This is a genomic window from Arthrobacter sp. zg-Y179 (genome assembly GCF_020907345.1).
Lineage (GTDB): Bacteria > Actinomycetota > Actinomycetes > Actinomycetales > Micrococcaceae > Arthrobacter_B > Arthrobacter_B jinronghuae.
The window spans coordinates 57,672-114,477 of record NZ_JAJJOB010000008.1 but is presented as its reverse complement, the minus strand read 5'-3'; the positions used below and the strand labels follow the sequence as shown (position 1 = coordinate 114,477).

Sequence of the window (56,806 nt, the reverse complement as noted above, 5' to 3'; positions counted from 1 at the left end):
GAACAGCGAGCGGAGGCGGCCGACGTCGTACTGCACAACACCGGCAGCCCCGAGGAACTGGTGGCCGCCGTACGCGGGCTCTGGGAGACCCGGCTGGTGCCGCTGAACGAGGCGCGGAGCCGGGCCGGGCGGTAGTTCAGCCCCTAGCAAAGCGGACCACGGCTGTCCGCATAGCGGAGTAGTTTTATAGGCATGAGTCTTGCGCAGGACATCAAGAGAGTCGTGGCACCGTTTGAGGTCATCAGTGACTACAAGCCCGCCGGTGACCAGCCCACCGCCATCAAGGAACTGGCCGAGCGGATCAACGCCGGAGAGAAGGACGTTGTCCTCCTGGGCGCCACCGGTACCGGTAAGAGTGCGACGGCGGCCTGGCTGGTGGAGCAGGTGCAGCGGCCCACGCTGGTGATGGTGCAGAACAAGACGCTGGCAGCCCAGCTGGCGAACGAGTTCCGGGAGCTGCTGCCCAACAACGCGGTGGAGTACTTCGTCTCCTACTACGACTACTACCAGCCCGAAGCCTATGTCCCTCAGACGGACACCTTCATCGAGAAGGATTCCTCGATCAATGAGGAAGTCGAACGCCTGCGCCACTCGGCCACCAACGCCCTGCTGACCCGGCGCGACGTCATCGTGGTGGCGACAGTGTCGTGCATCTACGGCCTGGGCACCCCGGAAGAGTACATCGAGGCAATGGTGACCCTGCGCCGGGGCCAGCAGATGAACCGTGATGACCTGCTGCGCCGCTTCGTGGCCATGCAGTATGTCCGCAATGACATGGACTTCCACCGCGGCACCTTCCGCGTCCGCGGCGACACCGTGGAAATCATCCCGATGTACGAAGAGAACGCGATCCGCGTCGAATTCTTCGGCGACGAGATCGAGAACATCTACACCCTGCATCCGCTGACCGGGGACGTCATCCACGAAGAGACGGAGATGTACGTCTTCCCGGCGTCGCACTATGTGGCCGGCGAGGACCGGATGCACCGTGCCATCCGCCAGATCGAGGATGAGCTCCAGGTGCGGCTGAAGGAACTGGAATCGCAGAACAAGCTGGTGGAAGCCCAGCGGCTGCGGATGCGCACCACCTATGACCTCGAAATGATGCAGCAGATGGGCTTCTGCAACGGCATCGAGAACTACTCGCGGCATATCGACGGCCGCGGCCCGGGCACCGCCCCGCACTGCCTGCTGGACTATTTCCCGGACGACTTCCTGCTGGTGGTGGACGAATCCCATGTCACCATTCCGCAGATCGGTGCCATGTACGAGGGCGACATGTCCCGCAAGCGCACCCTGGTGGACCACGGCTTCCGGCTGCCCTCGGCCATGGACAACCGGCCGCTGAAATGGGACGAGTTCCTGGAACGGATCGGCCAGACCGTCTACATGTCCGCCACCCCGGGCAAATACGAGCTGTCCAAGTCGGACGGCTACGTGGAGCAGATCATCCGCCCCACCGGCCTGGTGGATCCGCAGGTGGTGGTCAAGCCCAGCAAGGGCCAGATCGACGACCTTCTCGGCGAGATCCGCACCCGCACCGAACGGGACGAACGCGTGCTGGTGACCACGCTGACCAAGCGGATGGCCGAGGACCTGACCGGCTATCTGCTGGAGCACGGGGTCAAGGTGGAATACCTGCACTCCGACGTCGACACGCTGCGCCGCGTGGAGCTGCTCCGCGAACTGCGGATGGGCACCTTCGACGTGCTGGTCGGCATTAACCTGCTCCGGGAAGGCCTCGACCTTCCCGAGGTGTCCCTGGTCAGCATCCTCGACGCCGACAAGGAGGGCTTCCTGCGTTCCTCCACCTCGCTGATCCAGACCATCGGCCGTGCCGCCCGTAACGTCTCGGGCGAGGTGCACATGTACGCGGACCGGATCACCGATTCGATGGCCAAGGCCATCGATGAGACCAACCGCCGCCGCGAGATCCAGGTGGCGTACAACAAGAAGCACGGCGTGGACCCGCAGCCGCTGCGCAAGAAGATCGCGGACATCACGGACCAGCTGGCCCGCGAGGACGCCGACACCAAGGCCCTCCTGGCAGAGGCGGCCAAGCAGAAGACGAAGGGCAAGGGCAAGGGAGTCCGGAAGGACGGTCTGGCAGCTGCTCCCGCCGAGGACCTCACCAGCCTGATCGCGTCCATGACGGAGCAGATGCATGCCGCTGCCGCCGAGCTGCAGTTCGAGTTGGCTGCCCGGCTGCGCGACGAGGTGGGGGACCTGAAGAAGGAACTGCGGCAGATGCAGGCAGCCGGGCACGCCTAGGCGGGCGCCGGGTCCGGCAGACGGGAAATGTCGGAGGCCGGCGCTACGGTGGGACTATGCAGTCAACCTCCCCGCCGGTCCCGCCGGCACTTCCGGCAGCAAGTGCCACCTCCTGGTGGGAAATAGTTGCAGCCCTGGGCCCTTTGGCCGTTCTCCTTGCCGGGGCACTGACGTTTTTCATCGGCTGGAAGACACTGGAGCAGCGCCGGAAGGCAGATCAGCGCTCGGAATGGTGGACCCGCGCCCAGTGGGCCATCGAAGCTTCCCTGTCGGACGATCCCCGGCGGCAGGAGACGGGACTGGGCGTCCTGGACCTGCTGGCCCAGAGCGACCTTGCCGGAACCGAGGAAGCGGCTATTATAAGCATTGCGTGGGCACGCCCGCTGACGGCGATAGTGGACGCGACCGGCGATATGAGCCAGAATGAAAACATCACGAGCGCACCCGGAACGGAGGAGGCTGACGATGACAACAGCAGCACTGCCGCTGGCACGCGGTTCTAAGGCTCCCGCCGATCAGGCTGAACGCGATCGAGACCGCGAACGGGTGCAGATCCGGGCCGCAAGGCTCCGCCTCACCACCGACCGCAAGCTCGGCAAGCCCACCCCGGAATGGGTCCGGAAACTCGCTGACCGTCCGCTCTAGCGGTCCCTAAGACAAACAAAAGGAAGGTCCCCGGTACACCGGGGACCTTCCTTTCTCTATGGTCCCTACGCGTCCTGGCCGCGGACCATGCCGAGCAGGCGGTCGAAGATGGCCTCGCCGTCGTCGGCAATGCCGTCGTGGTGGAAATCGGCGGTTTCCCAGACCTGCAGTCCCTTCACGGCGCCGGCTGTCTCCAGGGAGAGGTCCCGGTCCACGTAAATGTCGTCCGTGTAGACTGCGGCGGCCACGGGCACGGCGTTCCGGGCCAGTTGGCCGGTGTCGTAGAGGGGACCCCAGTCGGATTTGCTGGCCAGCAGTTCTGCTGTGTCGCGAAGCGGGACGAGTGCCGGATCCTCGTCGAAGTACCAGGGGTAGACCATCTCACCGGTGAAGAGCGGCTCGGGGGCCGTGGGCTCGAACTCGGGGAAGGACTTCAGCACGCGCTCCGCGGCCCAGTTGGTGGCTTCGCCCTGGCCGTAGATGGACTCGTGCATCACCGCGTACAGCGGATTCGCCGCCCGGCTGACCAACCCGTGGACGGCCTCCAGGAAGGTGTCGGAAAGACGTTCCCCGGCCGGGGCGGGAACGAAGGCTTCCTGCAGCAGGTAATGCAGGCCGTCCACCCGGGTGTTGCCGCCCAGATAGGAGCCGGCCATCTGGAAACGCCGTACGCTCAGCCGCTCCCCGGTGGGAAGGAATTCCGGGACGGACTCGAGGTGCCGGGCAATCCGCGTAGTGGTTTCCCGGTCCTCGGGGTACCGGGAGAAATACTCGGCGTTGCGTGCAGCCACCCGCCGGAAGGTTGCCTCGTAGACCCGGTCGGCCGGACCGGTCAACGGTGCCAGCCCGCCGGTCACCAGGCATTCCTTCAATCCCTCGGGAGCAAGGGACAGGTAGGTTAGGGTGCAGAACCCACCGTAGCTCTGCCCGTACGTGCTCCACGGTCCGGAGCCGAGGGCCTGCCGGATCAGCTCAGCGTCCGCCACAATCGAGTCCGCCCGGAAATGGGTCAGGTACGCGGCCTGCGCCGCGGCGTCTCCGCGCAGCGGCAAAGTCTGCCGGTCCGCCGGAGTGGAGAGCCCGGTCCCGCGCTGGTCCAGCATCAGGATCCGGAAGTGCTTGGCAGCAGCCTTCGTCCAGCCGCCGAACTGCAGCAGCCGGTTGCCCTTGCCGCCCGGACCGCCCTGCAGGTACAGCAGCCACGGCAGCAACTGCGCTTCGGCGGCGGGCTGTTCGGCGTCGACGTATTCGCGGGCAAAGACGGTAATGGTCTCGCCCTCCGGTACTGCGTGGTCCAGCGGCACCGTGAACCAGTGGTCCGTCACGTTCATGCCGCGCACCGGGTACGTGCGCGACGCCGTGTGCGGAACGGCCGCCGTCACTTCGCCGCCTCCGGGGAGGCACCGAAGGAGGCCAGCGCGTCCCCGGTGAGCCGGAAGGTGGTCCAGTCGTCCTGCGGGACGGCACCCAGGGATTTGTAGAAGCCGATGGAGGGCTCGTTCCAGTTCAGCACGCACCACTCGACCCGGGCGTAGCCGCGCTCGACGGCGGTTTCCGCCAGTGTGCGCAGCAGCGCCTTCCCGATGCCCCTGGCCCGCGCTTCGGGCCGGACATAGAGGTCCTCAAGGTAGATGCCGTGCACGCCCTCCCACGTCGAGTAGTTCAGGAACCAGAGGGCGAAGCCCTGCACCGCCCCCCGGTCCACCGCCACATGGGCGAAGACGGCCGGATGCTCGCCGAAGAGGTTCGCTTCCAGCGCCTCAACGGTGTTCTTCACCGCGTGCGGCTCTTTTTCGTAGATGGCCAGGTCATGGATCAGCTCGAGGATGACGGGGACGTCTTCCCGGCGTGCGGGACGGATCTGCATGATGCCCAGCCTAATCCAGCCGTCCGGCGGTGATCACCTTGATGACGGGGCTGCCGGCGTCGTCCGACGCGGCCAGGTCCACTTCCGCGGTGATGCCCCAGTCCAGGTGGTTGGCCGGGTCCTTGAAGATCTGCCGGACTTCCCATTTGCCGGGCAGTTCCTTGATGATCAGCAGGTTCGGGCCGCGGCCGTCGGGGCCGTCGTCGATGTCCTCGTGTTCTTCGAAGTACGCGTCCAGGACCTCGGCCCAGCGGTCGGCGTCCCAGCCGGCATCGCCGTCGAGCTCTCCCAGGGCGCGGTCGTCCTCGTCGGCAAAGAGCTTTACCCGGGAGAACATCTCGTTGCGGACCATGACCCGGAAGGCCCGCACATTGGCGGTCAGTCGGTCCGGAACCGGCGGAAGCACCGGTTCGTTCGAAGCATCGGGGTTGATGCCGTTGGTCAGCTCCTCCCATTCGTCCAGCAGCGAGGAATCGGTCTGGCGGACCAGTTCGCCCAGCCACTCGATGATGTCTTCCAGGTCTTCGCGCAGCCGTTCCGGCGGGACGGTGTGCAGCAGGGCCTTGTAGGTGTCCGAGAGGTAGCGCAGCAGCACGCCTTCGGAACGGGCCAGCGAGTAGAACTGCACGTATTCGCCGAAGCTCATGGCCCGCTCGTACATGTCCCGGACAATCGACTTGGGGCTGAGCTCAAACTCGCCCAGCCAGGGGGCACCGGAACGGTACACCTCGAAGGACTGCTCCAGCAGCTCGGCCAGCGGCTGCGGATAGGTGACTTCCTCCAGCAGGGCCATCCGCTCGTCGTACTCGATGCCCTGGGACTTCATGGCCGCGATCGCCTCGCCGCGGGCCTTCTTCTCCTGGGCGGAGAGGACCTGCCGGGGCTTTTCCATGATCGCCTCGATCACGGACACCACGTCCAGGGCGTAGGACGGGCTCTCCGGATCCAGGATCTCCAGGGAGGCCATGGCAAACGGGGACAGCGGCTGGTTGAGGGCGAAGTTCGGCTGCAGGTGCACCTTCAGGCGGACGGTGCGGCCGTCGGCGTCGGGCTCGGGCAGCACCTCCACAATGCCGGCGGTCTTCAGCTCCCGGTAGATGCTCAGGGCCTTCTTCATCAGGGCCAGCTGGGAGGACCGGGTCTCGTGGTTGTTCGTTAGCAGTTTCTTGGCCGCTGTGAACGGGTCACCCGGACGCTCCAGCAGGTTCAGCAGCATGGAGTGGGTGATGTTGAAGCTGGAGGTCAGCGGCTCCGGGGTGCCGTCCACCAGCTTTTCGAAGGTGGGCTTGCCCCAGGACACAAAACCGGCCTGCGGTTTCTTCTTCACCACCTGGCGCAGCTTCTTCTGGTCGTCGCCGAACTTCGCCTGCGCCTTGGCCATGGCCTTGACGTTTTCGATCACGTGTTCCGGTGCCTGTACGACGACGGTGCCCGCCGTATCGTAGCCGGCCCGCCCGGCGCGTCCGGCAATCTGGTGGAACTCGCGGACCTTCAGGGGCCGGGTGCGCGTGCCGTCGTACTTGGACAGGGCAGTGATCAGCACGGTGCGGATGGGCACATTGATGCCGACGCCCAGGGTGTCGGTGCCGCAGATGACCTTCAGCAGGCCGGCCTGCGCCAGCTGCTCCACGAGGCGGCGGTACTTGGGCAGCATGCCGGCATGGTGCACGCCGATGCCGTGCCGGACCAGCCGGTTCAGCGTCTTGCCGAAGCCGGGGGCGAACCGGAAGCCGGCAATCAGCTCGCCGATCCGGTCCTTTTCCTCGCGGGTGCAGACATTGATGCTCATCAGGGCCTGGGCCCGGTCAATGGCTTCGATCTGGGAGAAGTGCACCACGTAGACCGGGACCTGCTTGGTGGCCAGCAGCTCCTCGAGGGATTCCTGGACCGGGGTCTCCACGTAGTAGTAGTGCAGGGGGATGGGCCGCTGCACGGAGGACACCGTGACGGTGTCGCGGTTGGTGAGTTCACTGAGCTCGTTCGCGATCCGGGTCATGTCACCCAGGGTGGCGGACATCAGCAGGAACTGTGCCTGAGGCAGTTCCAGCAGCGGAACCTGCCAGGCCCAGCCGCGCTGCGGGTCCGAGTAGAAGTGGAACTCATCCATGATGACGGTGCCCAGATCGGCGTCGGGGCCTTCGCGCAGGGCAATGTTGGCCAGGATCTCCGCTGTGCAGCAGATGATCGGGGCGTCCTTGTTCACCGAGGAGTCACCGGTGACCATGCCGACGTTCTCGGCGCCGAAGATCTCGCACAGTGCGAAGAACTTCTCCGACACCAGGGCCTTGATGGGCGCCGTGTAGTAGCTGCGCTCATCGTGCGCCATGGCGTGGAAGTGCGCAGCAATCGCCACCATGGATTTACCGGACCCGGTGGGGGTGGCCAGGATGACGTTGTTCCCCGTCACCAGCTCCATCACTGCCTCGTCCTGCGCCGGGTACAGCGACATGCCCCGGCTCTCCACCCACTCCAGGAAGGACGTGTAGGTCTCGTCGGGATCGATGGTGCGGGTGCTGGACGGGCCGGAGGCAAGCTGCTCAAGAAGTTTCATGTCCATACCAGACTAACGGGGACGTGCCGGTCCCGTTTTCCGCCGGCTGCGGCGGGTAGGCTCGGGCGCATGAAATGGGACCCGGAAAAGTACACACAGTTCTCCTCGCACCGCGACCGTCCGTTCTTCGACCTCACGGCCCGGGTAGCGGCGTCTTCCCCGGTCCGGGTGGTGGACCTTGGCTGCGGCACAGGGGCCCTCACCGCCTCGCTCGCGGCCCGCTGGCCGCAGGCGCAGGTCACCGGCGTCGACTCCTCGCAGGAGATGGTCGACTCGGCCCGGGCGCTGGAGGGCGCGCCGTCGAACCTGGACTTCGTGCAGGGACGGATCGAGGACTGGGAACCGGAGCCGGGCACGGACGTGGTGGTGTCCAACGCCGCACTGCAGTGGGTGCCGGGCCACCAGGAGCTCCTGCGCCGGTGGGCCAAGCAGCTCGACGACGGCGCCTGGCTTGCCGTGCAGGTGCCGGGCAACTTCACCGCACCCTCGCACGTGCTGATGAGGGAGCTGGCGGCGAGCGCCGCCTGGGCCCCGAAGCTGGAGGGGGTGCTGCGCCATGCCGACGCCGTGGGCGAACCCGAGGACTACCTTGCCCTCTTCACCGAGGCCGGATTCGAAGCGGACGTCTGGGAGACCACTTACTCCCAGGTCCTGCCCGGCGTGGACCCGGTCCTGGAATGGGTGCGCGGCACCGCCCTGCGTCCGGTCATCGACGCCTTGTCCGCCGAGGACTTCGCCGCCTTCGAAACGGAATACGCGGCGCTGCTGCGCCAGGCCTATCCGCAGCACTCCTGGGGCACCGTTTTCCCGTTCCGGCGCCTGTTTATGGTGGGGCGGAAGACGGCCTAGCGGCGCGCCCTAACGGTAACGAGCGCGGCGGCTACCAGCCGCGTTCCTTCCATTCCCGCAGGTGCGGACGCTCGGCGCCCAGCGTGGTGCCGGCGCCGTGACCGGGGTGCACCACCGTGTCATCGGGAAGATAATCGAACACACGTTCGAATACATCCCGGTACAGCTGCGCAAACCGTTCCGGATCCTTCTGCGTGTTGCCCAGCCCGCCGGGGAAGAGCGAGTCCCCGGTAAACAGGTGGGCCGGACCATGCGGGTCACGGTAGAGCAGGGCAACGGATCCCGGTGTGTGGCCGCGCAGCGAGATCGCCTCCAGCTCGAAGTCGGGGAACGTGCCGGTGTCCCCGTGCTCCAGGGGAACAAGCGTGGGTACCTCAATGTCGGGGATGTCCGCCGTGCCGGCCGCGGTCTTCGCGCCGGTGGCAGCCGCCGTTTCGGCGAGCGCCCGGACGTGGTCCCAGTGGCTGTGCGTAGTGATGATCAGTTCAAGCTTCGCCGGCACTGCCGCGTCCTGCGCACCTTCGGCCAGCAGCCGCTGGATGGCGGGGAAGTCGGCGGCGGCATCGATAAGCACCTGAGCACCGGACGCCTTACCGGTGAGCAGGTAGACGTTGTTGTCCATCTCGCTGACGGACACGCTGCGGATAGTGATGTTCTCCAGGTCTTCCATTCCGCCAGTCTAGCGATCCGGCCCCGCACCCGACCCGGGGGCAGCAGTCGTACCCGGGTATTGTCTGCGCTCGCGGACGGGCGTACGTTGCAAGGATGCTTCTGAGGCTGGTCCGGGAAAACCTGGCCCCCTATAAAGGCGCCGTGGCCGCCGTCGTTCTCCTGCAGCTGCTGCAGACCGTTGCCACGCTGTATCTGCCCACACTGAACGCCGACATCATTGACCGCGGCGTGGTTACCGGGGATACGGACGTCATCATGCAGGTGGGCGGCTGGATGCTTGCCGTCACGGCGGGCCAGGTCCTGTGTTCCGTCTCCGCCACCTATCTGGCGTCGCGGGTGGCCATGAGCGCCGGCCGCAACATCCGGGCGGCCCTGTTCACCAATGTGGAGACCTTTTCCTCCCGGGAAGTCGGACTGTTCGGCCCGCCGTCGCTGATCACCCGGACCACCAATGACGTGCAGCAGGTGCAGATGACCCTGCTGATGACGTTCACCATGATGGTTTCGGCTCCCATCATGGGTGTGGGCGGGGTGCTGCTGGCCCTGAACCAGGACATACCGCTCTCCGGCATCCTGCTGTTGATCCTGCCTGCACTGTTCCTGGTGATCGGACTGGTGCTGAAGCGCCTGATTCCCCTGTTCCGGCGGGCCCAGCGGCAGATCGACCGGGTCAACTCGGTCCTGCGGGAACAGATCATGGGAATCAGCGTCATCCGCGCGTTCATCCGGGAGCACTCCGAGCAGGACCGCTTCGCCGGGGCGAACAGGGACCTCACCTCCACACAGCTGCGGGTGAGCCAGCTGCTGGCCCTGCTGTTTCCCGCCGCCATGCTGGTCGCCAACCTGGCAACAGTCGCAGTGATCTGGTTCGGCGCCTTCCGGATCGACGCCGGTCAAATGCAGATCGGTGCACTTACGGCATTTATCGCGTACATCATGCAGATCCTGATGGCGGTGATGATGTCCATGTTCATGATCATGATGCTTCCCCGTGCAGCCGTCTGTGCCGAACGTATCTTCGAAGTGCTGGATACCCGTACCAGCGTTGCGGATGCCCCCGGGGCGGGGGAACTGGCGTACGACGGCGGGAGGCTCACCTTTACCGACGTCGGGTACAGCTACCCGGGCGCCGAGGACCCGGTGCTGTTCAACCTCAGCTTCGAGGCCCTGCCCGGGGAGACCACGGCCATCATCGGTTCCACGGGGGCGGGGAAGACCACGCTGCTCAGCCTGGTTCCGCGGCTGCTCGACTCCACGTCCGGCAGCATTGCCGTCGACGGGCAGGACATTGCCGGGGTGACCCTGTCCTCGCTGCGCCGCGGCATCGGGCTGGTGCCGCAGCGTGCCTACCTCTTCAGCGGCACCATCGCCTCGAACCTGCGCTTCGGCCGGCCGGACGCCACCGACGCTGAACTCTGGGAGGCCCTGGAGACCGCCCAGGCGGCTGACTTCGTCCGGGCGGCGGAGGGAGGACTGGACCATCAGGTGGAACAGGGCGGGGCCAACTTCTCCGGGGGGCAGCGGCAGCGTCTCGCGATTGCCCGGGCACTGGTGGTCCGGCCGTCCATCTACCTCTTCGACGACAGCTTCTCCGCGCTCGACTTCGCCACGGATGCCCGGCTCCGGGCGGCGCTGAGGCCGCAGACCCGGGATGCCACGGTAATTGTCGTGGCACAGCGGGTAAACACCATTACCGATGCCGCGAAGATCCTGGTGCTCGAAGAAGGGCGGATCGTGGGGCAGGGAACCCATGCGGAGCTGATGGCTTCCTCGGACACCTACCGGGAGATCGTCGCTTCGCAGCTGACCGCAGAGGAAGTGGCATGAGTACGCCGGGGGTACGGGGGCGCCCGGGAGCTGCCGCAACCGTCAAGCCGGAGAACTTCGCCGCCAGTGTCCGTCGGATCCTGGTGCTGATGGCACCGGACCGGATACGGGTAGCGGCGGTACTGGTTGCCGCCGTCGTCTCCGTGGCGCTCGCCGTCAGCGCGCCCCGGATCCTCGGGGAGGCCACCAACGTCATCTTCGACGGCTTCATCGGCCAGGGCCTGCCCGCAGGGATGTCGAAGGAAGCCCAGGTACAGGCACTGCGGGACTCGGGGGAGCGGCAACTGGCGGACATGCTCGCGGCGATGGATGTGGTCCCGGGACAGGGACTGGACTTCGGGAGACTGGCGGGGATCCTGCTCGGCGTGCTGGGGATCTACCTGGCGGCCTTCGCCTTCGGCTGGTTCCAGGCACGGGTGACCGCCCGCATTGTGCAGAACGCCATGTACCGGCTGCGCCGCGACGTCGACGGCAAACTGTTCCGGCTGCCCATGTCCCACTTCCAGCAGCAATCGCGGGGAGACGTCCTCAGCCGGGTCACCAACGACATCGACAACCTTGCCCAGACCCTCTCGCAGAGCCTGACCCAGATCATCACCTCGGTCCTGACGATCGCGGGCGTGCTGGCCATGATGGTTTCCATCTCCCCGCTGCTGGCACTGATCGCCGTGATTACCGTGCCCGTCTCGGCCCTGGTCACCGTCCTCATTGCCCGGCGCTCGCAGGCAGAGTTCAAGACCCAGTGGAAGTCCACCGGCGAGGTGAACGGCTATATCGAGGAAATGTTCACCGGACAGGACGTGGTGAAGGCCTTCGGCCAGCAGGAGCGGGTCATCGAAGGCTTTGCCCCCGCCAACAACCGTTTGTACCGCTCCGCCTTCCGCGCCCAGTTCGTCTCGGGCATCATCATGCCGGCCATGATGTTCATCTCGAACCTGAATTATGTGGCCGTGGCGGTCGTGGGCGGACTGCAGGTTGCCGGCGGCCAGCTGTCCATCGGCGGCGTGCAGGCCTTCGTCCAGTACAGCCGCCAGTTCAGCCAGCCGCTGGGACAGCTCGGCGGGCTGATCAACATGCTCCAGTCCGGCGTCGCCTCCGCCGAACGGGTGTTCGCCCTGCTGGACGCGAAGGAGCAACAGCCGGACCCGTCCCGGCCCGAACACCTGAAGGCAGTGCGGGGACGGGTGGCCTTCGAGGACGTCTCCTTCAGCTACAGCCCCGATGCGCCGTTGATCCGGAACCTGTCCTTCACCGCGGAGCCCGGGCAGACCGTGGCCATCGTGGGGCCCACCGGCGCCGGCAAGACCACCCTGGTCAACCTGCTGATGCGCTTCTACGAGGTGGACGCGGGCCGCATCACCATCGACGGGGTCGACATTGCCCGGCTCCGCCGCGGGGAACTGCGCAGCCACATCGGCATGGTGCTTCAGGATGCCTGGCTGTTCGAGGGGACGGTGCGGGAGAACCTGGCCTACGGCGCACCCGGCGCCACGGAGGAACAGATTGTCGAGGCGGCGCAGGCCACCCACGTGGACCACTTCGTCCGGTCCCTCCCGGAGGGCTACGACACCGTGCTCGGCTACGACGGCGGGGCGCTGAGCCAGGGCCAGCGGCAGTTGCTGACAATCGCCCGGGCCTGGCTTTCGGACCCGTCCATCCTGGTGCTGGACGAAGCGACCAGTTCCGTGGACACGCGCACCGAAATCGCCATCCGGCTGGCAATGAACGCCCTGCGGCAGGACCGCACCAGCTTCGTGATTGCCCACCGCCTGTCCACCATCCGGGACGCGGACATCATCCTGGTGGTGCGGGACGGGCAGATCGTGGAGCAGGGAACGCACGAGGCACTGCTGGAGGCCGAGGGCTTCTACACCGAGCTCTACCGCTCCCAGTTCGCCGGGCCCGCTCAGGAGGCTTCGGCGGATGTCGCCGGGCCGGACGCGGGCGGGGTATCGGCGCCTGCCGATCCGGCCGGGCACTAGCATTGCATCATGACGTCTGACACAACCCCCGTACCCGAAGCGCCTCCTGCCGGCAACGACCCCGGCGTGCTGGCAGGAGTCCGGATCGACGCCGCCAGCTCGGTTCCGCCCTACGAACAGCTGCGCCTGCAGATCCTGGACGCCGTGAACGAGGGGCGCCTCGCCATCGGGACCCGGCTTCCACCGGTGCGTGCACTGGCCGGACACCTCGGACTGGCAGTCAACACGGTGGCGAAAGCCTACCGGGAGCTGGAGCAGGCGCAGGTGGTCACCACGCGGTCCCGAGCCGGCACGGTTGTCGCGGCGGGCGGCGACACCGGCCGCGGCCGGGTGGCGGAAGCTGCCGCCGCGTATGCCGCGGCAGTGCGGGCCAACGGCGTTTCGGATGACGACGCCGTGTCCCTCCTGCGGGCGGCGCTGCAGTAATCCGAAACCAACGCTCCAGCTTGCGATTCTGCGCCTGGCGTCTTCCCGCTAGACGGCACCCTCCCGCATACCCGCTGCAATAGCACCCTCGCAGCACAGCATCCCACCCGGTGGTGCTGCTGATGCTGGTGGGATCCCACGAGGCACCAGCCGCCACAAACCGTGGGACCGCGTGCGCGTACGATCCATCCCCGGCAGCTTCAAAGGCATGCAGCCAGGAAGCCTGGAAGCCGTTCCGCTTCGCCCGCGGCGAAACCCGGGGGGTCGAATACTTTTTCGAATCGGCGTTTGAACTACAGTGGAAAACGTGCCTAAATCGACTCCTCCGACGGCTGACACCACGTTCGTGCCGCATAAAGCCAATGACCTTTCCCGCCTCGTAGTGAAAGGTGCGCGCGAGCACAACCTCCGCAACGTTGACCTGGACCTGCCGCGGGACGCCATGATCGTGTTCACCGGCCTGTCCGGCTCGGGCAAATCCTCCCTGGCGTTCGACACCATCTTTGCGGAGGGCCAGCGGCGCTACGTCGAGTCCCTGTCCGCCTACGCGCGCATGTTCCTCGGCCAGGTGGACAAGCCCGACGTCGACTTCATCGAGGGCCTTTCGCCCGCCGTCTCGATCGACCAGAAGTCCACCAGCAAGAACCCGCGGTCCACGGTTGGCACCATCACTGAGATCCACGACTACATGCGCCTGCTCTGGGCCCGTGTGGGGCGGCCCTTCTGCCCGGTCTGCGGCGAGCCCGTCAGCCGGCAGACGCCGCAGCAGATCGTGGACCAGCTCCTCGAACTGGAAGAAGGAACCCGCTTCCAGATCCTTGCCCCGGTGGTCCGCGGCCGGAAGGGCGAATTCGTCGACCTGTTCAAGGAACTCGCCGCCAAGGGCTACTCCCGTGCCCGGGTGGACGGCAAGCAGATCCAGCTGTCCGATCCGCCGAAGCTGGGCAAGCAGTACAAGCACAACATCGAAGTGGTCGTGGACCGCCTGGTGGCCAAGGACGGCATCCGGCAGCGGCTCACGGACTCGGTGGAAACCGGACTTGGCCTGGCCGACGGGCGCGTGGTGGTGGACTTCGTCGACATCCCCGAGGACAGCAGCGAACGTACCCGCACCTTCTCCGAGAACCTCGCCTGCCCGAACGAGCATCCGCTGGCCATCGACGAAATCGAACCGCGGTCCTTCTCCTTCAACAACCCGTTCGGGGCCTGCCCGGTCTGCACCGGCATCGGCTCCCGGCTGGAAGTCGATGAGGACCTGATCATTCCGGATCCGTCCAAGTCCCTGGCCGAGGGCGCCATCGCCCCGTGGTCCCTGGGCACCGCCACCACCGAGTACTGGAACCGGCTGCTCGACGGCCTGGCCAAGGACATGGGCTTCTCCATGGACACCCCCTGGAAGAAGCTCCCGGCCAAGGTGCGCGAGGCAGTGCTCAACGGCAAGGACCACAAGGTCGTGGTCCAGTACCGGAACCGTTTCGGCCGCGAACGCAAGTACAGCACCGGCTTTGAAGGCGTCATCCAGTACATCCACCGCAAGCACGGGGAAACCGAATCGGACCACGCCCGCGACCGGTACGAAGAGTACATGCGGGAAATCGCCTGCCCCGAGTGCGGGGGAGCGCGGCTGAACCCGGCCTCCCTGTCCGTGCTGATCAACGGCCGCAACATTGCCGAAATCAGCGCCCTGCCCCTGCGTGAAGCCGCAGATTTCCTCAACACCCTGGTCCTCACCGGACGCGAAGCACAGATCGCAAACCAGGTGCTGAAGGAAATCCAGGCCCGCCTGACCTTCCTGCTCGACGTCGGCCTCGAATACCTGAGCCTGAACCGCCCGGCAGCCACGCTGTCCGGCGGCGAGGCCCAGCGCATCCGCCTGGCCACGCAGATCGGCTCCGGTCTCGTCGGCGTGCTGTACGTCCTCGACGAGCCGTCCATCGGCCTGCACCAGAAGGACAACCGGCGCCTGATCGATACCCTGATCCGGCTGCGCAGCCTGGGCAACACCCTGATCGTGGTGGAGCACGACGAGGACACCATCCAGGAAGCGGACTGGATTGTCGACGTCGGCCCCGGCGCCGGAGAGCGCGGCGGCGAGGTTGTGCACTCCGGACCGTTGGCCGAGCTGCTCACCAACGAGCGCTCCATCACCGGCGCCTACCTCTCCGGCCGGAAGAAGATCGAAATCCCGGCGAAGCGGCGCAAGGTGGACAAGTCCCGCCAGCTGAAGATCGTAGGTGCGCGGGAAAACAACCTGCAGAACCTGAACGTGGATGTTCCGCTGGGCGTCTTCACCGCCGTGACGGGTGTCAGCGGTTCCGGCAAATCCACGCTGATCAACGACATCCTCTACAAGACCATGGCGAACAAGCTCAACGGCGCCAAGCACGTCGCCGGGCGGCACACCCGGGTGGAGGGCCTGGAACAGCTGGACAAGGTCATCCACGTGGACCAGAGCCCCATCGGACGGACGCCGCGGTCCAACCCCGCCACCTACACCGGGGTGTGGGACCACATCCGCAAGCTGTTCGCCGAGACCAACGAGGCGAAGGTCCGCGGCTACCTGCCGGGCCGCTTCTCCTTCAACGTCAAGGGCGGCCGCTGCGAGGCCTGCCACGGCGACGGCACGCTGAAGATCGAAATGAACTTCCTGCCCGACGTCTACGTGCCCTGCGAGGTGTGCCACGGCGCCCGGTTCAACCGGGAAACGATGGAGGTGCACTACAAGGGCAAGAACATCGCCGAGGTGCTGGACATGCCGATCGAGGAAGCAGCGGAGTTCTTCGCCGCCTTCGGCCCCATCTCCCGGCACCTCAACACCCTGGTGGACGTGGGGCTGGGCTACGTCCGGCTGGGCCAGCCCGCCACCACGCTCTCCGGCGGCGAGGCGCAGCGCGTGAAGCTCGCCAGCGAACTGCAGAAGCGCTCCAACGGCCGCAGCATCTACGTCCTCGACGAGCCCACCACGGGCCTGCACTTCGAAGACGTGCGCAAACTGCTGGAGGTGCTGCAGGGACTGGTGGACAAGGGCAACACCGTGATCACCATCGAGCACAACCTTGACGTCATCAAGAGCGCCGACTGGATCATCGACCTCGGCCCCGACGGCGGCACCGGCGGCGGCAAGGTGGTTGCCTCCGGCACCCCGGAGAAGGTTGCCAAGGTAGAGGGCAGCCACACCGCGACGTTCCTGGCGGAGATCCTCAACTAGTAGTCAATTGAAGGCCGGTGGCCGTCCAAGCGGGCGGCGCCGGCCTTCGGCATGTCCGGCCCGGTCCCGGGGAATACGTGCCCGGGAGATATGCGCCGCCGGGCATACCTTTTTCCCTTAGGTCGCCCGGATATGCCAAACTTAGGCCCGTGACTTCTCCCCGGCTTTTGGTGCTCTTCGATCTCGATGGAACGCTGGTTGATCCTGCCGGTGCCATCACGGGCGGCATCCGTTCCGCCCTCACTGCCCACGGGCTGCCGCAGCCGTCAGAGGCGGACCTGTTCCGGATGGTCGGCCCCTCCCTGGTCACGTCCCTGCGTGAAATTGCCGGCGTTCCCCAGGACCGCCTGGAAGCGGTGATCCGCCACTACCGGCAGGGCTACCGGCAGACAGGCATGGCGCAGAGCCGGCCGTACCCGGGCATCCGGGAACTGGTGGAGAAACTGGGCACCGAGCACACCGTGGCCGTGGCCACCCAGAAACCCGAGCACTTGGCGGTGGAGCTGCTCGGGGTGCAGGGGATGGGCACCCTTTTCGCTTCCGTGCACGGCTCTCCGGCAGACGAGCAGGCCGCAGCCGCGCTCGACGGCAAGGCCGGCATCATCCGCGCCGCCCTGGACCGGCATGCGGGCTCCTATGACCGTGCCGTCATGATCGGGGACCGCCGGCACGACTGCGAGGGAGCCGCTGCCAACGGAATCGGCTGCATCGGTGTCTCCTGGGGCTTCGCTGCCGCCGGCGAGCTCGAAGCGGCGGGGGCCGCCGTCGTCGTTGACACCGCGGAAGAACTGGCCGATGCTGTGCTGGCCTATGCACAGAACGGAGCAGCACTGAATGGTTCTGTATAACCTGACCCGCGCAAGCACCCGCGGGCTTGTCGCCGGTCTCTGCCGGCCCACGATCACCGGGCTTGAGCACGTTCCGGCCAGCGGCCCCTTCATTGTCGCCTGCAACCACCAGTCCTTCCTGGACAGCGTCCTGGTCCAGGCCCTGCTGCCCCGCCGCGTGGGTTTCTTCGCCAAGGCCGAATACTTCACCGGTACCGGCCTCAAGGGACTCGCGATGAAAAGCTTCTTCGAAGGCGTCGGGTCCATTCCGGTGCAGCGCGACCAGCAGGCGGCCAGCGTTGCGGCGCTAAAGACCCTGCTGGACATCCTCGAGGAGGGCGGCGGCGTCGGGATTTACCCCGAAGGCACCCGCTCCCGCGACGGGCTGCTTTACCGCGGCCGCACCGGCGTGGGCTGGCTGGCACTGACCTCAGGGGCGCCAGTGGTGCCGGTGGGGCTCATCGACACCGACAAGCTGCAGCCCGCCGGCAAGAAAACGGTCAAGCCCGGGCACTTCACCCTGAAGGTGGGGCAGCCGCTGTACTTCCAGAAGACCGGTCCCGAGCATGCACTGCCGGCCCGCCGCCAGGCCACCGACCGGGTCATGGACGCCATCGCCGAACTCAGCGGCCAGCAGCGCTCGGACAGCTACAACCGGAACCGGCCGGAGGGGTAGCCAGGCGTCCGGGCGCTCCTACAACTGCGTCATACGGACCCGGGAGGTCCAGGCTTCCCCGTCCCAGTACCGGAACGGTGCAACACCTTCGGGATCCGGATAGAAGCAAAGCCGGAGCCCCCCGGACCCAGTCGCCTCAGACCCTATAACGAAAGCCGGGCAAACACGCGCACCGGAGCCGGAAGCGGCAGGGTCTGTTCAGCGCCCCGCGAAACCCCGAGCCGCCGTCCGGGTCCGGAGAAAGGCGAACGTAGGATGGAGAGGTGGCAGATCCAGCAACCTACCGGCCGAAAACAGGGGAGATCCCCACGGCCCCGGGCGTATACCGCTTCCGGGACGAGCACGGCCGGGTCATCTACGTGGGCAAGGCGAAGAACCTCCGCTCCCGCCTGAACTCCTATTTTGCGAACCCGCGCGGGCTGATGCCCAAGACCCGGGCCATGGTGCATACCGCGGCCGGCGTCGAGTGGACGGTGGTCGGCACCGAGCTCGAAGCTCTGCAGCTGGAGTACACCTGGATCAAGGAATTCAACCCCCGGTTCAACATCATGTTCCGGGACGACAAGTCCTACCCCTATCTGGCCGTAACCATGGGGGAGAAGTACCCCCGCGCCCAGGTCATGCGCGGGGACCGGCGTAAGGACACCCGCTACTTCGGGCCCTTCTATCCGGCCAAGGCCATCCGGGAAACCCTGGACACGCTGCTCCGGGTCTTCCCCGTCCGCACCTGCAGCAGCGGCGTCTTCAAGCGCGCCGAGCGCACGGGCCGTCCCTGCCTGCTCGGCTACATCGACAAGTGCTCCGCCCCCTGCGTCGGACGGATCAGCCCCGAGGACCACCGCGACCTGGCCGCGGAACTCTGCGACTTCATGGCCGGCGAGGGCAAGCGCTTCATCTCCAGCCTGGAGAAGGAAATGCAGGCCGCCGTCGCCGAACTGGACTACGAGACCGCCGCCCGGCTCCGCGACGACATTTCTGCCCTGCGGAAAGTATTCGAACGCAACAACGTGGTCCTCAGTGAAGACACCGACGCCGACATCTTCGCCCTGGAGGAGGATGAACTCGAGGCATCGGCCCAGGTGTTCCATGTCCGCGGGGGGCGCATCCGCGGCCAGCGCGGCTGGGTGGTGGAGAAGGTCGAGGACAACGACACGGCGGATCTCGTGGAGCACCTCATCCAGCAGGTCTACGGCGAGGCGAACTCCACCGACCGCATTCCCCGCCAGGTCCTCGTCCCGGTGCTGCCGCCGGACGCCGAGGAACTCGCCGAGTGGCTGGGCGGCCTGCGCGGGGCGCGCGTGGACATCCGGGTGCCCATGCGCGGCGACAAGAAGGCCCTGATGGAGACCGTTGCCCGCAACGCCGCCGATGCCCTGCGGCTGCACAAGAGCCGCCGGGCCGGGGACATCACCACCCGCTCCGCCGCACTGCAGGAACTGCAGGAGGCCCTGGACCTGCCCTCGCCGCCTTTGCGCATCGAGTGCTACGACATTTCCCATGTGCAGGGCACCAATGTGGTTGCCTCCATGGTGGTGGCCGAAGACGGCCTGCCGAAGAAATCGGACTACCGCAAGTTCTCGATCACCGGCGACGCCGCCCGGGACGACACGTCCTCCATGTACAACGTCATTTCCCGGCGTTTCCGCAATTACCTGGCGGAGAACGCGGATCCCGCCGCCGACCCCGACGCACCGGCGGACCTGCCCGACGAGCGCGGCGGCGACGGCGACGTCCAGCCGTTGACCGACACCCTCACCCCGGCGCCCAGGGCGAAGTTCGCCTACCCGCCGAACCTGGTGGTGGTGGACGGCGGCCAGCCCCAGGTCGCGGCGGCGTCCAAGGCCCTCGCCGATCTGGGCATCACCGACGTGCAGGTGGTCGGACTGGCCAAGCGCCTCGAGGAGGTCTGGGTTCCGGACAGCGACTTCCCGGTGATCCTCCCGCGCGCCTCCGAGGCGTTGTTCCTGCTCCAGCGCGTCCGGGATGAGGCACACCGCTTCGCCATCACCTTCCACCGGCAGAAGCGGGGCAAGTCCATGACCGCATCCTTGCTCGATGATGTGCCCGGACTGGGACCGTCCAAGCGGCAGGCGCTGCTCAAGCACTTCGGGTCGGTGAAGAAGCTGCGTGCCGCCACCGAGGAGGAACTCCTGGAAGTGCCGGGCATCGGCCCCGCCATGGCTGCCAGCCTGCGCAGCCGCCTGGCCGACAAGGAAACGGCGGGAGCTCCGGCCGTCAATATGGCCACCGGCGAAATCCTGGAAACTTAGTTAGGCTTGGGAACCGGCGTGTCGGCTTCGAACCGTTCGGAGTTCTTCGAAAAGCAGGACAATCAGGATGGGATCACAGTAATGACGCAAGAGGACGGCTTGACCGTAGTCAAACCGGATGAATCGGAGCTGCTCGTAGTCACGGGGATGTCCGGTGCCGGGCGCAGCACCGCTGCCAATGCCCTGGAAGACCACGGCTGGTACGTCGTCGAGAACCTGCCTCCGATGATGCTGGGCACCCTCACCGAACTGGTGTCCCGGATGCCGCAGTCCATCCCGAAGCTGGCCGTGGTGGTCGACGTCCGCAGCAAGGAACTCTTCCAGGACATCCGCGAAGCCCTGCGCAACCTGCGTAGCGCCGGCGTCACCTACCGCCTGCTGTTCCTCGACGCCGATGATTCCACCCTGGTCCGCCGGTTCGAACAGGGACGCCGGCCGCATCCGCTCCAGGACGACGGCAGCATCCTGGACGGCATCGCCGCCGAACGCGAGGTCCTGAAGGAGCTGAGGGAGTCCTCCGACATCATCGTGGATACCTCCAAGCTGAACGTCCACGCACTGGCCACCACCGTCACCGAGCTGTTCACGGAGTCCGGCCCGATTGTGCTGCGCCTGAATGTGATGAGCTTCGGCTTCAAATACGGACTGCCGGTCGACGCGAACTACGTTGCCGATGTCCGTTTCATCCCCAACCCGCACTGGGTCCCGCAGCTGCGCCCGCACACCGGGCTGGACGAAGACGTCCGCGACTACGTCCTGCAGGCCAAAGGCACCGCGGAGTTCCTCGACCGTTACGTTGACGCCCTGGAGCCCGTCATTGACGGCTACCGCCGGGAAAACAAGCACTACGCCACGATCGCCGTCGGCTGCACGGGCGGTAAGCACCGCTCCGTTGCGGTCACCGAGGAGCTGGCCAAGCGCCTGGCGCAGCTTCCGCACGTGACCGTCAGCTCCCACCACCGGGATCTGGGGCGCGAGTAATGTCCTTCCTCACCGGACCCCTGCCCCTGATTCCCCAGGGGACGGGGCGTGAGAGCGACGGCCAGGTAGGGTCGATCGTCGCGCTCGGCGGCGGCCACGGATTGTCCGCGTCTCTCTCCGCCCTCCGCCTGCTCACCACCGACCTCACTGCCATCGTCACGGTTGCGGACGACGGCGGCTCCTCCGGCCGCCTCCGCCGGGAACTGGGGGTCCTTCCGCCCGGGGACCTGCGGATGGCCCTGGCGGCGCTCTGCGACGACACTGACTGGGGACGCACCTGGCGCGACGTTATGCAGCACCGCTTCCGTTCCCAGCCGGGGGTCGAAGGTTCCCTGGATGACCATGCCCTCGGCAACCTGCTGATTGTCACGCTCTGGGAGCTGCTGGGGGATCCCGTTGCCGGACTTCAGTGGGCCGGCGCCCTGCTGGGTGCCCGCGGCCAGGTGCTGCCGATGTCCACCCTGCCGCTGACCATTGAAGGCGATGTCCTTCGCCGCACCGCGGACGGAGACCTGTTCGAGACCATCAGCGGCCAGGCCAGCCTCGCCGCTGCCGGCGCCCGCAGCAACGTCAGCGAGGTCCGGCTGCTGCCCGTCGACGCCCCGGCCTGCCCGGCCGCGCTCGAAGCAATCGACCTGGCCGACTGGGTGGTCCTGGGACCCGGCTCCTGGTACACGTCAGTCCTGCCGCATCTGATGCTGCCGCAGCTTCGGGACGCGTTGTGCGCCACGTCCGCCAAACGCTGCCTGACTATGAACCTCAGCAATGAGACCACCGAAACGTCCGGGATGACAGCCGTCGACCATCTGGCGGTCATCCGCCGCTACGCGCCGGAGTTCAAGGTGGACGCCGTGCTGGTGGATCCGTCGGTGGTGGGGGATAAAGCTGCCTTTGAAGACGCTGTAGCAGAACTGGGCGGCCGTCCGGTCTTCGGTAAGGTAGGGGCAGCGTCGGGGCGTCCGATCCATGATCCGCTCCGCCTCGCGACCGCCTTCCACGATATTTTTGGGGAGAATTAGGAGTGTATTTGTGGCATTAACCGCAGCTGTAAAAGAGGAACTGTCGCGTCTGGACGTGAAGAAATCCTCAGTCCGCAAGGCCGAGGTGTCGGCAATGCTGCGTTTTGCCGGCGGCCTGCACATCATTTCCGGACGGATAGTCATCGAAGCCGAAGTGGACCTGGCTTCGACAGCCCGGCGGCTGCGGGCGGCCATTGCCGAGGTCTACGGCCACGCCAGCGACATCATTGTGGTGTCCGGCGGGGGACTGCGCCGCGGCAACCGCTACGTGGTTCGGGTGGTGAAGGACGGCGAATCGCTCGCCCGGCAGACCGGCCTCCTGGACGCCCGCGGGCGTCCGGTGAGGGGGCTGCCCTCCGTCGTGGTCAACGGGTCCGCAGCCGATGCGGAGGCCGTCTGGCGGGGCGCCTTCCTCGCCCACGGTTCCCTCACCGAACCGGGACGGTCCTCCTCGCTTGAAGTCACCTGCCCGGGACCTGAAGCTGCCTTGGCCCTGGTCGGATCCGCCCGCCGGATCGGCATTGCCGCCAAGGCACGGGAAGTGCGCGGCGTGGACCGGGTAGTGATCCGCGACGGCGACACCATCGCTGCCCTGCTCACCCGGATGGGTGCGCATGACGCGCTCATGGTGTGGGAAGAGCGCCGGATGCGCAAAGAAGTGCGGGCCACCGCAAACCGGCTTGCCAACTTCGACGACGCCAACCTCCGCCGCTCCGCGCAGGCCGCCGTCGCCGCCGGCGCCCGGGTGGAGCGCGCCCTGGAAATCCTCGGCGAGGATGTCCCTGAGCACCTGCGCTACGCCGGCGAGCTGCGCGTGGCCCATAAGCAGGCCAGCCTGGACGAGCTGGGCCACCTCGCCGACCCGCCCATGACCAAGGACGCCATTGCCGGCCGGATCCGGCGGCTCCTGGCCATGGCGGACAAGCGGGCAGCGGAACTGGGCATTCCAGGTACTGAGTCCAGCGTCACTCCGGAAATGTTGGATGAATAGCGTTATTGCATAGGATGGGAGCCTGCTGCCTTTCGGCGGCACAACGAGTTTCCGGACGGGAATTCCGTCCGGAACATTGATCCGACACCAACGGAGGATTTTCGTGAACGAATACACACTGCCGGAACTGCCGTACGATTACGCGGCCCTCGAGCCGCACATTTCCGCACGCATCATGGAGCTGCACCACGACAAGCACCACGCCACCTACGTGGCCGGCGCCAACACGGCTCTGGCCCAGATGGCCGAAGCACGCGAAAAGGGCGAGTTCGGCACCATCGGCAAGCTCTCCAAGGATCTGGCCTTCCACCTGGGCGGCCACACCAACCACAGCATCTTCTGGAACAACATGTCCCCGGACGGCGGCGACAAGCCCGAAGGCGAACTGGCTGCAGCCATCGATGAGTTCTTCGGTTCCTTCGACGGTTTCCGCGGCCAGTTCACTGCCGTGGCCAACTCCATCCAGGGCTCCGGCTGGTCCATCCTGGCCTACGAACCGCTGGGCAAGAACCTCGTCATCGAGCAGCTCTACGACCAGCAGGGCAACGTCCCGGTGGGAACCATTCCGCTGCTGATGCTCGACATGTGGGAGCACTCCTACTACCTCGACTACGCCAACGTTAAGGGCGACTACGTCAAGGCATGGTGGAACATCGTGAACTGGGCCGACGTCGCCGCGCGTTTCGACGCCGCCCGCACCGGCGCCAAGAGCCTGATCGTCCCGGCCTAGTCTGCCCCCTGCCGCACATTTGTGCGGGTGCCCCGGTCCCTACGGAGACTGTGACGCGTAAGATAAATCCGTAGGTCCGGTCCCGTCCGGAGCCTTCGGGCACCGGCGGGACGGGGCCACGGCGCCGCGGCCGGAAGGGTTTCCCAAGCGGAAGTGTCAGGCCGCAGTTAGTCCGGTGGCTTCTTACCCGAGGTCACACAGCTCTCGATTGAACCCCTACTCAAGGAGACAGAACAGTGACTACTCGTGTTGGAATCAACGGATTCGGGCGTATTGGCCGCAACTATTTCCGGGCGGCCCTGGAGCAGAACGCCGACCTCGACATCGTCGCGGTAAATGACCTCACCAGCCCCGAGACCCTCGCCCACCTCCTCAAGTACGATTCCGTCACCGGACGCCTGGGGGCCGACGTCAAAGTCAGCGAGGGCAACATCGTCGTCGGGGGTAAGACCATCCGTGTCCTCGCCGAGCGGGATCCCTCGAACCTTCCGTGGAAGGATCTGGGCGTGGATATCGTCATTGAGTCCACCGGGTTCTTCACCAAGGCCGAGGACGCCAGGAAACACATCGACGCCGGCGCCAAGAAGGTCCTGATCTCCGCGCCGGGCAAGGGTGCCGACCTCACGGTCGTGATGGGGGTCAACGACGGCGACTACGACCCCGCGTCGCACAACATCATCTCCAACGCCTCCTGCACCACCAACTGCCTCGGCCCGCTGGCCATGGTCCTGCACGAGGCGTTCGGCATTGAACGCGGCCTGATGACCACCGTCCACGCGTACACCGCGGACCAGAACCTGCAGGACGGCCCGCACCGCGACCTCCGCCGCGCCCGCGCCGCAGCCCTGAACATCGTGCCGACCACCACGGGCGCCGCCAAGGCCATCGGCCAGGTCCTGCCGGCCCTCGACGGCAAACTGGACGGCTTCGCCCTGCGCGTGCCGGTACCCACCGGTTCGGTCACCGACCTCACCGTGACGGTTTCCAAGGAGGCCACGGTGGAACAGATCAACGATGTCTACAAGACCGCGGGCAACGGACCGCTGGCAGGCATCCTGCGCTACACCGACGAGCCGATTGTCTCTTCCGACATTGTCACCGATCCTGCCTCGTGCATCTTCGACTCCGGCCTGACCCGCGTTATGGGGAACCAGGTGAAGGTCGTGGGCTGGTACGACAACGAGTGGGGCTACTCCTGCCGTCTCGTGGACCTCACCAAGCTTGTTGGCTCAAAGCTCTAATCAACCAAGTACGCAAAGGTAGACATGACTGTCAAAACTCTCCCCGACCTGATCAGCGAAGGCGTTGACGGCAGGTACGTCCTTGTCCGCTCAGACCTGAACGTCCCGCTCGACGACGGCCGGGTTACCGACGACGGACGTATCCGGGCGTCGATTCCCACCCTGCAGACCCTGGTGGAGCACGGTGCCAAGGTTATTGTGATGGCCCACCTCGGCCGCCCGAAGGGCAAGCCGGATGAGAAGTACTCGCTGCGTCCCGCCGTCGACCGCCTCGCCGAACTGTCCCCGTTCCCGGTGGAGTTCGCCGAAGACGTGGTGGGCGACAGCGCCCGCGAACTGGCATCCTCGCTTGCCGCCGGTTCCGTCCTGGTGCTGCAGAACATCCGGTTCGATCCGCGCGAAACCTCCAAGGACGATGCAGAACGCCAGGCGCTGGCAGGGGAGCTGGCGGCCCTGGCCGGCGGCAGCGGTGCCTACGTGGATGACGCCTTCGGTGCCGTGCACCGCAAGCACGCCAGCGTTTACGACGTTGCCGAGGCGCTGCCCGCCTACGAAGGCGGGCTGGTGCACACCGAGGTCGAGGTCCTCAAGCGCCTCACCGAGAACCCGGAGAAGCCCTACGTGGTGGTTCTGGGCGGCTCCAAGGTGTCCGACAAGCTGGCAGTGATCGAGAACCTGATGGACCGCGCCGACTACCTGCTGGTGGGCGGCGGCATGGTCTTTACCTTCCTGGCCGCACAGGGCCACAAGGTCGGCGCTTCGCTGCTCGAGGCAGACCAGATCGAAAACGTGAAGGGATACCTGAGCCGCGCCAAGGAAGTCGGCTGCGAGTTTGTACTGCCCACCGACATTGTGGTGGCGGACAAGTTCGCTGCGGACGCCGACGTCGACACCGTTCCCGCGGACGGCATCGAGAACAGCCGGTTCGGCGCGTCGGGTATCGGCCTGGATATCGGTCCCGATTCCGCTGCGGCCTTCGCTGAGCGGATCCGCCACGGCAAGACCATCTTCTGGAACGGTCCGATGGGCGTGTTCGAGTTCGAAGCCTTCGCCAACGGCACCCGTGCCGTGGCCCAGGCCTTGAAGGACTCCAGCGGCTTCAGCGTGGTCGGCGGCGGCGATTCAGCGGCGGCCGTCCGCAAGCTGGGCTTCTCGGAAGCTGACTTCGGGCACATCTCCACCGGCGGCGGCGCCAGCCTCGAGTATCTCGAAGGCAAGGCCCTTCCGGGCCTTACCGTCCTCGACAAGTAAAACCAAAGGTGCGGGTCCGCTGTCGCAGCGGGCCCGCACCCGCATGTCCCATCCCGCCCGGCCTCAGCGGCCGGTGCACCGCGAGTAAGAAACCGGAGTAACCATGACCACCTCCACGAACGGCAAGTTCGACCGCACACCCCTGATCGCCGGCAACTGGAAGATGAACATGGACCACGTCCAGGGCATCACCCTTTTGCAGAAGCTGGCGTGGACGCTGAGCGACGCACGGCATGACTACGGCCGCGTGGAAGTTGTGGTGTTCCCTCCGTTCACCGACCTGCGCAGCACGCAGACGCTGGTGGCAGGCGACAAGCTGAAGGTGGAATACGGCGCGCAGGACCTGTCGCCCAAGGATTCCGGTGCGTACACCGGTGACATCTCCGGCCAGTTCCTCGCCAAGCTCGGCTGCAGCTATGTCCTCGTAGGCCACAGCGAACGCCGGTCCGTCCACGGCGAGAGCGATGAGCTGCTGAACGAGAAGCTCAAGGCCGCGTACCGCCACAACCTGGTGCCCGTTCTCTGCGTCGGCGAAGGGCTCGAAGTGCGGCAGGCCGGGGACCACGTGATCCACACCCTGGAGCAGGTCCGCCGGGATCTCGCAGGGTTGGACGCCGAGCAGGTGTCCCGCCTCGTCATTGCCTACGAGCCCGTCTGGGCCATCGGCACCGGTGAAGTTGCCGGCCCCGAGGATGCCCAGGAAATGTGTGCCGCCATCCGTGCCGAAATCGCCGATCTGTATGACGATGCCGTTGCTGCCAAGACCCGGCTGCTCTACGGCGGCTCGGTCAAGGCCGCCAATGCGGCAAGCATTCTGGGGGAGCGGGACGTGGACGGCGTGCTGGTAGGCGGCGCCAGTTTGGATGTAGGCGAATTTGCTAATATTGTCAGGTTCGAACAACATCTGGTGACTGACTGAACTGCAGCTGAAGGGCGCCGCAGCGGCGTCTCCAATCCATGAGTCACCCGAAAGGCCGTAAGTGGAAATTCTGAAGATCGTCCTGCTGGTGCTCCTTGCGATCACGAGCCTGCTGCTGACGCTGCTCATCCTGCTCCACAAGGGCCGCGGCGGCGGCATGTCGGATATGTTCGGCGGCGGCATGACCAGCAGCCTCGGATCCTCCGGTGTTGCCGAAAAGAACTTGAACCGCTTCACGGTGGCGCTGGCGCTCTCCTGGGGCCTGGTCATCGTGGCCCTCGGGCTGATCCAGAGCTTCGCCGGCGAAGCGTAGGCAGCAACAGCTCCAAAGGAATGGCCCCCGGATTTTTCCGGGGGCCATTCCTTTTCTGTAACGCCGGTCGAGCCTAGTCCTCGTCCCCTGCGTCCGGTTCGTCGGAGTCGAAGAGCCGCTGGGACAGCTGTGACGCCGCAGCCTGGTCAATCAGCCACCGGGTCTTGGTGCGGCCGCGGGCTCCCGCGGCCGGGACCTGGATTTCCCCTGCGCCCGCGAGGGCGAGGCCCACGGCGCCGGCCTTGTCATTGCCGGCGACACCCAGCCAGACCTCGAAGGCCGTGTTGATGCTTTCCAAGGTAAGCGAGATCCGCTCGGGCGGCGGCTTGGGTGCATCCCGCACGGCCACGGTGGTGGATCCGACGGTACGCACCCCCGGGGTTTCCGGGAAGAGGGACGCGATGTGCGCGTCCGGGCCCACCCCGAGCAGCAGGACGTCAAAGCGGGGGAGCCGCGGGTCGACGGCGCTGAACCCGGTCGCAAGCTGCTCGGCGGCACCCGCTTCGGCCAGCTGCCGCGCGTAGTCGGCTGCGGCGTCTTCCACCGTGTCGACCTCATCGGCGGAAGCAACCGCATGGATGCGGGCGGCCGGGACGCCAAGCGGATCCAGCATCGCCTGCCGCGCCTGGAATGAGTTCAGCTCCGGATTGCCGGCGGGGAGGAACCGTTCATCGCCCCACCAGAAGTTGACCTTTGTCCAGTCCACCGCCGTCCGGGCAGGATTGGCCGTCACGGCCTCCAGCGTCGCGATGCCCACCGTTCCGCCGGTGAGGACCACGGTGGCTTCCCCGCGCCGGCTCTGCACGTCCACGAGCTTGGTGATCAGCCGGGCTGCCGTTGTCGAGACGAGCGCCTGCGGATCCGGGTGGATGCTGACGCCCTTGGGGGAGTGCTTCATGCGTCCGCCCCTTCCTTGGACAGGCACGCGGCCAGTCCCTCGGTAAGTACTTCTCCGAAGACCTCGTCCGGATCGAGCCGGCGCAGTTCCTCCGCCAGACAGTCCCGCAGGGTGCGGCGTGGAAGTGCTATCTGCTGCTCCGGCTGCCCGGGCTGGGTCAGATGGGCGGTGACCTGGTCCGGCCGGGCCAGTTCCACGTCTCCGTCGCCGCGCCTAAACACTACCCTGTGGATGCCGGTTCCGGCTTCCCCTTCGATGATTTCCAGCGGTACATCCAATGCCTTTTTCAGCCAGGCAGCCAGCAGGAAGGTACTGGCCGAATCCGAGGCACCTTCGACGACGACGGACTGGACCTGGGCCGCACCACCGCCGTCCAGCACCGCGGCCAGTTGGACACGCCAATTCGTCAACCGGGTCCAGCTGAGGTCGGTGTCCCCGGCAGCGTAGCTGTCCGCCAGGCCCAGCAGCGCCTTCTTCGGATCATCCTCGGTGGCCGCATCGGTAATCCGGCGGTGGGCAATGCAGCCCAGCGGCGTCTGCGCCGGGTCCTGCGGCACTCCGTGCGGCCACCAGACGACTATGGGTGCATCGGGCAGCAGCAGGGCCGACACCAGTGACTCGCTTTCGCCGGCCAGTTCGCCGTGTCCGGACAGGACAATGACCTCGGAGGCCCCGGCGTCGCCTCCTACCCGGATCTGGGCGTCAAGGCGCGTGTCATCATCCGGGCTGCCCTCGGCCAGCACGATGATGCGGCACGGGTGTTCCCGGCTGGCCTCGTTGGCGGCCGCAATGGCCTCCTCGACGAAGTCCGGCTGGGTATCCACCACCAGGGTCAGGACACGGCCGAGGGTGACCACGCCGCCCTTTTCACGCATGGCAACAATTTCCTTGGACACCTTGGAGGTGGTGGTGTCCGGCAGTTCTACTATCACGGCCTTCTCCAGGTCCTTCCGTCTTGGGCGAGCAGCTCGTTGGCGGAGTCCGGCCCCCAGCTGCCGGGAGCGTAAGGCTCGGGCTGCGTGTCGAGCGAGGCCCAGTATTCTTCGAACGGATCCACGATCTTCCATGACAGCTCAACCTCCTGGTGCCGGGGGAAGAGCGGAGGCTCACCCAACAGCACGTCAAGAATCAACCGTTCATAGGCCTCGGGGCTGGACTCGGTGAAAGAGTGCCCGTAGCCGAAGTCCATGGAGACATCGCGGACCTCCATCTGTGTACCCGGCACCTTGGAGCCGAACCGGATGGTGGCGCCCTCGTCCGGCTGTACACGGATGACGACGGCGTTCTGGCCGAAGTCGTCACCGTCGTGTTCGCGGAACAGCAGATTGGGGGAACGCTTGAAGACGACGGCGATCTCGGTGACACGCCGGCCCAACCGCTTGCCGGCCCGCAGGTAGAACGGCGCTCCGGCCCATCGGCGGGTATTGATATCCAGCCGGATCGCAGCGAAGGTTTCGGTCTTGGATTCCGGGTTGAACCCTTCCTCCTCCAGGAAACCGGTAACCTTCTCGCCGCCCTGCCAGCCGCCGGTGTACTGCCCGCGGGCGGAACTGCGGGAGAGGTCCTCCGGCAGCCGGACGGCCGCCAGGACCTTTTCCTTTTCCGCGCGAAGGTGTTCCGCATTGAAGGAAATGGGCTCCTCCATGGCGGTCAGCGCCAAAAGCTGCAGCAGGTGGTTCTGAATCACGTCGCGGGCCGCGCCCACGCCGTCGTAATAACCCGCACGGCCGCCGATGCCGATGTCTTCGGCCATGGTGATCTGCACGTGGTCCACGTAGTTGGCGTTCCAGATCGGTTCGAACAGCTGGTTCGCGAAGCGCAGCGCCAGGATGTTCTGGACCGTCTCCTTGCCCAGGTAGTGGTCGATGCGGAACACCGAATCGGCGGGGAAAACCGATTCCACCACGTTGTTGAGTTCCCGGGCGGAGGCCAGGTCGTGGCCGAACGGCTTTTCGATGACCACCCGCCGCCATTTGCCCTCGGAGGTCTTGGCCAGTCCGTGTCCGGAAAGCTGCTGGCAGACCTGTTCGAAGGACTTGGGCGGCACTGAAAGGTAGAACGCGTGGTTCCCACGGGTTCCGCGTCGCTCATCCAAATCCTCGAGGGTCGCCTTGAGGTCCTCGAAGGCTTCGTCGCTGTCGAAGCCGCCTTCGACAAAACGGATGCCCTCGGCCAGCTGCTTCCACACGCCCTCATCGAAATCGGTCCGGGCATGCGCCTGCACCGACTCCTTCACCTGCGCGGCGAACTCCTCGTGGCTCCACGGCCGGCGGCCGAAGCCGACCAGCGAGAAGCTCGGCGGAAGCAGGCCGCGGTTGGCCAGGTCATAGACAGCCGGAATGAGCTTCTTCCGGGCCAGGTCACCGGTCACGCCAAAGATCACCAGGGAGGACGGACCCGCGATCCGGCTCAGCCGGCGGTCCCGTGGATCCCGGAGCGGGTTGCCCTTCCTGGTCTTTTCCGCGGCGGGCATTTACTTGCTGCTAACTTCTGCGGCCAGGGTCCGCACAACGTTTTCTATTTCACGGACCCCTTCGTCGCGGTTCAGCAGGTGCAGCCGCAGCACCGGGCGGCCCTGGTCGGCGAGGACCTGCGCGTCACCGGCAGCCTGCGCGCTGATGAGTTCGCCGAACGTGAAGGGCCGGTCCGGGATGCCGATGTCCTGCGCGGGCTTGCCGGTGATCTGCAGGTACACCCCCTGCGCCGGGCCGCCCTTGTGGAACTGGCCGGTGGAGTGCAGGAAGCGCGGACCCCACCCGAAAGTCACGGGACGGCCGGTGGCCGCCGCAAGCTCGGGGCGGATCTGAGCCAGCTCGGCCTGCCGGAAACGGTCGAGGTAAGCCTGGATGCTGAGGTAGCCGTCCGTGCCGAGGTGCCGGAGCAGGGCCGCCAGCGCGCCGCGCAGGGTGTGTGCTGTGCCAAGGAGGTCAGCCGGTCCGCGCACCTCGACGGAGCCGTCGATGAAGGACGGTTCCGTGGGCGCCGGGGTGGCGTCCAGCAGTCCGCGTGCTGCCTTCTTCGCAGCTTCGACATCCGGCTGGTCAAAGGGATTGATGTTCAACAGGCGACCGGCCACCGCGGTGGCGAACTCCCAGAGCATCATGGAGCTGCCCAGGCTGCCGGAAACCACTACCTGGTCTCCTTCGGGGAGGACATCGGAATCGACGGGGACAATCCGTACGGTGAGCACGTCGCCGGCGCCGGAAACCATCTCCGGGGCGCCGGGTTCGACGGCGACGGGCAGCAGGCCAGTGCCGAGCTTGCCGGTGGATTCCGCGATCAGCTGCTCGGCCCAGTCGGGGAAGCCGGCCAGTCCGGAGCCTTCGTCCACAATCACGATCTTGTTGCGCAGCGGGTCGGTTCCGCCGAGTGCCGCTCCGAGTTCCAGGCCGATGTTGTCCGGTGCGTCGTCCCGCAGGATTTCCGCCGTCATCTCGGCGTCGTCCAGCAGGGTTTCAATATCGGCACCGGCCAGGCCCGACGGCACCAGCCCAAAGGCCGTCAAGGCGGAGTAGCGTCCGCCGACGTTGGGGTCGGCGTTGAAGACGGCACGGTAGCCGGCCTCGCGGGCCGCCGCGTCCAACGGCGACCCCGGGTCGGTGACAACCACGATGCGGGACTTGGCGTCGATACCGGCGTCGGTGAAGGCCTGTTCGAAAACCCGGCGCTGCGAATCCGTCTCCACCGTGGAACCCGATTTGGAGCTCACGACAATGACGGTTTCGGCCAGCCGGTCACCGAGGGCGGCCGCAACGACGTCCGGGTCGGTGGAATCCAGCACTGTCAGGTCCACGCCCGCGGTGCGGGTAATGACCTCGGGCGCCAGGGAAGAGCCGCCCATGCCGGCCAGGACCACGCGGGTCACTGACTCGGCGGCGAGCTCTTCCCTCAGCGCCGCGATCTGTCCCACGAGCGGCCGGGAGCTTTCTCCGGGATTGAGCCAGCCCAGGCGGATGGACGCCTCGGCTTCGGCATCTGGTCCCCAGAGGGTGGGATCCTGGGCCACGAGGCGGGAGGCGACTTCATCCCCCACGAGTTCGGGCACCTTGGCGTCGACGGCAACGCTGGCCGCCCCGGCTGCTTCAAAGGACAGTGTGGTCATTTTTTCCTATGCCTCTTTCGCGGTATCCAGTGCGGTCTCAACGGTCTGGAGGAGCTCGCCCCAGCTGACCACGAACTTATCGAGGCCTTCGGTCTCCAGCTGCTCCACGACGTCGTTGTAGGAGATGCCAAGGCCGTCCAGCTGGTCCAGGACGGCATTGGACTCGGCGTACGTGCCGGTGATGGTGTCACCGGTGACCTCGCCGTGGTCCGCAGTGGCTTCCAGCGTCTTTTCCGGCATGGTGTTCACCGAGTTCGGTGCCACGAGGCCGGTGACGTACAGGGTGTCCGGCAGGGCCGGATCCTTCACGCCGGTGGAGGCCCAGAGCGGGCGCTGCGCGTTGGCGCCGGCCGCGGCCAGTACCTGCCAGCGTTCGCTGGCGAACTGCTCTTCGAAAACCTGGTAGGCCAGGCGGGCGTTGGCCAGGCCGGCCTTGCCCTTCAGGCCCTTGGCCTCGTCGGAGCCGATGCCGTCCAGGCGCTTGTCGATTTCGGCGTCGACGCGGGAGACGAAGAAGGACGCCACCGAGTGGATGGTGGAGAGGTCGTGCCCGTTTTCCTTCGCCTGCTCAATGCCGAGCATGTACGCGTTGATGACCTCGCGGTAGCGCTCCAGGGAGAAGATCAGGGTCACGTTGACGCTGATGCCCGCAGCCAGCGTGGCGGTGATGGCCGGCAGGCCTTCCTGCGTGGCGGGAATCTTGATCAGGACGTTGGCGCGGCCAACCTTGTCGAAGAGTTCCTTCGCCTCGTTGATGGTGCCCTGGGTGTCACGCGACAGGCGCGGGTCAACCTCGATGGAAACGCGGCCGTCGACGCCGTTGGTGGCCTCGTAGACCGGTGCGAAGAGGTCGCAGGCCTGGATGACGTCGTCGGTGGTGATTTCGAAGACGGACTTGTCGACGTCGGCGCCCGAGCGCGAGAGCTGCTGCACCTGGGCGGCGTAGGACGCGCCGTTGGCCAGGGCTGCTGCGAAGATGCTCGGGTTCGTGGTCACGCCGACCACGTTGCGCTCATCGATGAGCTTCTTCAGGGAACCGGAAACAATCCGTTCGCGGGAGAGGTCGTCCAGCCAGATGGAGACTCCGGCTTCGGAAAGCCGGGCGGTGGGAGTGGAAGTCATGGTTGGTGCTCCTTTAAGTAAGGGGATTACTGCTGGTCGCCGGTCTCGGTGGACTGTGCTCCGGAAGCGGCGCCCGTGGTGCCGTCGGGGGCGGATCCGTTGCCGCCGGCGGCGGCGAGTGAGTCGCGTGCAGCCTGCGCCACGGCGTCGGCGGTGATGCCGAATTCGCGGAACAGCGTCTTGTAGTCGGCGGAAGCGCCGAAGTGCTCCAGGGAGACGCTGCGGCCGGCGTCGCCGACGATTTCGCGCCAGCCGAGGGCAATGCCCGCTTCGACGGAAACCCGGGCACGGATGTCCTTGGGCAGTACGGACTCGCGGTATTCCTTGTCCTGCTTGTTGAACCACTCGATGCTCGGCATGGACACCACGCGGGCGGCTACGCCTTCGGCGGCGAGTGCTTCGCGGGCCTCAACAGCCAGCTGGACCTCGGAACCGGTGCCCACCAGGATGACGTCCGGCGTGACGACGCTGCCGTCGCGGACGGCTTCGGCAAGCACGTACCCGCCGCGGGCGGCACCTTCGGCGGAGGCGAACTCGGTGGCGGTGGCTGCGCCTTCGCCACGGGCATAGGTGGGGATGTTCTGGCGGGTCAGCACAATGCCGGCCGGGTTCTCGGTGTTCTCCAGGATGGTCCGCCAGGCGACGGCCACCTCGTTGGCGTCGCCCGGGCGGACGACGTCGAGCCCCGGGATTGCGCGCAGCGAAGCGAGCTGCTCCACCGGCTGGTGGGTGGGACCGTCTTCGCCCAGGCCGATGGAGTCGTGGGTCCAGACATAGATGGCAGGCACGCCCATCAGCGCGCCGAGGCGGATGGCCGGACGCTGGTAGTCGCTGAAGATCAGGAACGTACCGGAGAAGGCGCGCGTGTTGCTGTGCATCGTGATGCCGTTGACGATCGATGCCGCGGCATGTTCGCGGATGCCGAAGTGCAGCACCCGTCCGTACGGGCTGCCGGACCAGGCGTTGGTCTGCTTCCCGGCGGGGATGAAGGAGGGGGAGCCTTCAATGGTGGTGTTGTTGGACTCGGCGAGGTCGGCGGAGCCGCCCCACAGCTCCGGCAGTGCCGGGCCGATGGCGGAGAGGACCTTGCCGGAAGCCGCGCGGGTGGACATGTCCTTGCCGGCTTCGAAGGCGGGCAGCGATGCTTCCCAGCCCTCCGGCAGCTCGCCCTTTTCCAGGCGGGCCAGCAGTGCGGAGCCTTCTGCGTTGGCTTCCTCCCAGGCCTTGAAACCTTCATTCCACTTCTCGTGGGCCTCGGCGCCGCGGGCCACTGCCTGGCGGGCGTGCTCGAGGACCTCGGGGTCGACGTCGAAGTTCTTCGCCGGGTCGAAGCCCAGGGTTTCCTTCAGGGCGGCCACTTCATCGGTGCCCAGGGCGGAACCGTGGATCTTGCCGGTGTTCTGCTTGTTCGGTGCAGGCCAGCCGATGATGGTGCGCAGGGAAATAATGGAAGGCCGGTTCGTTTCGGCCTTGGCTGCCATCAGGGCGTTGTAGAGCTCGTGTACGTCCTCGACGTATTCGCCCGTCTTGGTCCAGTCCACCCGCTGGGTGTGCCAGCCGTAGGCTTCGTAGCGCTTGAGCACGTCTTCGGTGAAGGCAATGTCCGTGTCGTCTTCGATCGAGATGTGGTTCTCGTCGTAGATCACCACGAGGTTGCCGAGTTCCTGGTGCCCGGCCAGCGAGGAGGCTTCGGCCGTGACGCCTTCCTGCAGGTCGCCGTCGGACGCAATGACCCAGATGGTGTGGTCGAACGGGCTGGTGCCTTCGGCAGCGTCGGCGTCGAGCAGGCCGCGCAGGCGGCGCTGGGCGAACGCGAAGCCAACCGAGGATGCAAGGCCCTGGCCCAGCGGGCCGGTGGTGATTTCCACGCCGTCTGTGTGACGGTACTCGGGGTGGCCGGGGGTCTTGGAACCCCAGGTGCGCAGGGACTGCAGGTCCTCGAGTTCCAGGCCGTAGCCGGAAAGGAAGAGCTCGATGTAGAGCGTCAGGGAGGTGTGCCCGGGGGAGAGGACGAAACGGTCGCGGCCGATCCACTGCGGATCGGACGGGTCGTGGCGCATGACCTTCTGGAACAGAAGGTAGGCGGCCGGAGCCAGGCTCATGGCCGTGCCGGGGTGGCCGTTGCCGACCTTCTCCACGGCGTCGGCAGCCAGGACGCGGACGGTGTCCACTGCCTTGCGGTCCGTCTCGGTCCAGATCAGTTCTTGCTCTTCCATATGTGGCACGTTTACCGGGCCCCTCTCTCTACAGACAACCGGCGCCGTACAGCGCCGGACATGCCCGGAAGCCCCCGTGAACGGAGGGCGTCCGGTTCCTTTACCACTACAACCAACCGCAGACACGAATCCATACCGCGTTTACGGCATAACTTGTTCCACGTTCCGCAGCGAACGCCGCGGATACTGCTTAATACTGTTTGCTGCTTTTCCCTTACCGCAGCGTAATTAGCCGCGGGAAAGGTCCGTTCCAACCTTATCCTCTAAGCCTGCTTCCCGCCCGCTCCTGTCGCATGATCACGGCCTTCGGCCCTGAGCTGTTCCGGTTCCTGCAGGTGTGCGGGCGCATGCGTATTCCGTGCTTCGATTTCTACAGCCGATAGAGGTTATGATTAGGACGGATTTTTCGTTCCAGATTGGATAAAGTGATCGCTTCGTGACTACCCAGCATGCCGAGTCTCCGGTCCACACGGGGAAGATGACGGCGGGCCGCAAGGTCCGGGCTTACGTGGCGCTCACCAAACCGCGCGTCATCGAACTCCTGCTCGTGACTACCCTTCCCACCATGATCTTCGCCGAGCAGGGGATTCCTTCCCTTGGCCTGATCCTGGTCACCATGATCGGCGGCGCACTGGCTGCAGGCAGCGCCGGTGCCTTCAACTGCTATATCGACCGCGACATGGACAAGCTGATGAAGCGGACAAAGAACCGTCCGCTGGTCACCGGCGAGGTGTCCCCGCGGGAGGCCATGATCTTTGCGTGGGTGCTGGGCGTAGTCGCCATTGCCCTGCTCTGGTTCGGGGCCAACCCGCTGACCGGCCTTCTGGGCCTCGGCGCGATCCTCCTGTACGTGGTCTTTTACACCCTGATCCTCAAGCGCCGCACCACCCAGAACATTGTCTGGGGCGGCGCCGCCGGCTGCATGCCGGTACTCATCGCGTGGGCTGCCGTCACCGACAAGGTGGAATGGCCTGCCGTCATCCTGTTCATGATCATTTTCCTGTGGACGCCGCCGCACTACTGGCCGCTGTCCATGAAGTACGGCGAGGACTACCGCAACGCCAGCGTGCCGATGCTCGGTGCGGTGGCCGGCGCCAAGCTCGTCTCCGTCCAGGTGGTCCTGTACGCCTACGCCACCGTGGCCTGCTCGCTGCTGCTGGTTCCCGTGGGCGGTGCCGGCTGGGTCTACACCATCGCCGCCCTGCTCTCCGGCGGCTGGTTCGTGGCCGAGGCCCACAAGCTGCACTCCAAGGCACAGCGCGAAGACCTCAATGACAAGTCGGCCATGAAGGTCTTCCACCTGTCCATCAGCTACCTCACGATCCTCTTCCTGGCCCTGGCCGTGGATCCGTTCGTGGGCGGCGCGCTGCTCTAGCCCTTCCGCTTTACGGTGGCCGGATCCCTTCTGGGGTCCGGCCATTGTTGTTTCCGGGCTTCTTGGTTGCGGGCTTCTTGGTTGCCACGCGCTCCGGGCGTTCCGGAACGGCGGCAACGAAACTCCCGGCTCGCAGAGCTCGCAGGGAGTATTAAAGCCGCCTAACCCGAAACGTCCTCCGCGCCTGTTACAGCACCACGTGCCCCATCGGGCAGAACCACCCGGCCCGTTGGGTTTCCCTTGCCGCAGGGTTTGCTCGTCCTTGCCGCCGTTGTACAGATAACGGGGCCAAGCAGGTCGCAAAACCCCGTTACCTGTACAACCAGCACGGTGGACACGGGTTTCCCAGGGCAGTGGGACTCCTGTTGCTGCTGGGGTCACACCGCATCTGCAGCACCAGGGTGTGGGACACCGTGCGGGAGACAGCCCCCTGCGTGCACAGCATCCCAGGCTTTGGGTCTCCTGTTGCTGCTGCGACCACTGCAGCCCCAGCAGCACCAGGGCGTGGGACACCGTGCGGAAGACAACCCCCTCCCGCGCAAGCACCCCGGACACAAAAGAAGGGCCGGACCCCGCGGGGTGTCCGGCCCTTCAATCGGCATGCGCCCGTTACTTGCGGACTGTCCCAGCCTTCCGGCCAACCCGGCCGGCCCGCGCCCGGCGGGCCTGCTGGACTGCGATGGCAGCCCCGCCGGGAACCTGCTTGTTGAAGCCGATGTAGACGGCCTGGGCCGCAGCGGCCGTCAGCAGGCAGGCACCGAACATGTGCAGGGCCACCAACGCAATGGGCAGGTGCAGGAAGTGCTGCACGTACCCGATGGCTGCCTGTGCCAGTACGACGACGGCCAGCACCATCACGGCCCGGCGCACCCGCGCATCGGTCGCCCGGCGGAACACCAGGTACAGGGCGACCGCCAGCGCAAAGACCAGCAGGTAAACGGGCACCACGTGGATGCGGGTAATCAGATCCGGATTCAAACCGTTGCGGGCAGCTCCGTGGTCGCCGGCGTGCGGTCCGGAACCGGTGACCACAACGCCCAGCACCACGGTCAGGGCGGAGAGGACTCCGATGGCACCCAGGACGGGGCGGAGGCTCTTGTCTGCCAGCGGAGCATGGCGTGCCTGAAGATCCATCGCGGAAAGCCTTGAGCGGTTCACCATGACCACGGCCACAGTGATCATGACGGTGGAGGCAAGGAAGTGCAGGCCCACAACCCACGGGTTGAGGTCGGTCAGTACAGTGATCCCGCCGATGACGGCCTGTGCCGGAACGCCGGCCAGCAGGGCAACGGAAAGCCACCAGAGATCGCGGCGTTCGGACCGCAGACGCCACACGGAGAAGACCATCGCAAAGGCAATGGCCGTCAGCACGAAGGTGAGCAGCCGATTGCCGAACTCGATGACGCCGTGCAGCCCCATCTCCGGGGTCGTGACCAGGGAATCAGCCGTGCATAGCGGCCATTCGGGACAACCCAGTCCGGAGGCCGTCAGGCGTACGGCACCGCCGGTCACCACGATTACTATGTTGGCCACCAGTGAGGCAACGGCAAGGTTGCGGATGAGGCGTCCGGCCACCGGCAGCGGGCTGTTCGATTGCCGGGCGGGGACACCGGCCGAGGTCTGTGACACGGTTTCTAACTCCATTTGAACCAGCGGACAGCACCCAGGCCGCCCAGTATTGTCCACGCCAGAAGGATCAGCGTGGCGGAAATGTTGAACTGCGAGTCGATCAGGGCCGAGCGCAGTGCGTCACCAAGGGCCGCGGAGGGGAGGACCTCGATAAACGGCTGCAGTACATGGGGCAGGTTGCCTACGGGGATGATGATACCGCCGGCCGCAGCCAGGAGGATCCACAGCAGATTGGTAATGGCCAGGGTGGCCTCGGGCCGTACGGTACCTGCGACCAGGAGGCCCAGGGCAGTGAACGCCACCGCGCCCAGCACCAGCTGGACGGCGGCCGGCAGCAACCCGCTCAGCTCCGGCTGCCAGCCGAACAGCAGCGCCGCAACGGAGACCAGTACCACCTGGATGACCAGGACGGCCAGGACCGCAATGACCTTCCCGGCAATCAGGCCGGTGCGGCCCAGGGGAGTGGTGGACAGGTAGCGGAGCACGCCGTAACGGCGGTCAAAGCCGGTGGCGATGCCCTGCCCGGTAAAAGCGGTGGACATGGCGCAGAGGGCGAAGATGCCGGGGGCAGCCATGTTGATCCGGCTGGTTCCGTAGCCGTCCAGCAGTGGTGTGACCACCAGGGCCACCATTGCCAGCAGCGGCAGGACCACGGCGAGGATCAGCTGTTCACCGTTGCGCAGCATCGTCAGGGCCTCATAGCGGCCCTGGTTCAGGATGCGCGCCGGCAGCGATGCGGGAGCACTCAACGGATGGTCCTTCCGGACAGGTCGAGGAAAACGTCCTCGAGGGTACGCGAAGCCATGTGCACTGAAGAAGGCAGGATGTTCCGCTCCGCCCACCACGCGGCCAGTGCAGCCAGGTCGTGCGGGGTCACGGCGCCGCGGACGCCGTAGTGCCCGGGCGCGGCTTCCTCCACCTCCAGATGGTGCAGCGGCCCGGAGGCGAGGGCGACGACGTCGAGGCCGGGTTCGGCGTCGAACGTCAGCAGCCGCTGCTCGGCCGTGGATCCGGTGGAGGAAATGAGTTCGGCCACGGTACCCGAGGCGACGGTCTTGCCGGCGTCGATGATGTAGACGTAGTCGGCCAGCTTCTGCGCGTCGTCCATCAGGTGCGTGGTGAGGATGATCCCGAGCCCCTCGTCCCGCAGCTCGGAGATCAGCTCGAACACGATCTGGCGTGACTGCGGATCCAGGCCGGCGCTGGGTTCGTCCAGGAAAAGGACCTCCGGGCGGCCGATCAGCGCCGCGGCCATGGCCAGTCGCTGCTTCTGCCCGCCGGACAGGCGCCGGATGCCGGTGTCGGCGAAGCTGCGGATGCCCAGGCGGTCCACAAGCTCGGCGACCGGCCGGGGCGCCTCATACATCCGAGCCACATGCTCAAGCAGGGCCACGGGACGGGCCGACGGCGGGAGTCCGCCTTCCTGCAGCATCACGCCTACGCGGCTGCGGAGGTGGGCATCGGCACGGTAAGGATCCTGCCCGAGCAGGCGGATTTCCCCGCCGTCAATGGACTGCAGGCCCTGGGCACATTCAAGCGTGGTGGTCTTGCCTGCCCCGTTGGCACCGAGGAGGGCAGTCACGGATCCGCGGCGGGCGGTGAAGTCGACGCCGGCCAGCACACGGATCATTTTGCCGTCGAGACCAGCAACCGGGCCGCAGTCCTTGATTAGACCTTTAATGGTCAGGCAGGGTTCATCGATAGGCACCTGCATATTCTACGTTAGGTAGTACAGGGTCCCGCACGGGCGGACACGCGCGACAGAGCATGGCGATGGCAAGCCTTGCCTTAGTGGAATCGGGGAACAGATTAGGTCATGCTTGTGTTGTGTATTCTGTGAGCAACTCTGAGACTAAGGCGGCGGCCGTGCCGAGCGCTGCCCGCGAAGCGGAGGAGCGCACCCGGGACAAAGTTCTGGGTGCGGTTCTGGAGCACGGCCCGGTCAGTGCAGCGGAGCTGGGGGAACGGTTGGGCTTCACGCCCGCCGCCGTGCGCCGGCACCTTGACGCCCTCTCGGGGAAGGGCCTGATCCAGGTCAAGCTCGTCCGCAATTCCTCTTCCGGTGCTGGAAGGCCCGCCCGGCGGTACGTATTGAGCCCGCAGGGACAGGCCCATCTGGGCAACGACTACCTCGACATCGCCACCGAGGCGCTGCGCCAGCTCGGTGCAGTCCTTGGACCGCAGGCGATCGAGGCGTTTGCCGCGGAGCGGTTCGGCCGGATGGAGGAACGCTACCGGCCCGTCGTCGACGCCGCCGGTCCCGAACTCGCCGACCGCGCCGAAGCGCTGGCCGCCGAACTGACGAAGGACGGTTTCGTCGCGTCGACCACCATGATCGGCGCCACCGCGAAAAAGAGCACGCTGCTGAGTATCCAGCTGTGCCAGGCGCACTGCCCCATCCAGGGACTCGCCACGGCCTACCCCGTCTTCTGTGACAAGGAGACCGAAGTTTTTGCCCGCCTGCTGGAGGTGGACGTCCGCCGACTGTCCACGCTCTCCCGCGGCGGCCATGTTTGTACGACCCACATTCCCGTGGGTCGGACCCGATCCGCGCCGCAGGTTCCACTGCACGCCGAGACCAACCAGTCCACATCCATTCATCAGCAAGAAAGGCCGTGATGACGGATCAAGTAACCCAGAAGCCAACGGCACCTTCCATGGTGCCGGAGTCTGTGATTTCAGACATCCTGGAGAAGAACCCTGAACTCGAGGGCATCGGTACATACGAGTACGGATGGGCAGACTCGGACGTCGCCGGTGCTACGGCCCGCCGCGGCCTGAGTGAAGAAGTCGTCCGCGACATTTCGGCTAAGAAGAACGAGCCGCAGTGGATGCTGGACCTTCGCCTGAAGGGCCTGAAGTACTTTGAGCGCAAGCCGATGCCGACCTGGGGCGCAGACCTCTCCGGCATCGACTTCGACAACATCAAGTACTTCGTCCGTTCCACGGAGAAGCAGGCCAACACCTGGGAAGACCTCCCCGAGGACATCCGCAACACGTACGAGAAGCTCGGTATCCCGGAAGCTGAGCGCGGCCGCCTGGTTTCCGGCGTCGCAGCGCAGTACGAGTCCGAGGTTGTCTACCACCAGCTCCGCGAGGACCTGGAACGCCAGGGCGTCATCTTCCTGGACACCGACACCGCGCTGAAGGAACACCCGGAAATGTTCCAGGAGTACTTCGGCACCGTCATCCCCGTCGGTGACAACAAGTTCGGCTCGCTGAACACTGCCGTGTGGTCCGGCGGTTCCTTCGTGTACGTCCCCAAGGGCGTCCACGTGGAGATCCCGCTGCAGGCCTACTTCCGTATCAACACGGAAAACATGGGTCAGTTCGAGCGCACCCTGATCATTGCGGACGAGGATTCCTACGTCCACTACATCGAGGGCTGCACCGCGCCGATCTACACGTCGGATTCGCTGCACTCCGCCGTCGTCGAAATCATCGTGAAGAAGGGCGCCCGCGTCCGCTACACGACCATCCAGAACTGGTCCAACAACGTGTACAACCTGGTGACCAAGCGCGCCATTGCACACGAGGGCGCCACCATGGAATGGATCGACGGCAACATCGGCTCCAAGGTCACCATGAAGTACCCGGCTGTCTACCTGGTCGGCGAGCACGCCAAGGGTGAGACCCTGTCCATCGCCTTCGCCGGCGAGGGCCAGCACCAGGACACCGGATCCAAGATGGTCCACATTGCGCCCAACACCAAGAGCTCCATCATTTCCAAGTCCGTGGCCCGCGGCGGCGGCCGTGCCGCTTACCGCGGCCTGGTCCAGGTCCGCGAAGGCGCCACGCACTCGGCCAACACGGTGCGCTGCGACGCCCTGCTGGTGGACACCATCTCCCGCTCGGACACGTACCCGTACGTGGACATCCGCGAGGATGACGTCACCATGGGCCACGAAGCCACTGTCTCCCGCGTCAGCGAGGAGCAGCTGTTCTACCTCATGTCCCGCGGCCTTCCCGAGGACGAGGCAATGGCAATGATCGTGCGCGGCTTCATCGAGCCGATCGCGCGCGAACTGCCGATGGAATACGCCCTTGAACTCAACCGCCTCATCGAACTCCAGATGGAAGGAGCCGTCGGTTAATGTCGAAGCTTAACGACGTCGTCGAAACCGTGACCGAAAAGGTCAGCAATGTAGTGGAGGAGGTCAAGGCGAAGGTAGGTTCCCCCAAGGAAACCAACCGTGTGCGCATTGACGGCTTCACCGAGGAGGGCGAAAACCTCTCCCCGCTGAACGAGGACTCCTCACCGCTGGGCGGCGACAGCAGCAAGTCCCACAGCCACGGTGGCGGAGAGGGCATCCCGGACAGCTCACGCGCCGGCCGCACCACCTCCTTCCACCGGGCTGACTTCGGCAGAATGACCGGCCGCGAAGAAGACTGGCGGTTCACCCCGCTCAAGCGCCTGCGCGGACTGCACACCGCGGACCTCGACGGAACAGCTCCCGAGTTGGCCGTCGTCGCCCCCGACGGCGTGCGGGTCGAAAGCATTGCCCGCACCGACGCCCGTATCGGTTCGGCAGGCATCCCTGAAGACCGTGTTGCCGCCGCCGCGTGGGAAGACTTCCGCGAGGCCACTGCCGTGACCATTCCCGCCGAGACCGTAGTTGACGGCAGCGTCACGCTGACCATCAACGGTGTCAGCAAGGATCCGGCCGCGCAGCACATCGTCATCACCGCGGAGAAGTTCTCCAAGGGCGTTGTGGTCCTGGACCACAAGGGTTCGGCTGTGCTGTCCCAGAACGTGGAAATCGTCGTCGGCGACGGCGCTGAACTGACCGTCGTGTCCGTTCAGGACTGGGACGACGACGCCGTGCACGCCTCCGCGCAGTACGCCAAGATCGGCCGCGACGCGAAGTTCAAGCACGTCGTCGTGAGCCTCGGCGGCGACCTGGTGCGCGTCACCCCGTCCTCCAAGTTCACCGCCACCGGCGGCGACGTGCAGATGTTCGGCCTGTACTACGCCGACGCCGGCCAGCACCTGGAGCAGCGCCTGTTCGTGGACCACGCGGTGGCGAACTGCAAGTCCCGCGTGATGTACAAGGGAGCCCTGCAGGGCCGCGACGCGCACACCGTCTGGGTTGGCGACGTCCTGATCCGCAAGGAAGCAGAAGGCACCGACACGTACGAAGTCAACCGCAACCTGCTGCTGACCGACGGCGGCCGCGCCGACTCCGTACCGAACCTGGAGATCGAAACCGGACTGATCGAGGGTGCCGGCCACGCCAGCGCCACCGGCCGGTTCGACGACGAGCACCTGTTCTACCTGATGGCACGCGGTATCCCCGAGGACACCGCCCGCCGCCTGGTGGTCCGGGGCTTCCTCACCGAGATCATCCAGCAGATCAAGGTACCTGCCCTGGAAGAGCGTCTCACCGACGCCGTCGAGCGCGAGCTCGAAGCCTCCGGAGCCTACTGAGACCGAGTCCGGGTGCCGGAGCAATCCGGCACCCGGACCCTCTCGCCTTCCATCCCCAAAGCTTAGTAACGCACCCGCGGGTGCAAAGGAGAAAGCCAACTCGCATGTCTACTCTTGAGATCAAGGATCTTCACGTCAGCATTGAGACCGAACAGGGCCGCAAGCCGATCCTGAAGGGTGTCAGCCTGACCATCAACACCGGTGAGACACACGCCATCATGGGCCCCAACGGCTCCGGCAAGTCCACTCTGGCCTCCACCATCGCCGGCCACCCGCGCTACAGCGTGGACAGCGGCTCCATCACGCTGGACGGCGAAGACGTCCTGGCCATGAGCGTGGACGAGCGTGCCCGCGCCGGTCTCTTCCTGGCCATGCAGTACCCGGTCGAGGTTCCCGGTGTCACCATGACCAACTTCCTGCGCACCGCCAAGACCGCGCTCGACGGCGAAGCACCCTCGCTGCGCCACTGGACCAAGGACGTTAAGGCGGCCATGGCCGACCTGCGCATCGACGCCGACTTTGCCCAGCGCAACGTCAACGAAGGCTTCTCCGGCGGCGAGAAGAAGCGCGTGGAGATCCTGCAGATGGAACTCTTCCACCCGAAGATCGCCATCCTCGACGAGACCGACTCCGGCCTCGACGTCGACGCCCTGAAGATCGTTTCCGAAGGCGTCAACCGCGAGCACTCCAAGGGTGGCATGGGCACGCTGCTCATCACGCACTACACGCGTATCCTTCGTTACATCAAGCCCGACTTTGTACACGTCTTCGTTGACGGCCACATCGCCGAGCAGGGCGGCCCCGAACTTGCCGACCGCCTCGAAGAAGAAGGCTACGACCGCTTCACCGGCGCCAACGCCGCAGCCGGCGCGTAGTAAAGACAGCTGAAGGAGCAAATATGAGCGACTCCGATCTGGCCTCCACGTCCCTCGAGGACGTCGAAGAGGCTCTCAAGGACGTCATTGACCCCGAGCTTGGGGTGAATGTCGTTGACCTTGGCCTGCTCTACGGCCTGAAGTACGCCGAGGACGGCGCACTGCTGATCGACATGACGCTGACGACGGCGGCCTGCCCGCTGACCGATGTGCTTGAAGAGCAGACCGCCCAGGCACTGGACGGCGTCGTTGATGAGTGGCGCCTGAACTGGGTATGGATGCCGCCGTGGGGACCTGACAAGATCACCGACGACGGCCGCGACCAGATGCGCGCCCTCGGCTTCAACATCTAAAGGGTTCTGCACCAAGTAGCTGAACCGGCAACAGGCAGGGCCGTTTCCCCAATGCGGGGAAGCGGCCCTTTCTGCGTGCTAGCGTGTGCGCCATGGGGAACAGCATCCATTTTCATGACCAGTATCTGGCGGCGTGGAACGAGGCCATGGCTTCGGGGGACAGCGCTCCGATCGAAACCTTCCTGTCACCGGATTACCATGGGTGGCTGGGCTCCGAAGCAGCCATCACTGAGCCGTTTGATGCAGCGACGGCCCGCGAAGGGTTTGGCGGCACTGTGTCCGCCCTGCGGGGGAGTACGGTGCATGCGGACTTCATGACCGTCACGCCCCGTGGCCGGGACTAAGCAGTGGTGTTCTACGAAATGACGTACCGTTCGGGCGGCGACGTGACCGGGCGGGCCCTGCTGATGGAATCCTGGCGGCTCCAGGACGGCCGGTGGCTGCTTTGCCGCGATTTCACCGAAGTGAACGTCGGGCAGCCGGCTGCCTAGGATGCAGGAGCAGTGCCTGCCGCCGCTTTACGCCCATATGATCGAGTGCGGCGTGGATGACCGTGCGTGACTTCGTTGAGTTCGACTGGAGCTGAGGAAAGTGACATCAATGCCGAAGCGGCCGAGCCGGACAGAGATCAGCCGGGTGTTGTCCCATGCGCTGCGTCATGCTCCGGAAGAGTATTCGCTGGAGCTGGATCCGGAGGGTTGGGCGCCGGTTTCTGACGTGCTCGCTGCGCTGCATCGGCTGGGCCCGGAGTGGGCATCAGTTGATGAGAGGGAACTTCACGAGGTGCTTGAAGCGGCGGAGAAAAAGCGGCACCAGATAAGGGACGGTCAAATTCGTGCCGTGCACGGGCATTCCGTACCGGTGAAGCCGGCAGGGGAGCCCGGTTCACCGCCGGCGGTGTTGTTCCATGGGACTTCGCCTGCTGCTGTGCCGCAGATCCGCGTAGCCGGAATTCTGCCCATGCGGCGGCAGTACGTCCATCTGTCGGACTCCGTGGCGCAGGCGCGTCAGGTGGGACAGCGCAAGAACGCAGATCCCGTGATCCTTACGGTGGATACCCGGGTGGCCGTGGCCCAGGGGGTATCTTTCTACCAATCGGATTCAGGAGTCTGGCTGGCCGCATCTATCCCTGCGACTGCTGTGCGGGTGCCGGGAGCCTGAGCTGAGGGGGCTAGGGGTCAGCATGAACCGAGGAGCATTCCTCCACAGCTCTCGTGCCATCTGCGTGGGGTCAGGTTCGGTCGGCGTCGGCCCTTGTGCCCGAGTCGATGGTTCGTGAACAGGCCAACGGAACCGGCCTGACCGGGGTAGGTAGTTGCGTTCGAAAGACGGGTATTTCCGGTTTCCGGGTCAGGCCGGTTTGGGCCGGTTTTTGGTCCGGAAATGTCAGTGTGGGATGAAATCCTGAGGTATGGATCAGCTCGGGAACACCGGTTGGACAACCGAAGAACCAGGCAGTGAATGCCCCCAGCCGGAAGGCATGGCGGGTGAAGCGGATGCGCCCCGTGCGGCCTGCACCTTGGCGGTGTACCGGGCGGAACTGGACGCCGAGCCTTCCGTGGCCGCTGACACGGGTGCCGACACTTCTGCTGACGCTCCCGAGAACGACGCTGAGGCTGGCACCCAGTCAGCCGACATTCCCGTTCCTGATGCCGGCGCCGCCGAAGCCGACCCATGCAGCGCCGAGCCAGCCGAACCCGGAGGTCCCAGCGCCCCCGAATCCGAAGCCGAAGCCGACAGTTCAGCTTCCGATTCCGGAGGTCCCACAGCCAACGATTCCGAAGCCGACAAACCTGCCAGCGGGTATCCGGACGGCTTTACCGGGACACTGGCGCTGCAGAACGTTGAAGCCTTCGATGAGCAAATGGTGGGCGATGCCCTGTCCCGCATGGTGTATTTGATGTCCTGGGTGCAGGCGCTGCAGGCCCGCCTGCTGAACCGCATGGAAGAGATCTTCCGGGAGGACTTCCACGCCGCTTCGGGGAGGCTCGAGCCCGGGATGGCGTTCAGCTTGGCTGCGTCCGAGTGTGCCGCCATCCTGAACGTTCCGCAGGTCACCGCTCAGCGCATGATGAGCGAGGCGCTCAACCTGTGCAGCACATATACCGCCACCCTGACCGCCTTGGAAGAAGGACAGCTGAGTTACCAGCACGCGCAGGTGGTGCTGGACCAGTGCCAGAACATTCCCGCCGCCGTGCTCCCGGAATTCGAAGCGGACCTGCTGGCGGCAGCGGAGGGCCAGACCCGGTCCCAGTTCTCAGCCAAGGCCCGGCGGCTGCGCGAGCGGAATTTTCCGGACACCATTACCAAGCGGCACTTAACCGCGTTCGAGCTGAGGAAGGTCACCCTGGACCGGGAAGAGGACGGCATGTCCTGCCTCTCCGCCTATCTGCAGGCAGCAGAAGCCCAGCAGATCTATACGGCGCTAAGCACCGCAGCACGGGGCGAACAAGTAGCAGGCGATTCCCGGTCCACGGATCAGCTGCGTGCCGACATTCTGGCGCAGCTGCTGATGGGCGGTCTCGGCTCAAGTTCTGGCGGCACAGCTGACGGCGGTGGCAGGGCCGCCGGGATGGCAAGCGCTGGTGGGACCGGATGCGACGACGTCGGTGCCGTCCCGCGGGCGGAAATCATGGTCCTGATCAACGCCGAAACCCTCTTTGGTGCGGACGACCAGCCGGCCGAACTCCACGGCTACGGTCCTATCAGTGCCGAAGCAGCCCGCAGGCTGGCCCGCAACGCCGTCGGTTGGACCGGACTCGCCCAAGACCCACAGTCAGGCGAAATCCTCGGGGCGGGACGCCGTAGAAAAGTCCCGGCCGGGCTCCGCCGTTGGCTTCGGGCCCGTGACGGGACCTGCAGATTCCCCGGCTGCAGGGTCAGCACCGCAAATGCGGACATTGACCACACGGTCGACTGGGCCCGCGGCGGCCCAACGGACCACGGGAACCTGGAACACCTGTGCCGTCGGCACCACCGGTTCAAGACCCTGGGTTATTGGAAGGCCTGCCAGCCCGAGCCTGGAGTCATTCAATGGACTTCGCCGACCGGAAGGGTTTACCGGACCGAGCCGTTCCTGGAACTCGGACCGCCGGGTCGGGCACCGCACCCGGACGATGAACCCGAGGCAGTAGCGCCATTCTGACCTGCACTGCCTTAGTCGAACGCCTCGTTCGAACGCACCCCTTGGGACCTGACGATGGTCCGGGCCCCAAGGGCAGGACGGACCTTGGGGGTTGGGTGTCGGGCGTCGGGTCAGCCCCTAGGGACATCGCGACTGACGATGGGCCAGGCCCCAAGGGCGAGACGGACCTTGCGGGTTGGACGTTGGGCGTCGGGTCAGCCCCTAGGGACGACGGACGTTCGGACAGCCCTAGGGGACGACGAGACGTCCGGGACAGCCTTTAGGGGCGGGACAGATCCGCAGCACTGAAGGTATCGCACGTTTCCAGGCTTCCGCCGTCGTTGTAGCCGGCAAGGAACCAGGCCTGGCGCTGGGCGCTGGAACCGTGTGTCCAGCTCTCAGGGTTCACCTGCCCGGTGGCCGAAGCCTGAATCCGGTCATCGCCGATGGCGGACGCCGCAGAGAGTGCGTCACTGATATCGGCTTCGGTGAACGGAGCCAGGAAGGGCACGTCCGAGCCCGGTGCCGGCTGGTCCGCCGCATGCCGTGCCCAGAGGCCCGCATAGCAGTCGGCCTGCAGCTCGGTGCGTACGGAGGCAGAGTCCGCACCCTGAGGATCGGCGTTCCGGCCCGCACTGGAGCCGGTGATCTGCTGGATGTGGTGGCCGAACTCATGCGCCACCACGTATTCCTGCGCCAACGGACCGCCGGAGGAACCGTAGTTGGTGACGAGGTCGGAGAAGAAGGCAGTGTCGTAATAGGTCTGCTCGTCTGCCGGGCAGTAGAACGGACCGACAGCGCTGGTCGCCGTGCCGCAGCCGGAAGTGGTCCGGTCAGTAAAGAGCACCACGCCGGGCTCCGTGTAGGTCAGGCCGTAACCGTCCAGATACGGTGCCCAGAAGCTGTCCAGGCTTTCGGCAGTGCCCAGAATGCGGCAGTCCAGCCGTTCGTTGGCGTCTTCGCCGTTCAAGCAAGTGTCGATGCTCTCTGACTGCGCTTCGCCGGCAGCTACGCCGGAGCCGTCGCTCAGACCGAGCCCGTCAATAACGTCCGATCCGAAGAACAGGGACAGGATCAGCAGCAGCCCGCCGCCCAGTCCGCCGCCCACAGCAATGCCCTTACCCTTGCCGCGCCGGTCACTGACCCGGGAGGAATCCAGACGCGCGTTGCTATTGAAACTCATGCCCTCAGGTTATCGGTTGCCTTTGGCAACTTTCGCGTCGGAGGAGCCTTCACCGATACCCCGTGCGGCCAGCGCATCGCCGGTCTGCCGGGCATAGGCAACCGCACGGATCACCACCGGGACGGTCAGCGCACGGGGATTGCGCTCCAGGCCCCGGGCCATGGCAGATTCGCGGACGTCCCGTGCCGACCCGAGCAGGAACGGAATGCTGCGCAGCATCAGCGCCAGGGTCAGCCCGAAACGTTCCGGGTCCGCACCGAACGGTTGCAGCGGGCGAGCCAGCGACACCAGCCCGTCCAGCAGCACCTGCGGTGCAGTGGTCAGCGTCAGCAGCCGGGCCGCCACTACGCAGACCGCAATGCTGCCGGTCACCAGCAGCGCCGCCAACACGCCGGACGCCCACCACTGGAAAACGCCCAGCAGCACCAGGACCGGCCACATCAGCTTCAGCGGCACCCAGACCTCCCGGAACAGCCGGGCGCCGGCATAGGCCGCCAGCACCAGGACTGCGGCAACCGCCAGCACCACAGGGGAGCGCAGCACCAACACGGCCACGGACAGTACAACCAGGACGCCTGCCTTCACTGACAGCGGTGCCGCATGCACCCCAGAGGTGCCCGGGCGGTAGGCGCCCAGCAGGTCATTAGAGCCAGTGGAACGCTTCATCCCACTCCCAGCGCCAGCGCCCGGTACGCCGCAATACCTTCGCGCGGGCCGCCGTCGAACACCACCCGCCCGGCGTCCATCACCAGCACCCGGTCCGCGTCGGCGGCGAAGTCCAGGTCATGGGTGGTGTAGACAACCTGCTGCGGCAGGGAGACAAAGATTTCCCGCAGCCGGGCAGTGTTCCTCAGGTCCAGCAGCGTGCTGGGCTCATCTGCCACCAGCACGGCGGGCTCAACTGCCAGCACCGATGCCAGGGCCATCAACTGGCGTTCACCGCCGGAAAGGTCATAGATGCTTCGGTCCGCCAGTTCCAGCAGCCCCAGCGCCTCCAGTCGAGCTTCTGCCGCGGCGCGCCGCTGGGACCGGTTCCGGATCGAGGCACGCAGGGACAGTTCGACGTCGTCCCGCCCGGTGGGCATCACGAGCTGTGAGAGGGGATCGGTGAAAACAAATCCGACCCGCCGCCGCACGTCCGCTCCGTGCCGGGCAGTGTCCAGGCCGTCCACGCTGACCGTGCCGGTGTCCGGCAGCACCAGACCGTTCAGCAGCTTCAACAGGGTGGACTTGCCCGAACCGTTGGCGCCGACGACGGCGGTGCGGGGCGTGTCAAGCCTCAGGGACAGCGGGTGCAGGATCGGTTCCGCGGATTCCCCGGCCACCCTGGGAGGAACCACGGAAACGTCCTGCAGCAGGATGCAGGACATCAGCGGCCACCGCGGTCCCGAACAGCCATTCGCGGAAAGGCCTTGAAGACACTGACGGCCACGGCAGCGGCAAGCAGGTTCTTGAGCACATCACCGGGCCAGAACGCCATGTCCGCTGCCAGCGCAGCGGGGAAGGACAGATGCCCGTTAAGCATCAGTCCCGCGATGCCGGCCGGATGCACCACGGCGAAGCTTGTGGCCAGTCCCGCGGCAAACAGGAGGACAGTCCGCCCCCGGCGGGCGCGGCGCAGCACCAGTCCGGAAAGCAGGCCGACGACGGCAGCCGCCACCGGGAAGGACAGCAGATACCCTGCCGACGGCCCGGCCAGGACACCCAGGCCGCCGCGGAAACCGCTGAAGACCGGCAGGCCGGCCAGGCCCGCTGCCAGGAAGAGGCCCACAGCCGCGGCTCCGCGTCCGGGGCCAAGCAGCATCCCCGTAAGCATGACCGCCAGTGTCTGCAGGGTAATCGGCACACCGGCCCCGAGCGGAACGCCGGGAAGGATGGAGAACACGGCGGTAAGGGCGGCGAAGACGGCAATCAGGGACAGGTCCGCGGAGGTCCACCGGGAGCGCGGCGGCGTGCCCGGAGAACCGGGGGAGGCGTGGGAACCGCGGGGGCCGGTACTGGGGCCGGTACCGGAGCCGGTGCCCGTGCCGGGGAGGGGGCGCGGCGCGTCGGCCGATGTGTTGTTCATCGCTGCACTTTTCCTTGTAGGGGAAGAAAAACGGTCCGGATTGCGTTTCGAACATTAGCTGCGCCGGAGCGGGATTCCATTGGAGGTTTTCTACAAATGGGCATGGGCGGCTAGACTGGAAAGGCTGTTACGGCCAACCAGGCCTTCATGACCGGTCAATGTGACCCTTCCCGCCTCGGTGGAATCCCACCGTTCAAGGCCCGCGCACCGCGCAGCGTATCTGCAATACAAAAACCTTCGAAAGGTCCACTGAGTGATTTCCGTATCTGGTCTCGAGCTGCGTGCAGGCGCACGGCTGCTCATGGAAGCGGTTTCATTCCGTGTTGACAAGGGAGACAAAATCGGGCTGGTCGGCCGCAACGGCGCCGGCAAAACCACCCTCACCAAGGTCCTCGCCGGCGAAGCCCTCCCGGCCGCCGGCACCGTCAAGCGAGTCGGCGACATCGGCTACCTGCCCCAGGATCCGCGCACCCCGGACATGGACCAGCTGGGACGGGACCGGATCCTCTCCGCCCGCGGCCTGGACAAGGTTTCCGCGCAGCTGAAGAAGTGCCAGGACGAGATGGCCAGCGAAGATCCGAAGATCTCGCAGAAGGCCATGAACCGCTATGACCGGCTGGAATCCGAGTTCCTCTCCGCCGGCGGGTACGCTGCCGAATCCGAAGCGGCCACCATCTGCTCCAACCTGGCCCTGCCGGACCGGTTGCTGAACCAGCCCCTGAAGACTCTCTCCGGCGGCCAGCGCCGCCGCGTGGAACTTGCCCGCATCCTGTATTCCGACGCCGAGACGATGCTCCTCGATGAGCCCACCAACCACCTCGACGCCGACTCCATCGCCTGGCTGCGGGAGTTCCTGAAGAACCACACCGGCGGCCTGATCGTGATCAGCCACGATACCGAGCTGCTCGAAGCGACCGTCAACAAGGTCTTCAGCCTGGACGCCAACCGCGCCACCATCGACATCTACAACATGGACTGGAAGCGCTACAAGGTCCAGCGCGAGACCGATGAGCGTGCCCGCAAGCGCGAACGTGCCAACACTGAAAAGAAGGCCGGCATCCTGCTGGCCCAGGCCAACAAGATGAAGGCCCGCGCGTCCGGTGCCTCCGCGGCCCAGAGCATGCTCAAGCGCGTGGACCGCCTGATGGGCGGCCTGGACGCCGTCCGCGCCAATGACCGCGTGGCAGCCCTCCGCTTCCCGGATCCTGCCCCGTGCGGCAAGACCCCCATGACCGCCGAGGGCCTCAGCAAGAGCTACGGGTCCCTGGAAATCTTCACCGACGTGGACCTGGCCATTGACCGCGGTTCAAAGGTAGTCATCCTGGGCCTCAACGGCGCCGGCAAGACCACCCTGCTGCGCATGCTGGCCGGCGTCGACAAGCCGGACACCGGCAAGGTCATTGCCGGACACGGACTCAAGGTGGGCTACTACGCCCAGGAGCACGAGACCCTCGATACAGACCGGACCGTCCTGGAGAACATGCGTTCCTCCGCGCCGGACATGGACGACGCCGAGGTCCGCAGCGTGCTGGGCTCCTTCATGTTCAGCGGCGACGACGTCGAGAAGAAGGCCGGAGTCCTTTCCGGCGGCGAGAAGACCCGTCTGGCCCTGGCCACCATCGTGGCCTCCTCCGCCAACGTCCTGCTGCTGGACGAACCCACCAACAACCTGGACCCCGCGTCGCGTGCGGAGATCCTGGGCGCCCTGAGCAACTACACCGGTGCCGTGGTGATGGTCAGCCACGATGAGGGCGCCGTTGCGGCCTTGAACCCGGAACGCGTAGTACTCCTGCCGGACGGCGACGAGGACCACTGGAACGAGAACTACCTCGACCTGGTGACCCTGGCCTAACCGCCCACCCGTCCCGTACAGAAAGGCGGCCCTGCTCCGATTGGAGCAGGGCCGCCTTTGTGTCAGTGGGGGTGTGCGGGGAACGGTCGGAGCTAGAACCCCTGGGCGTCCAGGATCGCGTCCTCTTCCTCTTCGCCGGTGGGTCCGCGCTTCCTGCGGCGCGGCGGACGACGCCGGGACGGAGCCGGGTGGGCCGCGATTATTTCGTCGTCGTCCTCTTCCTCATCGTCGATGCCCTCGTAATAGCGGTTCAGGGCTTCCTGCCGCGCCGCGTAACCCAGCCCGATGAACATCATCAGCGCGAAGCCGTACCACTGCAGCCCATACGAGAGGTGCAGGCCGTCGTCCACCTCGGGCCGCGGTGCGCTTTCGGGTACGACGGCGGCCCCCGGGTCCTCGCTGGCCATGAGCCCGTAGGAGCCCTGATGCAGCGGATAGTCCAGCTGCTCCGCGAAGGCGCCCAGGTCGATCGAGGGCAGCTGGCCTTCAGGGGCACTGCGGGTCAGGGTGGGTTCGGCGGCCTTGATCCGGGCCACCACGCTCACCCGTCCCTCGGGGGCGGCAGGGATGCTGTCCGGCCGCCCGGCCTCGTCGTCGCCGATCGGCAGCCACCCGCGGTTGACCGCCACGCTGGTGCCGTCATCAAGCTTCAGCGGCACCAGGACCTCGTAGCCGGGCCGGCCCTTCAGCGGGCGGTTGCGGATGATGCGCTGCTCGGAGGAGTCGTACGTTCCCTCAAGCGTCACGGGCAGCCATTCGACTGCTTCGTCATACGCGTCGAAGTAGTCCTTGGCCTCGTCATAGGGGACCGGCGCGGCGTCGTAATTGGATTCAATCCGGTCGGTGTCGGCCAGGGAGGCTTCGCGGCGGTCCATCTGCCACTGCCCCAGCCCCACACAGGCAGCAGCAAGGACGCAGACGAGGACGAACCAGCCGAGCCAGCGGGCTGAAAGGAGGAAACGGTACATCTACGCCGTACCGCCTTCAGTGCTGCCGTCCAGCGGAAGGGTTTCCTTCCAGAGGCCGCGCGTTCGCAGGTAATCCTCCAGCCAGTCCCGGTGCTCATCGCAGGCGAGCCAGGTCTTCCGGCGTTCCGGGGTATGGATGCGGGGGTTGTTCCACAGCAGCTGCCAGTCGGCGTTGAGCCGGCAGGCCTTTCGGGAACACACCGGGGTGCCGGCGCCTGTGTCCGGGTTGCCGGAGAGGGAATCGAGGAGGTTCATGCTGGGGGATCAGGCCTTGTCTTCGTCGTCATGGATTTCGTCGTCGTTGTCTACGATTTCGCCCGACAACACAGTGGTTTCGGGACGTTCTCCGGGTTCTTCCGCCGCCCGCGGAGCGTCCAGCGCGGTGGCCGGCGGACTGTCAATCATCGCATCCGAGGCGGTCATAAGGCGGGTATCCGAGCCTCCGTTGGCGATGATGACCGCGAAGTAGGGGAGCACCACCGCTCCGGCAATCACCACCCACAACAGCCAGCCGTGCACGAAGAACATCAGGAACAGGCAGACCACACGGATGCCCATGGACACGCTGTACTTGATCATGCGTGCGCGCATTTCGTCCGTGTGCGGGCTGGGTGCGTCGGTGATTCTGGGGACGCTCTCCCCGCGGTTTGTGTCCCTAGCCATCAGTAGCCATCGGTAGTCTTCCTCACCCTCCAAACAGGTTCGTTCATTCTCTCACTAGCAGCAGCGTTGCAGAAGTTGAATCCGGCGCACGTAGGATCGAGACAACCCCCAATTGCTGGCTGAAAGAAGGAACATCCGTGCAGAACACAACAGAGAACGAGTCCGGCCGCAGCGTCCTGGTGACCGGAGGAAACCGCGGAATCGGGCTGGCAATCGCCAAGTCGTTCCTCGCCGCAGGTGACCGCGTGGCCATCACATACCGCAGCGGCGAGGTCCCCGACGGAATGTTGGGCGTCAAGGCGGATGTGACGGATATGGCATCGGTTGATGCCGCGTTTACCGAGGTGGAGGCTGCGCACGGGCCGGTTGAAGTCCTCGTGGCCAATGCCGGAATTACCCGGGACATGCTGCTGCTGCGCATGAGTGAAGACGATTTCTCCGATGTGATTGACACCAACCTCACGGGCGCCTTCCGGGTGGTCAAGCGTGCGTCCAAGGGCATGCTCCGGATGAAGAAGGGCCGGGTGGTCCTGATCTCCTCGGTGGTCGGGCTCTACGGTTCACCCGGACAGATCAACTACGCCGCCTCCAAGTCCGGACTGATCGGTATTGCCCGTTCCCTCACCCGCGAACTGGGTTCCCGCAACATCACGGCCAACGTCGTGGCACCGGGCTTCATCAACACCGACATGACCCGCGCCCTGCCCGAGGACACGCAGAAGAACTACCTGTCCTCCATCCCCGCCGGCCGGTTCGCCGAGCCCGAGGAAGTTGCCAACGTGGTGCGCTGGATTGCCGGTGACGAGGCAGGCTACATTTCCGGTGCGGTCATCCCGGTCGACGGCGGCCTGGGCATGGGGCACTAGCCCGGCCCAACGCGGCGCTCGTGAATCGTTGGAGGTTTCCTCAACTGCCAGCCGGTCCGCCGGCTGGCAGGATGGGTTCAAAGAGCTGAACGCTTAGATACTTTCTACAACAAGGAGTTCACATGGGTCTGCTGGAGGGCAAAGCAGCGATAGTCACCGGATCATCGCGCGGAATCGGGGCCGAAGTGGCCCGGTTCCTGGCAGCCGAGGGTGCCGGCGTCGTCGTCAACTACCGCCAAAAGGCACCGCGTGCCAACAAGGTGGTGGCTGCCATTGAGGAAGCCGGCGGCCGCGCAGTCGCCGTTGGCGCAGACCTCACCGCGGCCGAGGGGACAGCTGCCCTGGTGGCCGCTGCGCAGGAAAACTTCGGCGGGCTCGACGTCCTGGTGCTCAACGCCTCCGGCGGCATGGAAACCGGCGTGGAAGAGAACTACGCGCTGAAGCTGAACCGCGACGCGCAGGTCAACATGCTCACTGCTGCCCTTGAAGTGATGCCGGCCGGTTCGCGGGTGGTCTTCGTCACCAGCCACCAGGCGCACTTCATCAAGTCGGTGCCGACCATGCCGGA

At 65.9% G+C, this 56,806-nt stretch carries 54 protein-coding genes (2 of these 54 only partly in view); 33 read left to right on the top strand and 21 right to left on the bottom strand.

The genetic code is table 11. The features are described 5' to 3' along the window. The 4 genes in view from coaE to LOC56_RS09160 are tightly spaced (at most 57 nt apart) and all read left to right on the top strand, a layout consistent with a single transcriptional unit that may run on beyond the window. A protein-coding gene (coaE, locus tag LOC56_RS09175; RefSeq protein ID WP_331460925.1) for a dephospho-CoA kinase crosses the window boundary here: on the top strand, positions 1–135 show its 3' portion. 486 nt of this gene lie to the left of the window's left edge; 135 of the gene's 621 nt are visible here — the last part of the coding sequence; its start codon lies beyond the left edge, outside the window; its stop codon occupies positions 133–135. Positions 136–192: 57 nt separating this feature from the next. Next, complete coding sequence (uvrB, locus tag LOC56_RS09170; RefSeq protein WP_229951969.1) at positions 193–2,271, top strand: excinuclease ABC subunit UvrB; 2,079 nt, start codon at positions 193–195, stop codon at positions 2,269–2,271. A gap of 56 nt (positions 2,272–2,327) precedes the next feature. Further along, positions 2,328–2,774 (top strand): hypothetical protein, encoded by a 447-nt coding sequence (locus LOC56_RS09165; protein ID WP_229951968.1) that lies wholly within the window; start codon positions 2,328–2,330, stop codon positions 2,772–2,774. Beyond that, positions 2,737–2,916, top strand: coding sequence for a hypothetical protein (locus LOC56_RS09160; RefSeq protein WP_229951967.1), 180 nt, complete (start codon positions 2,737–2,739; stop codon positions 2,914–2,916). The genes LOC56_RS09165 and LOC56_RS09160 overlap by 38 nt, the downstream gene beginning before the upstream one ends. A gap of 65 nt (positions 2,917–2,981) precedes the next feature. Here the strand turns inward: LOC56_RS09160 and LOC56_RS09155 are convergent, their stop codons facing one another. Genes LOC56_RS09155 through LOC56_RS09145 form a run of 3 tightly spaced genes read right to left on the bottom strand, consistent with a single transcriptional unit; the run spans position 2,982 to position 7,334 of the window. After that, complete coding sequence (locus LOC56_RS09155) at positions 2,982–4,247, bottom strand: alpha/beta fold hydrolase (RefSeq protein WP_229952249.1); 1,266 nt, start codon at positions 4,245–4,247, stop codon at positions 2,982–2,984. 47 nt (positions 4,248–4,294) lie between these two features. Beyond that, positions 4,295–4,786, bottom strand: a complete 492-nt coding sequence (locus LOC56_RS09150; protein ID WP_229952248.1) for a GNAT family N-acetyltransferase — start codon at positions 4,784–4,786, stop codon at positions 4,295–4,297. A gap of 7 nt (positions 4,787–4,793) precedes the next feature. Continuing rightward, complete coding sequence (locus LOC56_RS09145; RefSeq protein WP_229952247.1) at positions 4,794–7,334, bottom strand: DEAD/DEAH box helicase; 2,541 nt, start codon at positions 7,332–7,334, stop codon at positions 4,794–4,796. Between the two features lie 69 nt (positions 7,335–7,403). On the opposite strand from LOC56_RS09145, the gene LOC56_RS09140 reads away from it, so the two are divergent. Further along, positions 7,404–8,183, top strand: coding sequence for a trans-aconitate 2-methyltransferase (locus LOC56_RS09140; RefSeq protein ID WP_229951966.1), 780 nt, complete (start codon positions 7,404–7,406; stop codon positions 8,181–8,183). A 31-nt stretch (positions 8,184–8,214) separates the two neighbouring features. On the opposite strand, the gene LOC56_RS09135 is transcribed toward LOC56_RS09140, so the two are convergent. Then, complete coding sequence (locus tag LOC56_RS09135; RefSeq protein WP_229951965.1) at positions 8,215–8,853, bottom strand: MBL fold metallo-hydrolase; 639 nt, start codon at positions 8,851–8,853, stop codon at positions 8,215–8,217. Positions 8,854–8,948: 95 nt separating this feature from the next. Here LOC56_RS09135 and LOC56_RS09130 point away from each other — a divergent pair, with 95 nt between their 5' ends. The 6 genes from LOC56_RS09130 (at position 8,949) to LOC56_RS09105 (ending at position 17,801) form a co-directional block, all read left to right on the top strand. Beyond that, complete coding sequence (locus tag LOC56_RS09130; protein ID WP_229951964.1) at positions 8,949–10,682, top strand: ABC transporter ATP-binding protein; 1,734 nt, start codon at positions 8,949–8,951, stop codon at positions 10,680–10,682. Further along, a complete protein-coding gene (locus tag LOC56_RS09125; protein ID WP_229951963.1) occupies positions 10,679–12,664 on the top strand; it encodes an ABC transporter ATP-binding protein in 1,986 nt (661 codons plus the stop codon). Before LOC56_RS09130 ends, LOC56_RS09125 begins: the two co-directional genes overlap by 4 nt. 9 nt (positions 12,665–12,673) lie before the next feature. Then, entirely contained in the window at positions 12,674–13,090 is a 417-nt protein-coding gene (locus tag LOC56_RS09120) for a GntR family transcriptional regulator (RefSeq protein ID WP_229951962.1), read from the top strand. 346 nt (positions 13,091–13,436) lie between these two features. Continuing rightward, a complete protein-coding gene (uvrA, locus tag LOC56_RS09115; protein ID WP_229952246.1) occupies positions 13,437–16,298 on the top strand; it encodes an excinuclease ABC subunit UvrA in 2,862 nt (953 codons plus the stop codon). Between the two features lie 149 nt (positions 16,299–16,447). Further along, positions 16,448–17,146, top strand: coding sequence for an HAD hydrolase-like protein (locus tag LOC56_RS09110; RefSeq protein ID WP_229951961.1), 699 nt, complete (start codon positions 16,448–16,450; stop codon positions 17,144–17,146). After that, on the top strand, positions 17,133–17,801 hold the full coding sequence (locus LOC56_RS09105) for a lysophospholipid acyltransferase family protein (protein ID WP_229951960.1): 669 nt from the start codon (positions 17,133–17,135) through the stop codon (positions 17,799–17,801). The genes LOC56_RS09110 and LOC56_RS09105 overlap by 14 nt, the downstream gene beginning before the upstream one ends. 18 nt (positions 17,802–17,819) lie before the next feature. On the opposite strand, the gene LOC56_RS16395 is transcribed toward LOC56_RS09105, so the two are convergent. Next, on the bottom strand, positions 17,820–17,948 hold the full coding sequence (locus tag LOC56_RS16395; RefSeq protein WP_442860097.1) for a DUF2510 domain-containing protein: 129 nt from the start codon (positions 17,946–17,948) through the stop codon (positions 17,820–17,822). A 116-nt stretch (positions 17,949–18,064) separates the two neighbouring features. Here LOC56_RS16395 and uvrC point away from each other — a divergent pair, with 116 nt between their 5' ends. The 9 genes from uvrC to secG all read left to right on the top strand — a co-directional run bounded on the left by uvrC (position 18,065) and on the right by secG (position 27,516). Then, the gene (uvrC, locus tag LOC56_RS09100; protein ID WP_229951959.1) at positions 18,065–20,071 is read left to right on the top strand and encodes an excinuclease ABC subunit UvrC; all 2,007 of its coding nucleotides are present in this window, start codon (positions 18,065–18,067) and stop codon (positions 20,069–20,071) included. An 81-nt stretch (positions 20,072–20,152) separates the two neighbouring features. Next, a complete protein-coding gene (gene rapZ, locus LOC56_RS09095) occupies positions 20,153–21,052 on the top strand; it encodes an RNase adapter RapZ (RefSeq protein ID WP_229951958.1) in 900 nt (299 codons plus the stop codon). Next, the gene (locus LOC56_RS09090; RefSeq protein WP_229951957.1) at positions 21,052–22,071 is read left to right on the top strand and encodes a gluconeogenesis factor YvcK family protein; all 1,020 of its coding nucleotides are present in this window, start codon (positions 21,052–21,054) and stop codon (positions 22,069–22,071) included. Before rapZ ends, LOC56_RS09090 begins: the two co-directional genes overlap by 1 nt. A 10-nt stretch (positions 22,072–22,081) precedes the next feature. Beyond that, entirely contained in the window at positions 22,082–23,062 is a 981-nt protein-coding gene (gene whiA / locus LOC56_RS09085; protein ID WP_227921727.1) for a DNA-binding protein WhiA, read from the top strand. Positions 23,063–23,165: 103 nt separating this feature from the next. Continuing rightward, positions 23,166–23,792: a superoxide dismutase gene (locus LOC56_RS09080; RefSeq protein WP_229951956.1), complete on the top strand. Its 627-nt coding sequence runs from the start codon at positions 23,166–23,168 to the stop codon at positions 23,790–23,792. 236 nt (positions 23,793–24,028) lie between these two features. Next, complete coding sequence (gene gap, locus LOC56_RS09075) at positions 24,029–25,033, top strand: type I glyceraldehyde-3-phosphate dehydrogenase (RefSeq protein ID WP_229951955.1); 1,005 nt, start codon at positions 24,029–24,031, stop codon at positions 25,031–25,033. A 24-nt stretch (positions 25,034–25,057) separates the two neighbouring features. After that, on the top strand, positions 25,058–26,284 hold the full coding sequence (locus LOC56_RS09070; protein ID WP_229951954.1) for a phosphoglycerate kinase: 1,227 nt from the start codon (positions 25,058–25,060) through the stop codon (positions 26,282–26,284). 103 nt (positions 26,285–26,387) lie between these two features. Further along, entirely contained in the window at positions 26,388–27,203 is an 816-nt protein-coding gene (gene tpiA, locus LOC56_RS09065; RefSeq protein WP_229951953.1) for a triose-phosphate isomerase, read from the top strand. A 61-nt stretch (positions 27,204–27,264) separates the two neighbouring features. Next, on the top strand, positions 27,265–27,516 hold the full coding sequence (gene secG / locus LOC56_RS09060; protein WP_229951952.1) for a preprotein translocase subunit SecG: 252 nt from the start codon (positions 27,265–27,267) through the stop codon (positions 27,514–27,516). Positions 27,517–27,589: 73 nt separating this feature from the next. Here secG and pgl read toward each other — a convergent pair whose 3' ends face one another. From pgl to tkt, 6 genes are read right to left on the bottom strand one after another with little or no spacing between them, the layout of a single operon-like run. Next, positions 27,590–28,414, bottom strand: a complete 825-nt coding sequence (pgl, locus tag LOC56_RS09055; protein WP_229951951.1) for a 6-phosphogluconolactonase — start codon at positions 28,412–28,414, stop codon at positions 27,590–27,592. After that, positions 28,411–29,346, bottom strand: coding sequence for a glucose-6-phosphate dehydrogenase assembly protein OpcA (locus LOC56_RS09050; RefSeq protein ID WP_229951950.1), 936 nt, complete (start codon positions 29,344–29,346; stop codon positions 28,411–28,413). Before LOC56_RS09050 ends, pgl begins: the two co-directional genes overlap by 4 nt. After that, a complete protein-coding gene (gene zwf, locus LOC56_RS09045; protein WP_229951949.1) occupies positions 29,343–30,887 on the bottom strand; it encodes a glucose-6-phosphate dehydrogenase in 1,545 nt (514 codons plus the stop codon). The genes LOC56_RS09050 and zwf overlap by 4 nt, the downstream gene beginning before the upstream one ends. Further along, the gene (locus tag LOC56_RS09040; RefSeq protein WP_229951948.1) at positions 30,888–32,516 is read right to left on the bottom strand and encodes a glucose-6-phosphate isomerase; all 1,629 of its coding nucleotides are present in this window, start codon (positions 32,514–32,516) and stop codon (positions 30,888–30,890) included. A gap of 6 nt (positions 32,517–32,522) precedes the next feature. Further along, entirely contained in the window at positions 32,523–33,638 is a 1,116-nt protein-coding gene (gene tal / locus LOC56_RS09035) for a transaldolase (RefSeq protein WP_229951947.1), read from the bottom strand. A 26-nt stretch (positions 33,639–33,664) separates the two neighbouring features. Continuing rightward, a complete protein-coding gene (gene tkt / locus LOC56_RS09030) occupies positions 33,665–35,854 on the bottom strand; it encodes a transketolase (protein WP_229951946.1) in 2,190 nt (729 codons plus the stop codon). A gap of 436 nt (positions 35,855–36,290) precedes the next feature. On the opposite strand from tkt, the gene LOC56_RS09025 reads away from it, so the two are divergent. After that, positions 36,291–37,229, top strand: coding sequence for a heme o synthase (locus LOC56_RS09025; RefSeq protein WP_331460924.1), 939 nt, complete (start codon positions 36,291–36,293; stop codon positions 37,227–37,229). Between the two features lie 609 nt (positions 37,230–37,838). Here the strand turns inward: LOC56_RS09025 and LOC56_RS09020 are convergent. The 3 genes from LOC56_RS09020 to LOC56_RS09010 are packed head-to-tail and all read right to left on the bottom strand — an operon-like array spanning position 37,839 to position 40,572. Further along, positions 37,839–38,873 (bottom strand): COX15/CtaA family protein, encoded by a 1,035-nt coding sequence (locus LOC56_RS09020; RefSeq protein ID WP_442860091.1) that lies wholly within the window; start codon positions 38,871–38,873, stop codon positions 37,839–37,841. Beyond that, on the bottom strand, positions 38,864–39,607 hold the full coding sequence (locus LOC56_RS09015) for an ABC transporter permease (RefSeq protein ID WP_229951944.1): 744 nt from the start codon (positions 39,605–39,607) through the stop codon (positions 38,864–38,866). The genes LOC56_RS09020 and LOC56_RS09015 overlap by 10 nt, the downstream gene beginning before the upstream one ends. After that, on the bottom strand, positions 39,604–40,572 hold the full coding sequence (locus LOC56_RS09010) for an ABC transporter ATP-binding protein (protein WP_229951943.1): 969 nt from the start codon (positions 40,570–40,572) through the stop codon (positions 39,604–39,606). Before LOC56_RS09010 ends, LOC56_RS09015 begins: the two co-directional genes overlap by 4 nt. Before the next feature lie 113 nt (positions 40,573–40,685). On the opposite strand from LOC56_RS09010, the gene LOC56_RS09005 reads away from it, so the two are divergent. The 9 genes from LOC56_RS09005 (at position 40,686) to LOC56_RS08970 (ending at position 48,659) form a co-directional block, all read left to right on the top strand. Continuing rightward, positions 40,686–41,477, top strand: coding sequence for a helix-turn-helix transcriptional regulator (locus tag LOC56_RS09005; RefSeq protein WP_442860090.1), 792 nt, complete (start codon positions 40,686–40,688; stop codon positions 41,475–41,477). Then, entirely contained in the window at positions 41,477–42,952 is a 1,476-nt protein-coding gene (gene sufB / locus LOC56_RS09000; RefSeq protein ID WP_269436537.1) for a Fe-S cluster assembly protein SufB, read from the top strand. Before LOC56_RS09005 ends, sufB begins: the two co-directional genes overlap by 1 nt. Beyond that, positions 42,952–44,286 (top strand): Fe-S cluster assembly protein SufD, encoded by a 1,335-nt coding sequence (sufD, locus tag LOC56_RS08995; RefSeq protein WP_229951941.1) that lies wholly within the window; start codon positions 42,952–42,954, stop codon positions 44,284–44,286. Before sufB ends, sufD begins: the two co-directional genes overlap by 1 nt. Before the next feature lie 104 nt (positions 44,287–44,390). Further along, positions 44,391–45,161, top strand: a complete 771-nt coding sequence (sufC, locus tag LOC56_RS08990; RefSeq protein ID WP_229951940.1) for a Fe-S cluster assembly ATPase SufC — start codon at positions 44,391–44,393, stop codon at positions 45,159–45,161. A gap of 23 nt (positions 45,162–45,184) precedes the next feature. Then, positions 45,185–45,514 carry a metal-sulfur cluster assembly factor gene (locus LOC56_RS08985; protein WP_227921694.1) on the top strand — a complete coding sequence of 110 codons (330 nt, stop codon included), beginning with the start codon at positions 45,185–45,187 and terminating at the stop codon, positions 45,512–45,514. Between the two features lie 92 nt (positions 45,515–45,606). Then, positions 45,607–45,858, top strand: coding sequence for a hypothetical protein (locus LOC56_RS08980; protein WP_229951939.1), 252 nt, complete (start codon positions 45,607–45,609; stop codon positions 45,856–45,858). A gap of 18 nt (positions 45,859–45,876) precedes the next feature. After that, entirely contained in the window at positions 45,877–46,005 is a 129-nt protein-coding gene (locus tag LOC56_RS16185) for a hypothetical protein (protein WP_269437961.1), read from the top strand. 109 nt (positions 46,006–46,114) lie between these two features. Then, complete coding sequence (locus LOC56_RS08975) at positions 46,115–46,675, top strand: RNA 2'-phosphotransferase (RefSeq protein WP_229952244.1); 561 nt, start codon at positions 46,115–46,117, stop codon at positions 46,673–46,675. 319 nt (positions 46,676–46,994) lie between these two features. Continuing rightward, a complete protein-coding gene (locus LOC56_RS08970; RefSeq protein ID WP_229951938.1) occupies positions 46,995–48,659 on the top strand; it encodes an HNH endonuclease signature motif containing protein in 1,665 nt (554 codons plus the stop codon). Positions 48,660–48,918: 259 nt separating this feature from the next. Here LOC56_RS08970 and ypfJ read toward each other — a convergent pair whose 3' ends face one another. Genes ypfJ through LOC56_RS08950 form a run of 4 tightly spaced genes read right to left on the bottom strand, consistent with a single transcriptional unit; the run spans position 48,919 to position 51,889 of the window. Next, positions 48,919–49,821 carry a KPN_02809 family neutral zinc metallopeptidase gene (gene ypfJ / locus LOC56_RS08965; RefSeq protein ID WP_229951937.1) on the bottom strand — a complete coding sequence of 301 codons (903 nt, stop codon included), beginning with the start codon at positions 49,819–49,821 and terminating at the stop codon, positions 48,919–48,921. A gap of 9 nt (positions 49,822–49,830) precedes the next feature. Further along, entirely contained in the window at positions 49,831–50,487 is a 657-nt protein-coding gene (locus LOC56_RS08960) for an energy-coupling factor transporter transmembrane component T (protein ID WP_229951936.1), read from the bottom strand. Continuing rightward, entirely contained in the window at positions 50,484–51,191 is a 708-nt protein-coding gene (locus LOC56_RS08955) for an energy-coupling factor ABC transporter ATP-binding protein (RefSeq protein WP_229951935.1), read from the bottom strand. Before LOC56_RS08955 ends, LOC56_RS08960 begins: the two co-directional genes overlap by 4 nt. Beyond that, positions 51,191–51,889, bottom strand: a complete 699-nt coding sequence (locus LOC56_RS08950) for a biotin transporter BioY (protein WP_229951934.1) — start codon at positions 51,887–51,889, stop codon at positions 51,191–51,193. Before LOC56_RS08950 ends, LOC56_RS08955 begins: the two co-directional genes overlap by 1 nt. A 253-nt stretch (positions 51,890–52,142) precedes the next feature. Between LOC56_RS08950 and LOC56_RS08945 the strand changes: the two genes are divergently transcribed. Then, positions 52,143–53,741, top strand: a complete 1,599-nt coding sequence (locus tag LOC56_RS08945; RefSeq protein ID WP_229951933.1) for an ABC-F family ATP-binding cassette domain-containing protein — start codon at positions 52,143–52,145, stop codon at positions 53,739–53,741. Positions 53,742–53,833: 92 nt separating this feature from the next. On the opposite strand, the gene LOC56_RS08940 is transcribed toward LOC56_RS08945, so the two are convergent. The 3 genes from LOC56_RS08940 to LOC56_RS08930 are packed head-to-tail and all read right to left on the bottom strand — an operon-like array spanning position 53,834 to position 55,372. Beyond that, positions 53,834–54,709: an SURF1 family cytochrome oxidase biogenesis protein gene (locus LOC56_RS08940; RefSeq protein ID WP_229951932.1), complete on the bottom strand. Its 876-nt coding sequence runs from the start codon at positions 54,707–54,709 to the stop codon at positions 53,834–53,836. Next, positions 54,710–54,964 (bottom strand): hypothetical protein, encoded by a 255-nt coding sequence (locus tag LOC56_RS08935; protein WP_229951931.1) that lies wholly within the window; start codon positions 54,962–54,964, stop codon positions 54,710–54,712. It lies immediately after the preceding gene. A 9-nt stretch (positions 54,965–54,973) separates the two neighbouring features. Beyond that, a complete protein-coding gene (locus tag LOC56_RS08930; protein ID WP_229951930.1) occupies positions 54,974–55,372 on the bottom strand; it encodes a DUF3099 domain-containing protein in 399 nt (132 codons plus the stop codon). Positions 55,373–55,509: 137 nt separating this feature from the next. Here LOC56_RS08930 and LOC56_RS08925 point away from each other — a divergent pair, with 137 nt between their 5' ends. Together LOC56_RS08925 and LOC56_RS08920 are read left to right on the top strand one after the other, a co-directional pair. Further along, complete coding sequence (locus LOC56_RS08925) at positions 55,510–56,238, top strand: beta-ketoacyl-ACP reductase (protein WP_229951929.1); 729 nt, start codon at positions 55,510–55,512, stop codon at positions 56,236–56,238. 122 nt (positions 56,239–56,360) lie between these two features. Then, positions 56,361–56,806, top strand: the 5' portion of a protein-coding gene (locus LOC56_RS08920; protein WP_229951928.1) for an SDR family oxidoreductase. Its footprint extends 319 nt past the window's final position; 446 of the gene's 765 nt are visible here — the first part of the coding sequence; the start codon lies at positions 56,361–56,363; its stop codon lies off the right edge, out of view.

Bases quoted from the DNA above. Each gene is read 5' to 3' on its own strand.
- rapZ (WP_229951958.1), top strand. From the start codon at position 20,153: ATGACGCAAGAGGACGGCTTGACCGTAGTCAAACCGGATGAATCGGAG.
- tal (WP_229951947.1), bottom strand. From the start codon at position 33,638: ATGACTTCCACTCCCACCGCCCGGCTTTCCGAAGCCGGAGTCTCCATC.
- LOC56_RS08980 (WP_229951939.1), top strand. From the start codon at position 45,607: ATGGGGAACAGCATCCATTTTCATGACCAGTATCTGGCGGCGTGGAAC.
- LOC56_RS16185 (WP_269437961.1), top strand. From the start codon at position 45,877: ATGACGTACCGTTCGGGCGGCGACGTGACCGGGCGGGCCCTGCTGATG.
- LOC56_RS08985 (WP_227921694.1), top strand. From the start codon at position 45,185: ATGAGCGACTCCGATCTGGCCTCCACGTCCCTCGAGGACGTCGAAGAG.
- LOC56_RS08960 (WP_229951936.1), bottom strand. From the start codon at position 50,487: ATGAAGCGTTCCACTGGCTCTAATGACCTGCTGGGCGCCTACCGCCCG.
- LOC56_RS08955 (WP_229951935.1), bottom strand. From the start codon at position 51,191: ATGTCCTGCATCCTGCTGCAGGACGTTTCCGTGGTTCCTCCCAGGGTG.
- LOC56_RS09160 (WP_229951967.1), top strand. From the start codon at position 2,737: ATGACAACAGCAGCACTGCCGCTGGCACGCGGTTCTAAGGCTCCCGCC.
- zwf (WP_229951949.1), bottom strand. From the start codon at position 30,887: ATGCCCGCCGCGGAAAAGACCAGGAAGGGCAACCCGCTCCGGGATCCA.
- LOC56_RS09020 (WP_442860091.1), bottom strand. From the start codon at position 38,873: ATGGAGTTAGAAACCGTGTCACAGACCTCGGCCGGTGTCCCCGCCCGG.
- sufB (WP_269436537.1), top strand. From the start codon at position 41,477: ATGACGGATCAAGTAACCCAGAAGCCAACGGCACCTTCCATGGTGCCG.
- LOC56_RS09040 (WP_229951948.1), bottom strand. From the start codon at position 32,516: ATGACCACACTGTCCTTTGAAGCAGCCGGGGCGGCCAGCGTTGCCGTC.
- LOC56_RS09070 (WP_229951954.1), top strand. From the start codon at position 25,058: ATGACTGTCAAAACTCTCCCCGACCTGATCAGCGAAGGCGTTGACGGC.
- LOC56_RS09125 (WP_229951963.1), top strand. From the start codon at position 10,679: ATGAGTACGCCGGGGGTACGGGGGCGCCCGGGAGCTGCCGCAACCGTC.
- LOC56_RS09120 (WP_229951962.1), top strand. From the start codon at position 12,674: ATGACGTCTGACACAACCCCCGTACCCGAAGCGCCTCCTGCCGGCAAC.
- LOC56_RS09145 (WP_229952247.1), bottom strand. From the start codon at position 7,334: ATGAAACTTCTTGAGCAGCTTGCCTCCGGCCCGTCCAGCACCCGCACC.
- LOC56_RS09155 (WP_229952249.1), bottom strand. From the start codon at position 4,247: ATGAACGTGACGGACCACTGGTTCACGGTGCCGCTGGACCACGCAGTA.
- LOC56_RS08935 (WP_229951931.1), bottom strand. From the start codon at position 54,964: ATGAACCTCCTCGATTCCCTCTCCGGCAACCCGGACACAGGCGCCGGC.
- tpiA (WP_229951953.1), top strand. From the start codon at position 26,388: ATGACCACCTCCACGAACGGCAAGTTCGACCGCACACCCCTGATCGCC.
- LOC56_RS09140 (WP_229951966.1), top strand. From the start codon at position 7,404: ATGAAATGGGACCCGGAAAAGTACACACAGTTCTCCTCGCACCGCGAC.
- LOC56_RS09010 (WP_229951943.1), bottom strand. From the start codon at position 40,572: ATGCAGGTGCCTATCGATGAACCCTGCCTGACCATTAAAGGTCTAATC.
- LOC56_RS08940 (WP_229951932.1), bottom strand. From the start codon at position 54,709: ATGTACCGTTTCCTCCTTTCAGCCCGCTGGCTCGGCTGGTTCGTCCTC.
- tkt (WP_229951946.1), bottom strand. From the start codon at position 35,854: ATGGAAGAGCAAGAACTGATCTGGACCGAGACGGACCGCAAGGCAGTG.
- LOC56_RS08930 (WP_229951930.1), bottom strand. From the start codon at position 55,372: ATGGCTAGGGACACAAACCGCGGGGAGAGCGTCCCCAGAATCACCGAC.
- ypfJ (WP_229951937.1), bottom strand. From the start codon at position 49,821: ATGAGTTTCAATAGCAACGCGCGTCTGGATTCCTCCCGGGTCAGTGAC.
- pgl (WP_229951951.1), bottom strand. From the start codon at position 28,414: ATGAAGCACTCCCCCAAGGGCGTCAGCATCCACCCGGATCCGCAGGCG.
- sufC (WP_229951940.1), top strand. From the start codon at position 44,391: ATGTCTACTCTTGAGATCAAGGATCTTCACGTCAGCATTGAGACCGAA.
- LOC56_RS09090 (WP_229951957.1), top strand. From the start codon at position 21,052: ATGTCCTTCCTCACCGGACCCCTGCCCCTGATTCCCCAGGGGACGGGG.
- LOC56_RS09105 (WP_229951960.1), top strand. From the start codon at position 17,133: ATGGTTCTGTATAACCTGACCCGCGCAAGCACCCGCGGGCTTGTCGCC.
- LOC56_RS08975 (WP_229952244.1), top strand. From the start codon at position 46,115: ATGCCGAAGCGGCCGAGCCGGACAGAGATCAGCCGGGTGTTGTCCCAT.
- LOC56_RS09130 (WP_229951964.1), top strand. From the start codon at position 8,949: ATGCTTCTGAGGCTGGTCCGGGAAAACCTGGCCCCCTATAAAGGCGCC.
- LOC56_RS08970 (WP_229951938.1), top strand. From the start codon at position 46,995: ATGGCGGGTGAAGCGGATGCGCCCCGTGCGGCCTGCACCTTGGCGGTG.
- LOC56_RS09135 (WP_229951965.1), bottom strand. From the start codon at position 8,853: ATGGAAGACCTGGAGAACATCACTATCCGCAGCGTGTCCGTCAGCGAG.
- LOC56_RS09165 (WP_229951968.1), top strand. From the start codon at position 2,328: ATGCAGTCAACCTCCCCGCCGGTCCCGCCGGCACTTCCGGCAGCAAGT.
- LOC56_RS08950 (WP_229951934.1), bottom strand. From the start codon at position 51,889: ATGAACAACACATCGGCCGACGCGCCGCGCCCCCTCCCCGGCACGGGC.
- uvrB (WP_229951969.1), top strand. From the start codon at position 193: ATGAGTCTTGCGCAGGACATCAAGAGAGTCGTGGCACCGTTTGAGGTC.
- sufD (WP_229951941.1), top strand. From the start codon at position 42,952: ATGTCGAAGCTTAACGACGTCGTCGAAACCGTGACCGAAAAGGTCAGC.